This window comes from Shimia sp. R9_2 (genome assembly GCF_017743735.1).
Classification (GTDB): domain Bacteria; phylum Pseudomonadota; class Alphaproteobacteria; order Rhodobacterales; family Rhodobacteraceae; genus Shimia.
In genome coordinates this window covers 1-57,671 of the sequence record NZ_JAGHRO010000008.1, presented here as the reverse complement: position 1 = coordinate 57,671, position 57,671 = coordinate 1, and the positions used below count along the sequence as shown (strand labels likewise).

At 59.4% G+C, this 57,671-nt stretch carries 49 protein-coding genes (1 of these 49 running past the window's edge); 17 read left to right on the top strand and 32 right to left on the bottom strand.

All coding sequences use genetic code 11. The features are described from left to right. A protein-coding gene (locus tag J7400_RS17150; RefSeq protein ID WP_209065312.1) for an ATP-binding protein crosses the window boundary here: on the top strand, positions 1 to 605 show its 3' portion. It extends 235 nt beyond the left edge of the window; the window shows 605 of its 840 coding nt (coding positions 236–840); the start codon falls outside the window, past its left edge; it ends in the stop codon at positions 603 to 605. 171 nt (positions 606 to 776) lie between these two features. Here J7400_RS17150 and J7400_RS17145 read toward each other — a convergent pair whose 3' ends face one another. The 21 genes from J7400_RS17145 to J7400_RS17045 form a co-directional block, all read right to left on the bottom strand. Next, positions 777 to 1,994, bottom strand: a complete 1,218-nt coding sequence (locus tag J7400_RS17145; protein ID WP_209065311.1) for a LysM peptidoglycan-binding domain-containing protein — start codon at positions 1,992 to 1,994, stop codon at positions 777 to 779. 126 nt (positions 1,995 to 2,120) lie between these two features. Then, the gene (locus J7400_RS17140; RefSeq protein WP_209065310.1) at positions 2,121 to 2,774 is read right to left on the bottom strand and encodes a protein-L-isoaspartate(D-aspartate) O-methyltransferase; all 654 of its coding nucleotides are present in this window, start codon (positions 2,772 to 2,774) and stop codon (positions 2,121 to 2,123) included. Continuing rightward, positions 2,774 to 3,556 carry a 5'/3'-nucleotidase SurE gene (gene surE, locus J7400_RS17135; protein ID WP_209065309.1) on the bottom strand — a complete coding sequence of 261 codons (783 nt, stop codon included), beginning with the start codon at positions 3,554 to 3,556 and terminating at the stop codon, positions 2,774 to 2,776. Before surE ends, J7400_RS17140 begins: the two co-directional genes overlap by 1 nt. A gap of 173 nt (positions 3,557 to 3,729) precedes the next feature. After that, positions 3,730 to 4,404 (bottom strand): SDR family NAD(P)-dependent oxidoreductase, encoded by a 675-nt coding sequence (locus tag J7400_RS17130; RefSeq protein WP_209065424.1) that lies wholly within the window; start codon positions 4,402 to 4,404, stop codon positions 3,730 to 3,732. Between the two features lie 84 nt (positions 4,405 to 4,488). Further along, entirely contained in the window at positions 4,489 to 4,746 is a 258-nt protein-coding gene (locus tag J7400_RS17125; RefSeq protein ID WP_209065308.1) for a hypothetical protein, read from the bottom strand. A gap of 243 nt (positions 4,747 to 4,989) precedes the next feature. Continuing rightward, positions 4,990 to 5,550 (bottom strand): DUF2199 domain-containing protein, encoded by a 561-nt coding sequence (locus J7400_RS17120; protein ID WP_209065307.1) that lies wholly within the window; start codon positions 5,548 to 5,550, stop codon positions 4,990 to 4,992. Positions 5,551 to 5,557: 7 nt separating this feature from the next. Beyond that, complete coding sequence (gene purF, locus J7400_RS17115; protein WP_209065306.1) at positions 5,558 to 7,087, bottom strand: amidophosphoribosyltransferase; 1,530 nt, start codon at positions 7,085 to 7,087, stop codon at positions 5,558 to 5,560. 368 nt (positions 7,088 to 7,455) lie between these two features. Next, positions 7,456 to 8,718: a TAXI family TRAP transporter solute-binding subunit gene (locus J7400_RS17110; protein ID WP_209065305.1), complete on the bottom strand. Its 1,263-nt coding sequence runs from the start codon at positions 8,716 to 8,718 to the stop codon at positions 7,456 to 7,458. Between the two features lie 239 nt (positions 8,719 to 8,957). Then, positions 8,958 to 9,512, bottom strand: a complete 555-nt coding sequence (locus tag J7400_RS17105; protein ID WP_209065304.1) for a CvpA family protein — start codon at positions 9,510 to 9,512, stop codon at positions 8,958 to 8,960. Positions 9,513 to 9,593: 81 nt separating this feature from the next. After that, the gene (gene radA, locus J7400_RS17100; protein ID WP_209065303.1) at positions 9,594 to 10,961 is read right to left on the bottom strand and encodes a DNA repair protein RadA; all 1,368 of its coding nucleotides are present in this window, start codon (positions 10,959 to 10,961) and stop codon (positions 9,594 to 9,596) included. A gap of 14 nt (positions 10,962 to 10,975) precedes the next feature. Continuing rightward, the gene (locus tag J7400_RS17095; RefSeq protein WP_209065423.1) at positions 10,976 to 11,413 is read right to left on the bottom strand and encodes a paraquat-inducible protein A; all 438 of its coding nucleotides are present in this window, start codon (positions 11,411 to 11,413) and stop codon (positions 10,976 to 10,978) included. 87 nt (positions 11,414 to 11,500) lie between these two features. Further along, on the bottom strand, positions 11,501 to 12,826 hold the full coding sequence (locus J7400_RS17090) for an HlyD family efflux transporter periplasmic adaptor subunit (protein WP_209065302.1): 1,326 nt from the start codon (positions 12,824 to 12,826) through the stop codon (positions 11,501 to 11,503). Then, entirely contained in the window at positions 12,823 to 14,898 is a 2,076-nt protein-coding gene (locus tag J7400_RS17085) for an ATP-binding cassette domain-containing protein (protein WP_209065301.1), read from the bottom strand. Before J7400_RS17085 ends, J7400_RS17090 begins: the two co-directional genes overlap by 4 nt. 7 nt (positions 14,899 to 14,905) lie before the next feature. Next, positions 14,906 to 17,320 (bottom strand): calcium-binding protein, encoded by a 2,415-nt coding sequence (locus tag J7400_RS17080; RefSeq protein WP_209065300.1) that lies wholly within the window; start codon positions 17,318 to 17,320, stop codon positions 14,906 to 14,908. 492 nt (positions 17,321 to 17,812) lie between these two features. Continuing rightward, positions 17,813 to 18,559 (bottom strand): ATP-binding cassette domain-containing protein, encoded by a 747-nt coding sequence (locus J7400_RS17075; protein WP_209065299.1) that lies wholly within the window; start codon positions 18,557 to 18,559, stop codon positions 17,813 to 17,815. Continuing rightward, complete coding sequence (locus tag J7400_RS17070) at positions 18,556 to 19,341, bottom strand: ABC transporter permease (RefSeq protein ID WP_209065298.1); 786 nt, start codon at positions 19,339 to 19,341, stop codon at positions 18,556 to 18,558. The genes J7400_RS17075 and J7400_RS17070 overlap by 4 nt, the downstream gene beginning before the upstream one ends. Then, positions 19,338 to 20,375, bottom strand: coding sequence for an alanine racemase (alr, locus tag J7400_RS17065; RefSeq protein WP_209065297.1), 1,038 nt, complete (start codon positions 20,373 to 20,375; stop codon positions 19,338 to 19,340). The genes J7400_RS17070 and alr overlap by 4 nt, the downstream gene beginning before the upstream one ends. A gap of 238 nt (positions 20,376 to 20,613) precedes the next feature. Further along, positions 20,614 to 22,101: a replicative DNA helicase gene (locus tag J7400_RS17060; RefSeq protein WP_209065296.1), complete on the bottom strand. Its 1,488-nt coding sequence runs from the start codon at positions 22,099 to 22,101 to the stop codon at positions 20,614 to 20,616. A gap of 209 nt (positions 22,102 to 22,310) precedes the next feature. Then, positions 22,311 to 22,991, bottom strand: a complete 681-nt coding sequence (locus tag J7400_RS17055; RefSeq protein ID WP_209065295.1) for an orotate phosphoribosyltransferase — start codon at positions 22,989 to 22,991, stop codon at positions 22,311 to 22,313. A 21-nt stretch (positions 22,992 to 23,012) separates the two neighbouring features. Then, positions 23,013 to 24,059, bottom strand: a complete 1,047-nt coding sequence (pyrC, locus tag J7400_RS17050; protein WP_209065294.1) for a dihydroorotase — start codon at positions 24,057 to 24,059, stop codon at positions 23,013 to 23,015. A 61-nt stretch (positions 24,060 to 24,120) separates the two neighbouring features. Further along, on the bottom strand, positions 24,121 to 25,065 hold the full coding sequence (locus J7400_RS17045; protein ID WP_209065293.1) for a phosphoadenosine phosphosulfate reductase: 945 nt from the start codon (positions 25,063 to 25,065) through the stop codon (positions 24,121 to 24,123). A gap of 207 nt (positions 25,066 to 25,272) precedes the next feature. On the opposite strand from J7400_RS17045, the gene J7400_RS17040 reads away from it, so the two are divergent. The 8 genes from J7400_RS17040 (at position 25,273) to J7400_RS17005 (ending at position 33,949) form a co-directional block, all read left to right on the top strand. Next, positions 25,273 to 26,181 carry a MoxR family ATPase gene (locus J7400_RS17040; protein ID WP_209065292.1) on the top strand — a complete coding sequence of 303 codons (909 nt, stop codon included), beginning with the start codon at positions 25,273 to 25,275 and terminating at the stop codon, positions 26,179 to 26,181. 60 nt (positions 26,182 to 26,241) lie between these two features. Beyond that, complete coding sequence (locus tag J7400_RS17035) at positions 26,242 to 27,498, top strand: VWA domain-containing protein (protein ID WP_209065291.1); 1,257 nt, start codon at positions 26,242 to 26,244, stop codon at positions 27,496 to 27,498. Between the two features lie 93 nt (positions 27,499 to 27,591). Further along, positions 27,592 to 28,560 (top strand): XdhC family protein, encoded by a 969-nt coding sequence (locus J7400_RS17030; RefSeq protein WP_209065290.1) that lies wholly within the window; start codon positions 27,592 to 27,594, stop codon positions 28,558 to 28,560. Further along, positions 28,557 to 29,576, top strand: coding sequence for a molybdopterin-binding protein (locus J7400_RS17025; RefSeq protein WP_209065289.1), 1,020 nt, complete (start codon positions 28,557 to 28,559; stop codon positions 29,574 to 29,576). Before J7400_RS17030 ends, J7400_RS17025 begins: the two co-directional genes overlap by 4 nt. 145 nt (positions 29,577 to 29,721) lie before the next feature. Next, positions 29,722 to 30,207 (top strand): (2Fe-2S)-binding protein, encoded by a 486-nt coding sequence (locus J7400_RS17020; RefSeq protein WP_209065288.1) that lies wholly within the window; start codon positions 29,722 to 29,724, stop codon positions 30,205 to 30,207. Positions 30,208 to 30,316: 109 nt separating this feature from the next. After that, entirely contained in the window at positions 30,317 to 32,680 is a 2,364-nt protein-coding gene (locus J7400_RS17015; protein ID WP_209065287.1) for a xanthine dehydrogenase family protein molybdopterin-binding subunit, read from the top strand. Between the two features lie 12 nt (positions 32,681 to 32,692). After that, the gene (locus J7400_RS17010; protein WP_209065286.1) at positions 32,693 to 33,481 is read left to right on the top strand and encodes a xanthine dehydrogenase family protein subunit M; all 789 of its coding nucleotides are present in this window, start codon (positions 32,693 to 32,695) and stop codon (positions 33,479 to 33,481) included. A 72-nt stretch (positions 33,482 to 33,553) separates the two neighbouring features. Then, positions 33,554 to 33,949 carry a hypothetical protein gene (locus J7400_RS17005; RefSeq protein ID WP_209065285.1) on the top strand — a complete coding sequence of 132 codons (396 nt, stop codon included), beginning with the start codon at positions 33,554 to 33,556 and terminating at the stop codon, positions 33,947 to 33,949. A 59-nt stretch (positions 33,950 to 34,008) separates the two neighbouring features. Here the strand turns inward: J7400_RS17005 and infC are convergent, their stop codons facing one another. After that, complete coding sequence (gene infC, locus J7400_RS17000; RefSeq protein WP_209065422.1) at positions 34,009 to 34,554, bottom strand: translation initiation factor IF-3; 546 nt, start codon at positions 34,552 to 34,554, stop codon at positions 34,009 to 34,011. Positions 34,555 to 34,749: 195 nt separating this feature from the next. Here infC and J7400_RS16995 point away from each other — a divergent pair, with 195 nt between their 5' ends. Then, complete coding sequence (locus J7400_RS16995) at positions 34,750 to 35,118, top strand: hypothetical protein (protein ID WP_209065284.1); 369 nt, start codon at positions 34,750 to 34,752, stop codon at positions 35,116 to 35,118. Positions 35,119 to 35,170: 52 nt separating this feature from the next. On the opposite strand, the gene J7400_RS16990 is transcribed toward J7400_RS16995, so the two are convergent. The 5 genes from J7400_RS16990 to J7400_RS16970 form a co-directional block, all read right to left on the bottom strand. After that, a complete protein-coding gene (locus J7400_RS16990) occupies positions 35,171 to 36,019 on the bottom strand; it encodes a ferredoxin--NADP reductase (protein ID WP_209065421.1) in 849 nt (282 codons plus the stop codon). A gap of 118 nt (positions 36,020 to 36,137) precedes the next feature. Beyond that, positions 36,138 to 36,545 carry a DUF934 domain-containing protein gene (locus tag J7400_RS16985; protein WP_209065283.1) on the bottom strand — a complete coding sequence of 136 codons (408 nt, stop codon included), beginning with the start codon at positions 36,543 to 36,545 and terminating at the stop codon, positions 36,138 to 36,140. After that, positions 36,542 to 37,339: a phosphoadenylyl-sulfate reductase gene (locus J7400_RS16980; protein WP_209065282.1), complete on the bottom strand. Its 798-nt coding sequence runs from the start codon at positions 37,337 to 37,339 to the stop codon at positions 36,542 to 36,544. Before J7400_RS16980 ends, J7400_RS16985 begins: the two co-directional genes overlap by 4 nt. Beyond that, positions 37,329 to 38,996: a nitrite/sulfite reductase gene (locus tag J7400_RS16975; protein ID WP_209065281.1), complete on the bottom strand. Its 1,668-nt coding sequence runs from the start codon at positions 38,994 to 38,996 to the stop codon at positions 37,329 to 37,331. Before J7400_RS16975 ends, J7400_RS16980 begins: the two co-directional genes overlap by 11 nt. A 37-nt stretch (positions 38,997 to 39,033) precedes the next feature. Continuing rightward, the gene (locus J7400_RS16970) at positions 39,034 to 39,357 is read right to left on the bottom strand and encodes a DUF2849 domain-containing protein (protein ID WP_209065280.1); all 324 of its coding nucleotides are present in this window, start codon (positions 39,355 to 39,357) and stop codon (positions 39,034 to 39,036) included. Between the two features lie 141 nt (positions 39,358 to 39,498). On the opposite strand from J7400_RS16970, the gene J7400_RS16965 reads away from it, so the two are divergent. Beyond that, positions 39,499 to 39,960 carry an Lrp/AsnC family transcriptional regulator gene (locus J7400_RS16965; RefSeq protein WP_209065420.1) on the top strand — a complete coding sequence of 154 codons (462 nt, stop codon included), beginning with the start codon at positions 39,499 to 39,501 and terminating at the stop codon, positions 39,958 to 39,960. A 263-nt stretch (positions 39,961 to 40,223) separates the two neighbouring features. Here J7400_RS16965 and J7400_RS16960 read toward each other — a convergent pair whose 3' ends face one another. Then, on the bottom strand, positions 40,224 to 41,723 hold the full coding sequence (locus tag J7400_RS16960) for a BCCT family transporter (RefSeq protein WP_209065279.1): 1,500 nt from the start codon (positions 41,721 to 41,723) through the stop codon (positions 40,224 to 40,226). 322 nt (positions 41,724 to 42,045) lie between these two features. On the opposite strand from J7400_RS16960, the gene J7400_RS16955 reads away from it, so the two are divergent. Continuing rightward, complete coding sequence (locus J7400_RS16955) at positions 42,046 to 43,647, top strand: BCCT family transporter (RefSeq protein WP_209065278.1); 1,602 nt, start codon at positions 42,046 to 42,048, stop codon at positions 43,645 to 43,647. Between the two features lie 41 nt (positions 43,648 to 43,688). Here the strand turns inward: J7400_RS16955 and J7400_RS16950 are convergent, their stop codons facing one another. The 3 genes from J7400_RS16950 to J7400_RS16940 are packed head-to-tail and all read right to left on the bottom strand — an operon-like array spanning position 43,689 to position 47,892. Continuing rightward, entirely contained in the window at positions 43,689 to 44,879 is a 1,191-nt protein-coding gene (locus tag J7400_RS16950) for an MFS transporter (protein WP_247738883.1), read from the bottom strand. Continuing rightward, positions 44,876 to 46,123: a sigma-54 dependent transcriptional regulator gene (locus tag J7400_RS16945; RefSeq protein WP_209065277.1), complete on the bottom strand. Its 1,248-nt coding sequence runs from the start codon at positions 46,121 to 46,123 to the stop codon at positions 44,876 to 44,878. Before J7400_RS16945 ends, J7400_RS16950 begins: the two co-directional genes overlap by 4 nt. Further along, entirely contained in the window at positions 46,120 to 47,892 is a 1,773-nt protein-coding gene (locus J7400_RS16940) for an ATP-binding protein (RefSeq protein WP_209065276.1), read from the bottom strand. The genes J7400_RS16945 and J7400_RS16940 overlap by 4 nt, the downstream gene beginning before the upstream one ends. Positions 47,893 to 48,078: 186 nt before the next feature. Between J7400_RS16940 and J7400_RS16935 the strand changes: the two genes are divergently transcribed. Genes J7400_RS16935 through J7400_RS16925 form a run of 3 tightly spaced genes read left to right on the top strand, consistent with a single transcriptional unit; the run spans position 48,079 to position 51,639 of the window. Then, positions 48,079 to 49,257, top strand: coding sequence for a M20 aminoacylase family protein (locus J7400_RS16935; protein WP_209065275.1), 1,179 nt, complete (start codon positions 48,079 to 48,081; stop codon positions 49,255 to 49,257). Between the two features lie 25 nt (positions 49,258 to 49,282). Next, positions 49,283 to 50,446 (top strand): M20 aminoacylase family protein, encoded by a 1,164-nt coding sequence (locus J7400_RS16930; protein ID WP_209065274.1) that lies wholly within the window; start codon positions 49,283 to 49,285, stop codon positions 50,444 to 50,446. A 26-nt stretch (positions 50,447 to 50,472) separates the two neighbouring features. Continuing rightward, on the top strand, positions 50,473 to 51,639 hold the full coding sequence (locus J7400_RS16925) for a M20 aminoacylase family protein (protein ID WP_209065273.1): 1,167 nt from the start codon (positions 50,473 to 50,475) through the stop codon (positions 51,637 to 51,639). Between the two features lie 90 nt (positions 51,640 to 51,729). Here J7400_RS16925 and J7400_RS16920 read toward each other — a convergent pair whose 3' ends face one another. Then, a complete protein-coding gene (locus J7400_RS16920; protein WP_209065272.1) occupies positions 51,730 to 54,177 on the bottom strand; it encodes a response regulator in 2,448 nt (815 codons plus the stop codon). A 475-nt stretch (positions 54,178 to 54,652) separates the two neighbouring features. Between J7400_RS16920 and J7400_RS16915 the strand changes: the two genes are divergently transcribed. Both J7400_RS16915 and J7400_RS16910 read left to right on the top strand, forming a co-directional pair. After that, entirely contained in the window at positions 54,653 to 55,954 is a 1,302-nt protein-coding gene (locus J7400_RS16915) for a glycosyltransferase N-terminal domain-containing protein (protein ID WP_209065271.1), read from the top strand. Beyond that, complete coding sequence (locus J7400_RS16910) at positions 55,951 to 57,288, top strand: glycosyltransferase N-terminal domain-containing protein (RefSeq protein WP_209065270.1); 1,338 nt, start codon at positions 55,951 to 55,953, stop codon at positions 57,286 to 57,288. Before J7400_RS16915 ends, J7400_RS16910 begins: the two co-directional genes overlap by 4 nt. The last annotated feature ends 383 nt before the right edge of the window (positions 57,289 to 57,671 follow it).

Below are 57,671 nucleotides of genomic sequence, written 5' to 3'. Positions count from 1 at the left end.
ACAACGCGCTGCTCTGGGGCGCGCGCGGCATGGGCAAATCCTCCATTGTCAAAGCCGTGCATGCGCAGGTGCTCTCAGAAGGCCACGCGCTCAAAATCGTCGAGCTGCAACGCGAAGACCTGCCCTCTGTTGCGCGGCTTCTGAACCTGCTGCGCGCCAGCTCCGAGCGCTTTCTTCTGTTCTGTGACGACCTCAGCTTCAGCCATGATGACCAGCACTATAAATCGCTCAAAGCGGTGCTGGATGGTGGCATTGAAGGGCGTCCGGACAATGTGGTCTTCTACGCCACCTCCAACCGCCGCCACCTGATGCCGCGCGACATGATCGAGAACGAACGCTCCAGCGCCATCAACCCGTCTGAAGCGGTGGAGGAGAAAGTCTCCCTCTCAGACCGTTTCGGCCTCTGGCTCGGCTTCCACCCCTGTTCGCAGGATGACTACCTCGCGATGATCGACGGCTACTGCGCCGCCCACGGCGTCTCAGTCGATCCAGAGCGCCTGCGCGCGGAGGCCATCGAATGGCAAGCCACCCGCGGCGCCCGCTCCGGCCGCGTCGCCTGGCAGTTCTTCCTCGATCTCGCGGGCCGCGAAGGCGTCAAAGTGTAAGGCACACGGCGGCCTGTGCCGCCAGCGCTTCTCATTTGCCAAATATCCCGGGTGAAGTCACAACTCGGTTGTGACGAGGGCAGCGCCCTCCCTGCGCGCACCTGTGTTGCGCGCGGCTCGGCTGCGCTGGCCTAAAAACAGCCCCGCAACCAAGCTCAATCTCTCGGCGGCTTATTTCAGGTAAGGCGCCGGGTCCACGCTGTCAAAACCATCACGCACCTCAAAATGCACAAAGGCATTTTCCTCGGGCAACTGCGCCATGGGCTGTCCGCGTTTCACATTGGTGCCTTTGGACACTTTCACGTCGGCAACGTTGTAATAGACCGTCATCAGGTTGTTGGGGTGGCGCACCACCAGAATGGTCACATCATCCGCATCCGTGGTGATCGCCGCCACTTTGCCGTCTGCGGCCGCCAAGACCGGCGCACCCGCATCCCCTGCGATGTCGATCCCGTTGTTCTTGCCCTTGGCATAGGGGCGGATGATCTTGCCGGACACCGGATAGCCCATCGCGGCCTGTGACGCGCTCTGCTGTGCGCCCAGATCCGGGCTTTCAGGTTTTGGCGCTGCGGCAACCTTCGCGGCGGTCGCATCATCTGGCAGCGGTTTGGACGCGCTTGGCGGTGTCGGGGTGGGGGAGCCTTCTCCCGGTTTGGTGGTCGCCACGGTCGACACTGTAGCCGGTGCGGGCGCAGCGGCACTTGGATCGGCTGGCGGGATCAGCAGGATCTGGTTTTCGCGAATGGTGAAGTCGCTGCCCAACCCGTTCCATTCCGCCAGCGAGCGCACGGACACATTGTAAAGGCGCGCGATGGTGAAGGCGGTCTCCCCGCGCTTCACCTTATGGCGCACCGGCTCAAGCCCGGTCTGAGCGTTTTCCGATGGGGTTGTGACCGGGGCCGCTGCGGGGGCAAGCGAACTGGTCTGAACTTCGGTGGTGTTGGCGCTTTCAATCGCCCCACCAGCCAGCGCGGCAATATCCACGCCGCCCGGAGGCACGATCACGCCGGTGCCCCCCGTGGCGGGTGACGGCTCGGCCACACGGTAGGGCAGCACAATCACCTCATCCTGACGCAGTTTCACGTCTGGCGCGATGCCATTGGTGCGGCTGAGCTCCGCGACCGGAATGCCCACACGCGCAGACACATCCTGCAAGGTGTCGTCCCGCTGGGCCACAGCCACCTGATAATTCGGATAGGAGATCACACCGCGGTTGTCGGGGTTGGGGCGCTTGGAGGTGGCGGTCAGCGCCGCATCCGAGGTGTCCAGCGCACTGCCCGCCGCATCGCCCCGCAGATCATAGTCAAACCCGCCTTCACAGGCGGCCAACACGCTCAGGGCAAGTCCTGCGCTGATAAAGCGGGTGCGCTTTGCTTGCGAAAAAACCATCTCGATATCCTCACGTGCGGTCCCTTGCGAAGGGGTCTGATGCCATGACCGCTTTGGTTCTGTTTACTACATTGCTGCCCAGATGGGCGACGCCGCCCCCTTTGCCAAGGGGAAAGCCCTGAAAAATCAATCGTTTTCCCGGGCGACACCTTCCAGCAAAGGCACAAAGCGCACCGCCCGCAGCTCGTCATAGTCAAACCCGTCTTCAGTGCGCCGCACCCGGATCAAACTCTGAACCGCGTCCGACTGCCCGACAGGCACCACCATGATACCGCCGATCTTGAGCTGCGCCAAGAGGGGGCCCGGTGGGTCCTCTGCTGCGGCGGTGACAATGATGCGATCAAAGGGCGCCTGATCGGGCAGGCCAAAGCTGCCGTCCCCGATCAAGGAGGTGATGTTCACGATGCCCATGGCGTCAAACACACCACGCGCCTCATGCACCAGCCGCTTGTGCCGGTCCACGGTGTAAACCCGCCGCGCCAGCTGCGCCAGAATGGCTGCCTGATAGCCCGAGCCTGTGCCCACTTCGAGCACCTTGTCACGTGAGGTGACCTCCAGCGCCTGTGTCATCAGACCCACAACAGAAGGCTGCGAAATGGTCTGCCCGCAGGCAATCGGCAGCGGCGTGTCCTCATAGGCGCGCTCCGCAAATAGCCCGCGCACAAAGGGGCCACGGTCCACGGCCTCCATCGCGCCAAGCACCGCCGGGTCCGTCACCCCGCGCGAGCGCAGCGCAAAGAGGAACTGCATTTTGCGTTCTGCAAGCGCGTCCGGATCCATTATTCGATGTCTTTCAATGCCTTCAGGGCGTCATGCGCGGTCAGATCGGCGCGCATCGGCGTGACAGAGATATAGCCGTCCAGATTGACAGCGGCGTCGGTGTTTTCTGCGGTTTTGACCTGCTGATTGCCGCCCTTGGCCCAGAGGAAGCGACGTCCGGAGGGCGAAGTGTGTGGCTCCACAGAGAAACAGGTGTCCTGTCGCAGCCCCTGCGCGACTACGCGCACGCCTTTCACATCCGCTGCCAGCACGGGCGGAAAGTTGATGTTGTAAAACAGGCCGTAGGCAGAGCCATTTGGCACCTCGGTGGCAAGGATCTTGCGCAGCACATCAGCGCCATGCTGGCCTGCGGCCTCAAACGGATCTTCTGCCGTGTAGTTCTGCGGGCCCAGGAATTGGGAGAGCGCAAAGGAGGGGATGCCCTGCAGCGCCCCTTCAATGGCCGCGCCCAGCGTGCCGGAATAAAGAGCGTTTTCTGCTGAGTTGTTGCCCCGGTTGACGCCGGAGAGGATCAGATCGGGCTGCGCCTCTTTCATCACATCATGCACACCGGCCAACACGCAGTCCGCCGGGCTGCCCTCGGCGGCAAAGCGGCGCTCGCCCATTTTGGCGATCATGGTGGGGTGGGTGTAGCTGATGCAATGGCCGACACCGGATTGCTCAAAGGCCGGTGCCACACACCAGACTTCGCCCTCTGCTCCGGCCAGCTCGTTGGCGATCTTTTCCAAAACGGCCAAGCCGGGCGCGTTTATGCCGTCGTCATTTGTGATGAGAATGCGCATGGTGCCTGCCCCCAAATCTCGCCGCGTCTCAAGGCCGGAACCTTGCTGATTTGCTTCTGTCTAGTGGAGCTGCCACGGCGGAGCAAGCGCCACAGTCTGCCATGTGGCGCAAGGGGCGGTGACTGGGGAATCACCGTCACACTTAAGTTGTGTGCTTTACGATGTCAGCAGGCTCAGAGGTCGAGCTCTGCCATCAGCCGTGCCGCTTCATCGCGTGGATGGGCCAGCGTTGCGCGGTCTTCCCCGGGGAAGAAGCGGGCGCGCGTGCCGGTGGGCATGCCTTTGGGCGCGAGGATCGAAACCTTCGGTCCGATGTTTGCGGTTTCCGCCTGCCAGCTCTTGGCCAGCGCGATCTGCGCACCTTTGGTGGCGCCATAAGAGCCAAAAAACTTCTCGCCCGCACGCGGATCGTCAAAGAACACCGCATGGCCCGCGTGGCCCAGAAGCGGGCTCAGGAAGGGGATCAACCGCCCCACAGCGTCCAGATTGATCGCCACGGATTTCTGCCAGTCTTTGGCGTCGATGTGATCTGCGGGCGTGAGCGGCGCGCCATGGGCTGCGGTGTGCACCCACAGGTCCACTTTGCCCCAACGGTCATGGATCGAGCGGCACAGCTGCGCCATCGCATCGGCATTGGTGATGTCCATCGGCGCCAGCGTGGCCTGACCACCCTTGGCCTGGATGCGGTCATCCAGCTCTTCCAGTGCGCCCGTGGTGCGAGCCACCGCAACCACGTGATAATCCGGCGCAAGCGCTTCGGCGAAAGCGGCCCCAAGGCCACGGGACGCGCCGGTGATCAGCGCGATCTTGTCGCCCGAAGGCGCAGAGGAAACTGGAGTATCGGTCATAGCCACTGGAATGCGGCCAATGGGCAGTGAGGTCAAGGGGCAAGCGCCGGCGTCAATGTCGCAGCGCTGCCCCTCGGTTGACCGCTATTTGGGCATCGACAGCCGTGTCGCGCCATGCCCGCTGTTGAGCACGATGCTGTGGGCGTCAATCGCCAGCACCTTGCCAGATGGCGTGCGATCCCCAGGTTGCACGCGCAAGGTCCGGCCGCTGCGCGTCATCAATAAAGCGCGCGGCCGCGTTTGTGATCCCATAACGCCAATCAGCGTCAGTCGAGATCGGTTCTTCAAGACACCGCTCTGTGTGGCCTGTTCGGCCACCTGCGAAGGCGTTCTGGAGGTCATGGGCTATCCCGGTGTGTGAGTGGTGGCGGCCTTATAGAGATAGCTCCGCTGACTGCCACCGCTGAATACCGGGAAGTTGGTTAACGAAAGCTGAATGCCGCCGAGACTCTGCGAATGGCCCAATAAAATAAGCGGATTTCAGCCAGTCGGGGGAGGGAGGATTGGTCTGGGTTGAGGCGTAAATTGCGCCGTTCGACCCTGAGGTGAGGCGGCGTCATGGCAAGGCCGCCGAGAGGGGATCTGTCAGAGGTCTGGGCGAATGTCGTTGCCGGTTGCCGCATAAAGATCCAGCAGGGCATCAAAGGTGATTCCCGCCTTTTGCGCCTCTGCCAGTGGCCCGTCATTGAGGCTGAGCCTTGGCCGCTCCTGCGCCTCACCCGCGATCAGTGCGCCTTCAAGCGGGGTCTCGCTTTCAAAGCCGGGGATGTCATTCATCAGCCAGGCGGCACAGCCCTCAAACCCGGGCGTTTCGCCCGTGGCATCGTCGAGATAGCGGTAGAAATCCGCATCCGCCAAATGCGCCCAGACCGCAAATTGCACAGCCTCTTCGCTGCCCCTGATCGGCAGCGCCAGCATCGCCCGCACATACCGCAGCCCGTCACAGCGGCAAAGATCGGCGGAGAGCTTGTCTTCGCCAATCTCAAGAATCTCCTGCCCGCTGCCCTGCAAATCGCCATGCGGCCAGGGATCCGGATGGTCATAGCCGATGTCGATCAATCCGCCAAAACTGCGCCCGCTCTTGGGGCTGACCCAATCCGGATCATGCAGGCGGCGCCAACGGCTATCCAGGGCAAGCAGGCTCATAGGTCGCTCAGCCCTGAGAGGTGGCCAAAGTTGCCCCGTTCCAGCTTGCGCCCGGTGCCGGAGCCTCTTTGATCTTCTTGCTCACGCGGCTGCTGTTTTCCAGATCGGCGAGGTATTCCGCAGTCACGCCACCGGTGATGTACTCCCCGTCAAAGCAGGAACAGTCAAAGCGCGCGATCTCCGGGTTGCCTTCCTGTGCGGCCCAGATCAGGTCTTCCAGCTTCTGATAGAACAGCGCATCCGCACCCAGCTCTTCGCGGATTTCCTCGATGCTCATGTCATGGGCGATCAGCTCATGTTTGGTGGGCATGTCGATGCCATAGACATTCGGGTGCGACACGGGCGGGGAGGCAGAGGCGATATAGACTTTCTTCGCGCCCGCTTCGCGGCACATCTGCACAATCTTCTTGATGGTGTTGCCGCGCACGATGGAGTCGTCAATCAACAGAATATTGCGCCCATCCATTTCACGCGGAATGGCGTTGAGCTTGCGGCGCACCGATTTCTGACGCTCTTCCTGACCGGGCATGATGAAGGTCCGGCCCACATAGCGGTTTTTCACCAGCGCTTCGCGGTAGCGGATGCCGGTGGCATTGCTGACCTCCAGCGCCACAGGGCGCGCGCTGTCCGGCACTGGGATGATCGCGTCGATCTCAAGCCCGCTTTCGGCAATCTGTTTGGCCAATGTCTGCCCCATGCGCAGCTGCGCCTGATAGACGGAGACCCCGTCGAGCACGCTGTCCGGACGCGCCAGATAGACATATTCGAAGATGCAGGGCGTCAACTCGCCCTCAACCGCCTGAAACTCATGCAGGTTGCCGTCCATATCCACCAGCAGCGCTTCGCCGGGCTTCACGTCGCGCATTTTTTCAAAACCGTTGATGCCAAAGGCCACGTCTTCGCTGGCAAAGGCATAGTCATCCCCTTCGCCATCTGCGGCGCGTTTGGCCACCGACAGGGGGCGGATGCCATGAGGGTCGCGGAACGCCAGCATGCCGACACCGGCAATCAGGCAGATCACGGAATAAGCACCCTGCACCCGCTCCATAGTCATCTTCACACCGGCAAAGATATTGCGGATCGCATCGCCGCTGCCGTTCACCTTGATCGCATCCGCCACTTTGTCCGCCAGCACGTTCAGCAGGATTTCACTGTCGCTGGTGGTGCGCAGATGACGGCTGTATTTGCCGGTCACCTTCTCGCGCTGCGCGTCCGTGTTGGTGATATTACCGTTGTGCACCAGATAAATGCCGTAAGGCGCGTTTACAAAGAACGGCTGCGCTTCGGCCGCGCTCAGGCTGCCCGCAGTGGGGTAACGCACATGGCCCATACCCACACGGCCCGTCAGGGTTTCGGCGTCGCTCGCCTGAAACACGTCTTTGACCAGACCATTGGCCTTGCGCTCGCGGAAAAACCCGCCGGTGTAGGTCACAACACCCGAGGCGTCCTGTCCGCGGTGCTGCAACATCAGCAGCCCGTCATAAATCTCCGCAAAAACATCGTCATTGCGATTGGCGATCCCCAGAATTCCGCACACGTGCAGCGCTCCTATCTTCGGACTAGGCTTGGCTAGATTGGGTGGTTAGGCACCTTCGCGACGCATGTGTTTGGCGCTTTTGGAAGGTCGGTGTCTCTGCACGTTGCGCGCGGGGCGCTTGGGTTCGGGTGCAAGTCCACCCGCCGCAAGAGGCGGCTGTGAATGGGGTATGGTTTCGCCCAATGATCACAGAGGTGGCTCCGAATCCCTGTTTCGTGCTGCGCCTGTCTTAAGCGCTCCGGTAATCTATGTCACGAAAGGATCACATTGGACGGGCTAGAAAGCGCGCCCTGTCGCCGCGTCGTTTTGGTTTTTGATCAAATGGTTAAATTAGTGGCGCAGAAAGGAGGGAAGGGCGGTGGTGAGACCTACTTCGCGTCCACACGCAGCTGCCCAATCCGTTTGCGCACCAAGTCGATATGCATCCGCGCGTGGTAAGCGGTCTGCCGATAGGCCGGGGGCAGGCGCAGCTGCGAAATTTTGTAATCCACCGAATCCAGCGCCTTGGCGAGCCGCTTGAGGTCTTTGGCGCTTGAACTGTCGCTAACCTTGGCCTCGATCTCGCGGATGTGGCTGTAGTGTTTCCAGACCTGCCAGCCGCGAAAATAGGAATAGATCATCGGCGCGATCCGCAGCAGCGGCAACAGCAGGAACAGAATGGGCAGGATCAGTAGAAACAGCCGATTGACCTGCGCCGCCATCCAATAGGGCAGCAGATTGTGCCAGGTCGAGGGCCCCGTTTCGATCAATTGGCGCGCCACGTTGTTTTCGGGCATGCCAATGCCTTCGGCCACGGGAAACGCCCCGCGCTCTGACAGGATGTCCCGCCCGGCATGCAGCTCTTTGGCGGCCATGGTCAGCCGGTTCACCAGCGCCGGATGCAATTTCGGATCAATCGCCATCTGCGCCTTTAGGGCCAACACATGCTGTGTTTCCGTGGGCTGCACCGGATCAAGCGCAATCGCCCCCACCGGAATATCAACGATATCGGCATACTCCATATGCCGCGCAATCGCCTGCGTATAAGACAGCGGCAAAAGCGTGATCTCATCAGAGTTAAACGCCTGCGACAGGTAAGGCGCCTCAATGCTGCTGACCAGAAAGGCCATGTCGAGCCCGCCTGCCTGCAGGGCGAAAATTGACTGCGCCGCGCCCAGCTCAAGCTCTTTGTTGTCCGCCTCGGGCAAGCCAACGGCCTCTCTGAAATCTGCAAAAGCGGCGGCCGTGCCGGAGCCAAGTGCGCCGCGCGAAATTTGCAGATCCCGCCACAACGCGGGATTTGAGGGCAATTCATGATCGCTGCGCACAAGGAACAGCATCGGCTCATAAAAAAGGCCGCCAATCGCCTCGGCCTTGCCCGGAGGCACCGTGATCCCGGCCTGCAAAAACGCGGCATCCACCGCGCCAAGCGTCAACAGCTCCGCATTGTCGACCGACCCGTTGGTGTAAAGTATCTGCACGTCAATGTCGTCACGCGCCAGAATATCGCGGTAGCGTTCCGCCATCAGCGCATAGGCACCGCCCCGCGCACCCGCCGCCAGCGAGAGCGTTTTGGGCGGCAGCAAGACCGACACCACAAGGGCAATACAAAGCGCGACCGTCAGCGTCGTGAGGGCAATCCAAATGCGCATGAAAGGGCTCAAAATAGCTTGTTTCCCCGCACGGTAGCCGCCGTTTGTCCGCCAAACAAGAGGGCGGCGAACAGGCAGGCTCAACTGTGGAAATCAGGCCGCGCCCCAAGGACGGCCTGCGCACGCCAGCAAACACCAATGAGCTTTAGAAACCGAGATCGGTTGCCCCTGCGCATGAAAAAAGCCCGCCACCATCAGGTGCGGGCTTTCAGCAGGACTATGCAGAACGATGTGCTGTCTTACGCCTCGCAGACGCCAACCAGCTGTTCATATTGGGTGGTGATCCAACCCAGCGCTTCCTGTGGGTCGCGGTCGTCAATCTGGCGGGTGATGCGGCTGAACACTTCTGCCGAACGGCTGTCATCCACCATCGCGATAGACTGGCTGGTGATCACGGTCTCATAGACAAAGAAGGCAATCGCAACCAGCAGGATGCCGCGCAGCACACCGAAGATAAAGCCAAGACCCTGATCGAGCCCGCCCAGTGCCGAGCGCTGCACGATGGAGGAGAACAGCGGCGTGAACAGCGAGACCACCACCAGCGACAGCGCAAAAACGGCGGCAAAGGCGGCGATGATCGACAATTCACAGCTGTCGGCCAGATATTCGCCCAGAATGGGCACTTCTTTGACCAGCGGCTGGAGAGATCCGGCAAACATGAAGGCCAGCACAGCGGCGGCAACCCACCCGGCGATGGCCATGGTTTCCCGCACAACGCCGCGGCTGTAGGCCAGCAGCGCCGAAATTACGATGATGCCCGCAACGACGGCATCGATGATGGTGAAACCTTCCATGTAGTCCTGTCCCTTATGACCGGCCCTGTGACCGGCCCCGGTTTGCCTTGCGGCGTCTGTTTTTACGTGCGTCCGTCCCCGTCAGCCCGCTCCGAATACTTCGCCCACAAAACTTGCCAAATCTCCAATACGGTTCAGCTTTATGCCGTCAACTGTGTTGGTTTTGCCGCCCTTTGGCGCGATTGCCGATGAGAAACCAAGTTTTTGGGCTTCTTTCAACCTATTTTCCGTCTGACTCACCGCGCGCAGCGCGCCAGACAGGCTGATTTCGCCAAAAACCACAGTATCGGCGGGTAAGGCGCTGTCTTCACGGGCGGAAACCAGCGCGCAGGCCACCGCAAGGTCTGCGGCCGGTTCGCCGATTTTCATGCCGCCTGCCACATTGAGGTACACATCAAGCCCCGCAAAGGGGATGCCGCAGCGCGCTTCCAGCACCGCGAGAATCATCGCAAGCCGCCCGCTGTCCCAGCCAACAACCGTGCGGCGGGACTGGCTGTGCGGTGACGGCGCCACCAAGGCCTGCAATTCTGTCAGCACGGGGCGGGTGCCTTCGATCCCGGCAAACACCACGCTTCCCGGTGTCGGCTGGCCGCGATCAGACAGAAACAGCGCGCTTGGATTGCCCACTTCCACCAGCCCGCGGCCGGTCATTTCAAATACCCCGATTTCATCCGCGGGACCAAAGCGGTTTTTCACGGCGCGCAGAATGCGGAACTGATGGCCGCGCTCGCCCTCAAAATAGAGCACCGTATCGACCATATGTTCCACCACGCGGGGGCCAGCGATCTGCCCCTCTTTGGTGACATGCCCCACCAGGATGATCGCCATGCCTTTGCGCTTGGCAAAGGCCGTCAGCTCATGCGCCGCCGCGCGCACCTGACTGACGGAGCCCGGCGCGCTGCCCACATTGTCGCTCCACATGGTCTGGATGGAATCGATGATGGCAAGCTGCGGCCGTTCGGCCTCCAGCGTGGTCAGGATGTCGCGCAGATTTGTTTCTGCGGCCAAAAGCACGGGGCTTTCCGTCAGCTGCAGCCGTTGCGCCCGCATCCGCACCTGCGCGCTGGCTTCCTCGCCGCTCACGTAGATGGTTTTGACACCTTGGCGGGCAAACCGCGCGGCGGCCTGCAACAGCAAGGTGGATTTGCCGATCCCCGGATCGCCGCCCACCAGCAAGGCGCTTGCCGGCACCAGCCCGCCACCCAGGACGCGGTCAAGTTCCTTCACGCCGCTGATGGTGCGCGGCGGCGGGGTTTCCTTGGTGGCCAGATCAGACAGCTCGATCCGCCGTCCCTTTGCATTGCCAAGCGCGCTGCCTGCCGGGCCCGCCCCGAAGGGTGCCTCTTCAACGATTGTGTTCCATTCGCCGCAGGTTTCACAGCGTCCCGACCATTTGGAGGAGACGGCGCCGCAGGCCGAACATGTGAATTGGGTTTTGCTCTTTGCCATTTTGCCGTTTTGGATCACGACCGCTTGCGGGTCAAATGGCTAATTGTCAGCGACGCCAGAATACAGCCGGTGAACAGATAAAGCCCCCAGCCGGTATAAACCGTCACATGGCCCGCGCCTTTGGCGATCACGATATACAGCGCGATCAGAAAAACATCGCCCATCGCCAGCTTCCCCAGAAACTCCAGCGTGGGCAAAGCTTTGCGGCGCAAGAGACCAAACTGGATGAGCGCAATGCCGATGACCTTCAGATAGGGGGCAAAAATCGCCAGAAACGTCACCAGAAGCGCCAGCGCCACATCGGTGCCCCACAAAGATTGCAGCCCGGAGACAATCGAAATCTCGCTGAGACCAAAAATCGGCAGCAGGCCCGCGCGCATCAGCGGCGCAAACCACGCAATCGGAAACAGGATCAGCAGCGAGAGATTGGCCAGACGCAAAAGAGACTTCATAGGAACAGAGCTAGTCTGCACAACCGCACCGCGCAAGGTGGCCTCACGGGGGAATAGCGTCACTCTCTTCCCTCCTCATTTGCACCCTCAGTCCTGCATGGCCTTTTGCATAAACGACCAGAACGGCCCCATCAGATAAGCGCCAAAAGTGGTGCTGCGCCCGGTGAAGACCACTGTCACCGGCATATCTGTGGCCAAAGTGGCCTCATCTCCGAGCGTGGCCAAAAGTGCTGCGTGATCCTCTGCATCAATCTGTGCAATCCCGTCATAGCCCATCACCGTGCCCTCGGCATTGCGGCGGGCTTCCGGTGACAGCGAGGTGATCGTTGCCTGCACCCGCGGGTGGCTGCGCTGCGGGAGCGCCGCCACTGTCAACTGGCCATTCATGCCCACCCGTAGTTGATCAATCACCTGAGGGTGCGCCAGAAAAGACACTTGATGCCGCGCGCTTGGGCGGGCCAGTGTCAAAACGGTTTCCCCGCGTGGGATGACCATGGCGGCCGTGTCAAAATAGAGCGCGGCGACAATACCTGCTTCTGGCGCGTGAATCTGCGCCTGATCTATCTGAGCGCTCAGGCGCAAAATCTGCCGCTTGAGCCGTGGGATCGCCTCTTCGAGTTGCGCAAGCCGATCCAGCAATTGCTGACGAAACTCGAGTTTTTCGCGCATGACCTGCATTGCGGCCTGAATGGCCTGATTGCGCAAGGAAGACACTTCGGCCCGATCCCGCTCCAGCGCGGCTTCAAGTTCCAGAATGTCCTCGCCAAGCGCATCCATATCAGCGGCGCGAAAGGCCCCCTCTGCCCGCAGGCTGGCGTATCGTTTGTGCCGGGCCAGCATGGACAGGCGCTGCTCCTCGCGCCGCGCCATACTTTGCGAAAGATGGATCATCCGCTCTTCAAGCGCGCCTTCCAAGGTGGCGCTCATGTCGGCGCGCAGTTGCATGGCGGTTTGCATATTGCGCATACGCCGCACAGCCATCTGCGCCGCATCGCTGGTTTGCGCGCCATCGGCCGCTTGCGGCAGCCGGTCTGACAGCGCCGCCCTGATGGCCGCGCGCTCTTCGATCATCGGGGTCAGCGCGGCTTGCAATGTGTCCTTTTCTGCGCGTTCCTGATCCACATCGAGTGTCATCAACACCGCGCCACGGGCCACCTCTTCATGCTGGTCGACATGGATCTGCGCGATTTTTCCCCCAAACGGATGCTGCACCTCATAGCTTGGGCGGGCGGCATTCAAATGCCCGGACGCCGGAATGGACGTGGCCAGCGGAGCCAGTGACGCCCAGAGCGCAAACAACATCAGAGCGCCAAACACGACGATACTCCCGTTGCGCAGAGGGCGGGTGACCCGGGCTGGCAGATCGGTATTGGCCGGGTCGGGGGCGGCGGAAAATGCGGCAACGTCACTCAATGTTGGGGCACTCCCTGCAAGGTGACAGGGCGTGTGGAAATGGCAGCGCAATAAACCGACTGTCCATCAATGTTCTGAATATCAAACCGGTCGCTCATCTGGGAAATCACCGCCAAGGCCGCCTCATCTCCGGGCAGGTCGGCCATCTTTGTGCTGGGCTGGCGCAGCAGCTCGGCGATTTTGCGGATTTTGGCATCTGCCTTGGTGCGCCCCTCCTCAGTCACCGTGATTTCACAGCTCTGATCAGAGAGGAAACGGAACAGGAAAACCGCCTGCCGTGGGGTGTCCTGTGCGCCACTGGCCTTGGTGAGGGTGAAGAGCTCTGTTGCAATAAGCTCGGCCCGGTTTGAGAGATCCGCATCTGAGGCTCGCGTGAACTGTGCGCTGACCCAATCGGTGAGATCCTGCAGGCTTGTGTCGCGCAACGGCAGCTCAATGCGCCGTCGTCCGCTGCTCATACGGCCCAGAACCTCGCCCCGGGCACCGAAATCCGCCATGCGCCCGTTTTCTAACAGCAAAACGTGATCGGCGAGCCCCATCAAGCCGGATCGGTGCAGCACCATCACCACCGTTGTGCCCTGTTTCTTAAGGCGCGCGAGCACAGCACAAAGCTGTCGTTCGCCCGCGGCATCAAGCAGCGCATTTGGCTCATCCAGAAACAGATATTTGGGCCGGTGGTAAATCGCGCGCGCCAGCGCAACGCGTTGTTTTTGTCCGGCAGAGAGCAAATAGGGGGCCGAGCCGATATCCGTGTCATAAGACTGTGGCAGGGCAGAGATCAGGCCGTGCACCCCGGCTTTTTTGGCCGCCTCCACCACATCTGCGTCTGAGATGTCGGGCGCAAAACCGGCGATGTTTTGGGCGAGGGTGCCGTGGAACAGCTGCGCCTGCTGCGGCAAATAGCCGATGTGGGCGGTGTGGCTTTCGCTTGGCAGGGTTTTGATTTCTGTTTCATCCAGCCAGACGGTGCCAATGGGGCAGGGGGTTGCGCCGCTCAGCGCCTCAATAAGGGTGGTTTTGCCGCTGCCAGACGGGCCAATGATCACAAGGCAATGGCCTTTGGGAATTTGCAAGCTGATCCGATCCAAACGGGGCGGGGCGCCGCCGCCGCGAGGGGAAATAAGCCCGTCACATCGCAGCGCGCCGGACAGCGAGGGGATCTCTGTTCCGTTTATTTGCGTGGGTGCCGGCAGATTCAGCAAGTGTTGGTAGGCGGTATGGAAGGTGCGCATATCGGGCAGGGATGCAATGACCGTTTCAAAGCTGCTGACCGTTTTGGTCAAAATCAGGCTCGCGGCGATCATGCCGCCGGCACTCAGGGCATCATTGACCACCAGCGCGGCCCCCAGACTGAGGCCAAGCAGCTGCGACAGGCTGCGTACAAATGCGCTGGCTGCGTTGCTGCCCGCTGACAGCGGGGTGAGCTGATCTTCGATTTGGTTGCGCGCGGCCATGGTGCGCAGAAGCTTGGCGATCAAATTGCGGCTGAGCGCGGCGAGGCCGGGATGGGCGGCAAGATCCTGCACGTCTTTTTGAGCGGTGGCTTCGCCATCTGCATATTGCGCCAGAAGGGCGCTGCGATGTGCCATGAGGGCTTTGGAGCCGATGCGCAGCGTGGCAGCGGCGGCGATCAGAGCGCAGGTCAGGGCAACAAACCAGGGGTGAATGATCCATAAGACCGCCAGGAACATTGGCAACCAAGGCAGGCTTAAGGCTGCGGTCGCTGTCGGGCCGGAAAGGCCGGTTTTCAGCTGTGAGAGGGCGGCAATCCGATCCTGTTGTTCACGGGGCGTAGAGCTGAGGATCGCGGGCAGGCTGATCCGTTCGCCCCAGCGTGCGGCGCATTGCAAGGTGATGTCGCGCAACCCGTCGACCACAGATTGCAGCAGCAGTGCTGCGGCCGCGACCAGCAACAGCAGCGACAGGGTGTGAAGGTTGCCGGTCGGGATCACGCGATCCAGCACCTGCATCATGAAGATCGGGCCGATCAGCACGGCAAGGTTTGAGATCGCGCTCAGACCGAGGAGCGGGGGCAGCAACCGTTTGAGTTGCGTGAGGGGGGAGGCGTGCATGCTGGCCTCAGAGCAGGAAGTTTGTTTCGTCCAGATCGTCCGGATCAACAGATTTCAGGATCAAACGGTCGTTGCTTTCGCCGCCGGTGAGGGCGGAGAGGTCGATCACCGTGGCCCAGCCCTGATCCTGGATATGGGCCTGCAGATCATCATAGCTGATGCCATAGCTTGAGAGGTCGATCACATCGTGGTCCACCTCAAAGTCATGTATCATGTCGCGCCCGTCACCAGCGGAGGCGACAAAAGTGTCCGCATCGCCGTCTTTCCACCAATTGCCGCCCCAGAGGTGGTCATTGCCGGTGCCTCCTGAGATGGTGTCGGCACCGGCGCCGCCGACCAGTTTGTCATCCCCGCCATCGCCGGACAGGCTGTCGTCGCCGCTTTGGCCGTGGATATAGTCGCGCCCCGCGCCGCCCTCGGCGGTGTCAGCACCTTCACCCATTGTGAGGCTGTCGTTGCCTGCGCCACCGCTTGCAAAGTCGTCCCCTGTGCCTGCCATGATGCGGTCGCTGCCAGCATCGCCATGCAAGGCGTCGTCATCTGCGCCACCGTGCAGCGTGTCGTCACCGCCGCCGCCGTGCATGGTGTCGTCGCCTTCGCCGCCCCGCAGATCGTCATTGCCGCCCTGATCGCTGAGCAGCTGCGGGTTGCGCAGCAGGATCGTGCTGTCAGTATCCACAGGGGCGAATGGATCGGGCGCGCGCGGGTCGACCGCACCATCGTTGCTGCCGGTGCTTTGGGCTTCGGCCATGAATTCGGAATAGGCGGTGCCTGCAGCCCAGTCGACCTCTACGCGGTAGATGCCCCCTTCGGCGGCGGTGCTGCCATCCAGATCATGGTCACCACGGTTGAGGCCAAAATAGAGGTTGCCCTCGCCATCCATGAAGACTGCGCCATAGGCGCCTTTGGGCATGCCGGAGCTCATGCCATCATCATAAAGCGTCGCAGTGATGGGCACGGAGCTGATGGCGGGGCTGCCGCCGTTGGGCACATCAGACACATCGATGCGGTGCACCGCGCCCGGCTCGCCATTGCGGCCCGGGGATTCCACCGCGTAAAATGCGCCGTCCTGCGCGTTATAGGCCACATCATAGGAACGTCCGCGAAACAGACCGTCCGGCAGATCGTAGTTGATCGCCTGCGGATTGCCATTGGCATCAAGGGTGTCCACATCAATCTTGGTGACGCGGTTGAGGCTGGATTGGAAGGTCCAGAGATTCCCCTCGTCATCAAAATCGCCCACATAATCGGCCACCGGAGTTTCCCCGACCCGGTAGGCGTAGCCCTCGGCATCGACCATCACCAGATCCCGTATGGAGACGGGGTTGCCAAGCGCGTCGGTGCCATTGGCTTTGGCGATGCCGTAGATCAAATCATCTTCGGTGTTGAACCCAATGGCATTGATGCGCAGCCCGGTTGGGTGGCCGGCCAGCTCATATTGTTCGGTTTCCGGGTCAAACACATTGAGTTGCCCGTCGATCATCTGGAAGAGTTTGGATTGTCCGGGGGCGAAGGCCGCAACATGGGTTGTGTCCGCGCCGACGGTGACTTCCTTGAGGTAATAAGGCACGGGGCCATCAAAGATAATCTCGGAGTCCGCCTCCGGTGGGGCCACTTCGCGCAGGGTCAACCCGCCGGCCTCGCCCGTGCCTGAGACCTCAAAACTATGGGTTTCAAACACACCGGAGGTGGTCTCCACCGTGCCGATCACCTCTCCGTTCCAGAGCACCTCAACCTTGCCGCAGGCCGCGCCACCGGCAAGGTTGGCGGCCAACTCAAAGCTAACAGTGTAGGTTTCGCCAGCCTCGGTTTGAACCGACTGGCTGAGGGCGGTTTCGCCATCTGCCTCGCTCAGAGACCAGCCGCTTTGCGCTGCCATCTGACTGAGCGTGGCGGCACCGCCGCCGGATCCGCTCAGCAGGTTGTTGTTCTGTAAATCGCCGAAAACCAGATCGTGACCCGCCCCGGCATTCACCGTGTCTGCGCCCATTCCGCCGACCGCCACATCGTGGCCGTCCTCCAGATTGAGCAGGTCGTCGCCTGTGCCGCCGTCCACCGTGTCATCCCCGGTGCCTGCGTTCACGGTGTCGTCCCCTGCGCCGGAGGAGAGCAAGTCCTCCCCTCCGTTGCCCAGGACAACGTCGTCGCCGGCGCCGGTTGAAATCACGTCATTGTAGCTGCGGTTGGCGGCATCCCCGTTGGAGACAATGGCGTCAGGGTTATAAACCCAGCGCCCATCGACAAAGATCCACTCATTGCCCACCATATCCCCGGCGGCGAGGTCATTGCCCGCCCCCGATGTGATGGTGTCATCCCCGGCGTGACCGTTTATCTTGTCCACGCCCGCGCCTGTGGTGAGGGTGTCGTCGCCCGTCGTGCCAATAACCTGATTGACCGGCGTCTGCGGCTCGTTTTCTGGCATACCAATATACCTTTTACCAATACACGCAGAACATTCTGCGAACAGAAAGTTGATAAAAGGTAAATGTTCGCATTCTGCGTGAATTGGTTCGAAGAGTGACCTGAAAAACTGAATGTTTGTCGCAGGTCTAAACAAGGACTTACGTGACTTAGTGTCAGCTCATGACAATAAGATAGGCCATTGCGATAGATATAAGTAAGAACGCAGCAAGAGAAGCGTCATACCACCGCAAAGAACTTGCGCGCACAACGCGGAACCAAGAATAAAAAGGCCAAAGGAAAGCTAGGAACCTCACCATTCTAAATAGTGTATCAAGCTGCGACGACCATGCCGACGCTGAAATAAGGCAAGCGATGCCGACGAATAGAGCGGCAAAACCCTCAATGGTATACCTTCGCGTGATGGTATTGTGCCGTGCGCGTGGTATGCAAAGGAGGCACATCCACAGCGGCAAAATGATCAAAGTCGCAGAGAGCCCCCAAATAGGTCCGTTCACCGCACCGCCTCAATCGGGCCTTCGGCGCTGCCCGAAATGAACTGGGTCACATAAGGGTCGCCGCTGGCATCCATATCCGCCACGGGGCCGGTCCACTGGATCACCCCGCCATGCAGCATGGCCACATTGTCGGCAATCGCGCGCACAGAACTCATATCGTGGGTGATGGTCATGGCCGTGGCCCCCATCTCCACCACGATTTCACGGATCAAGTCATTGATGACGCCTGACATAATCGGGTCCAGCCCGGTGGTCGGCTCGTCAAAGAAGATGATGTCAGGTTGCGCCGCAATCGCGCGGGCCAAGCCCACACGTTTCTGCATGCCGCCGGAAAGTTCGGACGGGTAGAGATCCGCCACATCCGGGGTCAGCCCCACGCGGCGCAGCTTTTCAATGGCAATCTCGCGCGCCTCGGCTTTGGGGCGTTTCAGGCTGCCGCGCAGCAGGCGGAAGGCCACATTCTGCCAAACCGACATACTGTCAAACAGCGCGCCGCCCTGAAACAACATGCCAAACTGGGCCAGAAATGCATCGCGATCCCCGTGGGTGGTGTCTTTGCCATCCACCATGATCTGGCCGCTGTCCGGGCTCACCAGCCCCAGCACCGACTTCAGCATCACCGATTTCCCGGTGCCGGAGCCGCCGATGATCACCATGGAGCTGCCCTTGGCAATCTCAAGGTTCACCCCGCGCAGCACCTGTTTGGGGCCAAAGCTCTTATGGACGTTGTCAAAGCGGATCATGAGGAGAAAAACAGCCCTGTCAGCACAAAGTTCGCGGCGAGGATCAACACAGCTGCGGCCTGCACCGAGCTTTTGGTGGCCTGGCCCACACCCTGTGCGCCGCGGCCCGAGTTCATCCCGAAATAACAGCCCATGACCGCGGAGATCACGCCAAAGGCGCAGCCTTTCACAAGGCTTGAGACAATGTCATTCAGATGCAGGAAGTTTGTGGTGTTGCGCACATAATTGGCCGGATTGAAGCCAAGGTTTTCCGTGGCCACCAGAAAGCCGCCATAAATGCCGATCACATCGCCGATGCCCACCAGCACCGGCACCACAATCGCGGCGGCCAGCACACGTGGCGCGGTCAAATATTTCATCGGATGGGTCGACAGCGTCACCAGCGCGTCAATCTGCTCGGTCACCTTCATGGTGGCAATCTCTGCGGCAATCGAGCTTGTCACCCGCGCGGCCACCATCAGGCCCACAAGCACAGGGCCAAGTTCGCGCACCATGCCGATGGCCACGATTTGCGGCACCACGCTTTCCACGGAAAATCGCGAAGAGCCGTCATAGATCTGCAACGCCAGCGCGCCACCGGTGAAAATCGCGGTCATGCCCACCACAGGCAGGCTCAGCCAGCCGATGTTAAACAGGGCATTGAGAAACTCGCGGCCGTAAAACGGCGGACGGAAGATATGGCTCAACGCGCCCCAAAGGAACAGCGCCACATCCCCGATGGTGTTGAGGATCGACAGTGTGTTGCGGCCAATCGCATTCAGAGGTTTGAGCAGAACACTCATGACACTTTATAACGGCGCTGATAGCGCTGCCCCATGGAGGTCAGGATTTCATAGCCGATGGTGCCTGCCGCATCGGCCAGCGTGTCCACGGACTGGTGCTGTCCCAGCAGCTCCACCTCGCGGGGTTCTTCTGACAGGTCGGTCACATCAATGCCGATCATATCCATCGAAATGCGGCCAATCAGCGGACAGCGCGCCTCACCGGCAAACACATCGACCTTTTCGCCCATGGCGCGGATGATGCCATCCGCATAGCCTGCGGCAATGGTTGCCACGCGGCTGTCGCGCTCGGCAATCCAGGTGTTGGAGTAGCCGACGCTTTCGCCTGCCGGCACATCACGCACCTGGATGACAGGGATGCTGAGCGTCGTCACCGGCGTGGCCTCGACAAATGGCATCCCGCCATAAAGCCCCACACCCGGACGGGTCAGATCAAAGTGATAGTCAGAGCCCAGGAGAATGCCGCCGGTCGCAGCCAGCGAGCGGGGCACATCCAAGCCGTCGGTCATCTCTTTGAACGCGGCAAGCTGGCGCGGGTTCATCGGATGCTCCGGATCATCGGCGCAGGCCAAATGCGACATCAAAAGGGTCGGGCCGCGTTGCAGAACCAATTCGCGCACCGCGTCCCATTCGGGCGCTTCCAGCCCAAGGCGGTTCATGCCTGTGTCCAGCTGAACGCCAAACGGGTGCGCGGGCAGGGCTTCCACATGGCGCACGATCTGATCCACCGAGTTCAGCATCGGGGTCAGCCCCAGATCGCTGATCATATCGGTGTCGCCGCGCATATGGCCGCTGAAGATATTGATCTCCGGATCGGGTCCCACCGCCTGTCGCAGCGAGGCACCTTCTTCGGCGGCAGCGACGAAAAAGCGGGTCACACCGGCGCGCATCAAAGCCCGCGCCACGCGGTCCGCGCCCAAACCATATCCATCCGCCTTCACCACGGCGGCGGTCTCCGCGCTTGTGCGCGCATCCAGCGCCCGCCAGTTGTGCAGCAGCGCGTCCAGATCGATTGTCAAAGTTGCAGTAGCCATGAAGGCGTTTGTTGACGCCTCACCGCACAAGGTCAAGGGCTAAGACGTGGTGAATTTTCGGATGCGGGGCTCTGTTTCGCTGTTGCGCAACGTCCGCTGCATAAACGATCTCGATTTGGCGGCTTTGTGACAATTCCACCTACGCAATACCGTAGGGATACCGACGCGATACCGACGTCCCGTTTTGGCGCTGAGACGCCGTTTACCTTTTGATTCGTTCGCGCTAAAAAAGCGGAGGTCAGTACTCCTCCGCCCCTCCCTGCTGCCAGGGCTGCACAAGGTTGCCAAAGCGGGTGAACCGCCCCTCGAAGCTCAGCTCTACCGTGCCAATCGGGCCGTGACGCTGCTTGCCGAGGATCACCTCTGCTTTGGCGTGCAAACGCTCCATGCGCTCCTGCCAGGCGGCCATCTCATCCAGACGGTCATCAGAGGGCTTTTCACGCTCCACATAGTATTCCTCACGGAACACGAACATCACCACATCGGCGTCCTGCTCGATCGAGCCCGATTCCCGCAAGTCACTGAGCTGAGGACGTTTATCGTCGCGGCTCTCCACCGTACGCGAGAGCTGGGACAGCGCGATCACCGGGATATTGAGCTCCTTGGCGATGGCTTTCATCCCCATGGAAATCTCCGCGATTTCCTGCACCCGGTTGTCCGCCGTGCCGCGGCAAAGCTGCAAATAGTCGATGATCAGCAGATCAAGCCCGTGGGTCCGTTTGAGGCGTCGCGCCCGCGCCGCAAGCTGTGCAATCGGCAGGGCAGGGGTGTCGTCAATGAAGAGCGGGCAGGCTTCAAGGTCCTTTGCGGCCTGCACAAACCGACGGAATTCCTCCTCGGTCATGTCCCCCTTACGGATCTGTTCCGAAGGTATCTCAGCCGCCTCAGACAGGATACGCGCCGCCAGCTGTTCTGCCGACATTTCAAGGCTGTAGAAGCCAACCACCCCGCCTTCAACGGCCCCTTCAGAGCCATCCGGCTTGATGCCTTTTTTGTAGGCTTTGGCCACGTTAAACGCGACGTTGGTTGCGAGCGAGGTTTTCCCCATCGACGGACGACCCGCAAGGATCAGAAGGTCTGACGGGTGCAGACCCCCGAGCTTCTTATCCAGGTCAATCAGACCGGTGGAAATCCCGGCAAGACCACCCTCACGCTGATAGGCGGCGTTGGCGGTGTTCACAGCCTCTGTGACCGCCTTCAGAAAGCTCACAAAGCCGCGCTCTGAGGAGCCTTGCTCCGAGAGCTTGTAGAGCGCCTGTTCGGCCTGAACGATCTGCTCTTTCGGCTCCAGTTTGATGTCGGCTTTCTTGGCTCTGGTTGCAATGTCATTGCCCAGCCCAATCAGCTCGCGCCGCATCGCCAGATCATAGATGATCTGCGCGTAATCCCCTGCCGCAAAAGCAGAAATGGCCGCACCAGCCAGACGCAGAAGATACGCCGGACCGCCCAGTTCTTTCAGGCCTTCGTCGTCTTCCAGAAAGGCCTTCAGCGTCACAGGGGAGGCCAGATTGTTCTTCGCAATCCGCGCCGCAGCCACCTCAAAAATCCGCGCATGCACAGGCTCATAAAAATGCTCGGAGGTGATGATCGAGGCGACCCGGTCAAAGATGTCGTTGTTGGTCAGAATCGCACCCAGAAGCTGTTGCTCAGCCTCAATGGAATGCGGCATTGGGTCTTCTTCAGGTGCTGCCTCAGCGCCCGGATTGATACTCGAAATTTCGTTCATGATCTTGCCCAACTGCCCCCTAAGCGTCGGTTGTAACAACCGCACCTATGCCGGGCAAACTGTATGTTTCTGTGGAACACCTGTGGATAACTACTGTCCACCCGATATTGTCAAACGAAGCAGCGCCTCGTCAACATATAGGGTCAAAGCAGCGTTCTCACGCCTGCACGTCAGGCCGGCGTGAGACAGATTTTGCCGATGGTTTGGCCCTAGCCGTTCTTGCGGGCCTCTTGCCAGGCGCGCGGATCTTTGAGGAAGGTTTCTACCTCGGCCAGCGTCTCTTCAGAGAAGGCTCCCTGCGCTTTCGCTTCGGCCAGCACATCCCACCAGGTGCAGAGATAGTGCAGCGCCACCCCATGGTCGCCGAGCGTTTTCTCGGTTTCCGGGAAGATGTCATAGTAGAAGATCACTGCGGTGTTGCTGCAGCTTGCACCAGTCTCGCGAATCGCATCCACAAAGGACAGCTTGGAGCCGCCATCGGTGGTCAGGTCTTCCACCAGCAGCACGCGCTCGCCTTCGCTCATCGCGCCTTCAATGCGGGCGTTCTTGCCGTAACCTTTTGGTTTCTTGCGCACATAGGTCATTGGCAGCGCCATGCGTTCTGCCACCAATGCGGCAAAAGGGATGCCGGCAGTTTCGCCACCAGCGATGTTGTCAAACGCTTCAAACCCGGCTTCGCGCATCACGGTGACTGTCATGAAATCCATCAGCGTCGCACGGATGCGCGGGAAGGAAATCAGCTTGCGGCAATCGATATAGCTTGGGGACGGCAGGCCGGAGGCCAGCGTGTAAGGCTCATCGGTGTTGAAGTTCACCGCGCCAATTTCCAGCAGCATACGGGCTGTAAGGCGGGCAATTTCTTCTTTCGGCGGGAAGGCGGTTGGGATCATCTCAATGTCCTTTGGCAGCAGTTATTGGTCGGCGACGTTCCAGAACACGTCAAAGCCCGGATCAAACACAGTGACCGGCCCGTCAGAGCATTCAATTTTCTCTGGGAAAACGGCGGCTTCGGCGCCTTTGGTCAGCGTGAGCTTGGCGTCGTTCACAGGCAGCCCATAGAAGCTCGGGCCGTTGCGGCTTGCGAATTTCTCCAGATTCTCAAGCGCGTTTTCTTCTTCAAACACATGCGCCAGAAGCGCCATTGTGTTGGTCGCGGTAAAGCAGCCCGCACAGCCACAGGCGTTTTCTTTCAAATCGTCCACATGAGGCGCGCTGTCGGTGCCTAAGAAAAAGCGCGCATCACCCGACGTTGCCGCTGCGCGCAGCGCCAGGCGGTGCTCTTCGCGTTTGGCCACAGGCAGGCAGTAATAGTGCGGTTTGATGCCGCCCACGAGGATGTGGTTGCGGTTGATGATCAGATGGTGCGTGGTGATTGTTGCGCCCAGATCGGTCGCATTGTCTTGCACATAGGCAACACCGTCTTTGGTTGTGATATGTTCCATGACAACGCGCAGACCCGGTGTGGCTTTGCGGATCGGATCCAGAACGCGGTCGATAAACACCGCCTCGCGATCAAAAATATCAATGTCGTGGTCGGTGACCTCGCCATGCACACAGAGCGGCAGGCCAATCTCGGCCATTTTTTCCAAAGCCGCACGCACGTTTTTGAAGTTGGCCACGCCGCTTGCAGAGTTCGTGGTTGCACCCGCCGGATAAAGTTTCACGGCTTTGATAAGCCCGCTGGCATGTGCCGCTGCGATATCTTCGGGGTCACTGTCCTCGGTGAGGTAAAGCGTCATCAGAGGGGCGAAGTCCATGCCCTCCGGCAGCGCCGCCATAATGCGGTCTTTATAGGCTGCGGCCTGCGCGCCGGTCACTACAGGTGGCACCAGATTCGGCATGATGATCGCGCGGGCAAAATGGCGAGCGGTTTCAGGCAGAACGGCTTTCAGCATCGCGCCATCGCGCAGATGCAGGTGCCAGTCATCGGGGCGGGCAATCGTCAGGCTTTGGGTCATGCCTGCGCCTTACACAAAAGCAGGTGTGCTGGCTAGCCTTTGATGTGATGGTTTTGGGCGTTTAGCCTGCAAGCCGCCCCTGCTCGGCAGCCCGCGCCAATCCGTTCAGATGCCGCAGGAAGCGCGGCGCTTTCAGGCGGCGTGCGACATTGGCACAGAGCAGGGCGCTGACAAAGGGCCGCTTTTTCCCGCTCACCGCATCCAGCAGGCGGTTCAGGTAGGGCAAATGCCCCTGCCGCGCCCGATAAAGCTTGTAGAAGGCCCCGCGGCTGAGTGTTCCCGCCCCAGCTTTCACAAGAACCCGATAGAGGATTTGCATCTCGAGCAAATCGTTTTCGATCGCGGCACCGAGAAAGGGCGTGGGGAGAAGAGTGCTGTTGTCGATGGAAAAGAGGGTCGCATGCATCGCATCCAGAGCTTCATGCGGATCATAGATCACAAAGCACCGATCCGCAGTGGCGGCCATCTGAGGGGCAAACCCGTATGGTCCCTCAAACGCCAGTCGCCGCGCCTTTGGGAAACGGTGGTCCCAACCAGCCAGTCTTGGTGCGAGCGTCGCTTGCGGCTGCACCGCCACAACTTGCGCTTCTGGGGCGGCCGCAGAAAAGGCCGCTGCGGCATAACCGCAGGGGCCTGTTCCATAAAACACCACTTCGTCAAAGCGCCCAAAAAAGCCGTCAGCTTTGAGTTGGTCAAAATAGGCAAACACCGCCGGATCGCGAAACCAGGTGTCGCCGTTGCTGAGAATACAAAGATGTGACCAGCCCAGCTCGCGCACCAGCTCCCAACCCAGCGGCTGCCCGGTGTCTGCGCGTGATTGAATGCCGTCAATGGTTTCAAAGGTCACCAAGAGGACAGGCTTGTCTTCGATCAACGTGGCGCAATGTTGTCGGCCCAAAGGTTGGAAATGGCCATGTTTTTCAACCACATCCTTCAGCTGTCGCAGCCAAGCCGCTTTGGACAAGCCGAGCATTGGCGTGTCAAACCCATTGGGTGAATCCTGCATCTCTTTTCCCTTTGGCGCCCGGTTTGTCCGGTTGTGTGGCGTCCATTTTTGGCTCTTGCAGGACAGAATAGGAATCATTTGCGGCAGAAATGTGGAGCGGCGCGGTTTTTCTACAACTTTTGTCCCAGCCCCCTGCGCTTGACCTTCCTGCATGGGCTGTGCAGCCTGACCCGGCGATTTATGATGCGGGACACAAGGCGGGGACTTATGCAAGCCATTGAAAGTATTGACGCGGTTCAATCCATGCTCGCGGCAGAAGGCTACGTTTGTGGCCGTCCATTGGCCACGGTGGTCTTTCTGGCTCTGCGCCTGGGGCGTCCGATTTTTCTCGAAGGGGAGGCGGGTGTTGGCAAAACCGAAATCGCCAAGGCGCTTTCGGCGGCCCTCAATCGCAATCTGATCCGTCTGCAATGCTACGAAGGGTTGGACGCGGCCAGCGCTGTCTATGAATGGAACTTTGCGGCCCAGATGGTGGCAATCCGCACGGCAGAGGCGAGTGGCGGTGCGGACCGCACAGCTCTTCAGGAAGAGCTCTTCAGTCAGGACTACCTCGTGGAACGCCCGCTGCTCAAGGCCATGCGGCCTGACCCAGCCGGGGCGCCGGTGCTCCTTATTGATGAGCTTGACCGGACGGACGAGCCTTTTGAAGCCTTTCTGCTGGAAGCATTGAGCGACTTTCAGGTGACGATCCCGGAGCTTGGCACCATCAAAGCGCCAGAGCCACCCATTGTGATTGTCACCTCCAACCGGACGCGTGAGGTCCACGACGCGCTCAAACGCCGCTGCCTGTATCATTGGGTGGATTACCCAGACTTTGAGCGCGAGATGTCCATTTTGCAGGCCCGTGCGCCAGAAGCAGCCGCCAGTTTGAGCCGGGAGGTCGTGGCCTTTGTGCAGAAGCTGCGCACCGAAGATCTGTTTAAGAAACCCGGAGTCGCGGAAACCATTGATTGGGCCAAATGTCTGCTGGCGCTCGATGTTTTGACGCTCAGCCCACAGGTGATTGCGGACACGCTCGGTGCGGTGCTGAAGTATCAGGATGATATCGCCAAGCTTCAGGGATCAGAGGCCAAGCGGCTTCTGGACGAATTGCGCGTATCCTTGGAACCGGCCTGATGTTTCCTCTTGCCTCAAATATCCCGGGGGGTGCGGGGGGCTGGCCCCCCGTTGGGCGCAATGCCTGAATACCTCCCACTCGACATTCCGGATGACCCCAAGCTGACGCAGAATATCACGTGGTTTGCACGCGCCCTTCGCAAAGCCGGTTTGCCGATTGGTCCGGGGCGGCTGCTGGATGCGATACAGGCTGTTGAGGCGGCAGGTTTCACCAGCAAACAGGATTTCTATTGCACGCTGCATGCGTGTTTTGTGTCACGCCCTGAGCACCGCACCACCTTCGCGCAAGTGTTCCGGCTCTACTGGCGAGATCCGCGATATCTTGAGCACATGATGTCCATGATGCTGCCCGCCGTGCGCGGCGTGCAAGAAGATCGCACAGCCCAAGCAGGGGAGAAACGCGCCGCGGAGGCGCTGCTTGACGGGACAAATGCTGAGCTGCCGGAGGCGGAAACGCAGGAGGAAGAAGGCACACAGATCGAGATTGACGCCTCCATGACGATGTCATCAGAGGAAAAGCTGCGCACGCTGGACTTTGAGCAGATGAGCACCGATGAAGTTGCCCAGGCCAAGCGCATGCTGGCGCGGCTAAAATTGCCTGTGCAGCCCATTCAATCTCGGCGCACCAAAGCGGATCCTCTTGGCTCGGGCGTGGATTGGCGCGCCACCATGCGCAAATCCATGCGACAGGGAGGAGATCTCTCCGAAATCGCGCGCAAGAGCCGCCGCACGCGCTGGCCCAATCTTGTGGTGATCTGCGATATTTCCGGCTCCATGAGTCAATACAGCCGCATGGTGCTGCATTTTCTGCATGCCGTGGCCAATCAAAAGGGCGCGGCATGGGCGCGGGTGCATGGCTTCACGTTCGGCACACGGCTGACCAATATCACACGCCATCTCGCAACCCGGGATGTGGATGCTGCTTTGGCCGCCGCTGGTGCTGAGGCGCAGGACTGGGAAGGTGGTACGCGGATTGGCGAATGTTTGCACGTCTTTAACCGGGATTGGTCGCGTCGGGTGATGGGGCAGGGCGCAGTTGTGCTGCTGATATCGGACGGTCTGGATCGCGGCACGCCTGAGGATCTCAGCAAGGAGATGCAGCGTCTGCATCTGTCGGCGCGGCGGCTCATCTGGCTCAACCCTTTGCTGCGCTGGGAGGGGTTTGCCGCCAAAGCGCAAGGCATTCGCGCCATGCTGCCCCATGTGGACAGCTTTCGCGCTGGCCATTCCATTGCGTCTATCGAGGCCTTGGCGGAGGCCTTGTCTCGGCCGGATGACATCGGTGAGAAGGCGCGGCTTTTGCAGGGAATTCAATAAGCTGGCGTGCCTGTGTGCGATGGGAGCGAGGCCAAGTGGTCTTGTGTTACGCAAAGGGCTCCCCCATGTTCAGCCGAGACGAGGGAGGTCATCATGAGCCAATCACCTAAAGACGCGCCCGAGCTGGCGTTGGAGTGGCACCGCGCAGGGCGGGGTGCAGCGCTGGCAACGGTGGTGGAGACCTGGGGGTCTGCGCCGCGACGTGTCGGCGCGCAGATGGTGATCTCTGGCGACGGGCAGATCGAAGGCTCGGTTTCAGGCGGCTGTGTCGAAGGCGCGGTGATGGTCGAAGCGATGGATGCGCTCGACAGCGGCAAAGGCACCCTGCTGGAATTTGGCGTGAGTGATGGAGATGCTTTTGCTGTGGGCCTAGCCTGCGGGGGCACCATCAAGGTATTGGTAGAGCCTGTGGGGGCGGTTTTGAGCGAAGAGGTGCTGGCTGAGCTTGTAGACGCTCGCGCGGCCCGCAAGGCGGTGGCCTATGTGTGTGATGTTGAAACCGGAGGTGGCGTGCTCACCTCGGAAGGATTTGAAGACCGCTTCCGCATGGACCGATCTGGCGTTGAGGACGACGGGCGTTTTGTTGCCATCCACAATCCCCCTTTGAGAGTGGCTGTGGTTGGCGCGGTCCACATTGCACAAGCGCTGGTGCCCATGGCACGCATTGCGGGGTTTGATCCGGTGATCGTTGACCCGCGTTCCGCCTTTGGCTCAGAGGCGCGGTTTCCCGGCGAGAAGATCATCGAGGATTGGCCTGACGAAGCGATGGAGCAAATCGGGCTTGATGCACGCACCGCGCTTGTATTGCTGACCCATGACCCGAAGTTGGACGACCCCGCGTTGCACATCGCTCTAAATTCCAAAGCTTTTTATATCGGTGCGCTTGGAAGCACGCGCACCCATGCAAAACGGGTGGAGCGCCTTACAGAGGCCGGATTTGAGGACGCGCAGATTGCGCGTATTCATGGGCCAATTGGCTTGGACATCGGAGCGGCTAGCCCTGCGGAGATTGCGGTCTCGATTATGGGCGAACTACTCCGTGTGTTGAGGAAAGGCGCATGAAGTTCGGCTCTGTTGCCCTCGCAGAAGCGGAAGGTGCGATCCTCGCACACTCCTTGGTGCTGCCCGCATCAGAGGCCGTTGGTAAACCCAAGCGTATTCCGAAAGGAACCTGCCTGACCGCTGAGGACCTCTCAGCTTTGGGACGCGCTGGGATGGAAACAGTCACCGTTGCGCGGCTGGAAGATGGTGACGTGGATGAAGACTCTGCGGCCGCGCAACTGGCATCTGTTCTGCTGGAAGGCAAAGCGCGCGCGGGATTTCGGGCCACCGGCGCAGGTGCCGGGCGGGTCAATCTCTACGCCAAAGGCTGTGGTTTGGTGCGCATCAATGCGGATATGGTCAATCATATCAATAGCGTTGATCCCATGATCACATTGGCGACCGTGCCGGACCGCCATCGTGTCGATGCGGATGGTATGGTCGCAACGATAAAAATCATCTCCTATTCGGTGCCGCAGGCAGCGCTGGATGCTGTCTGTTCTGTGGTTGAGGACGCTCTCGTGTTGCATCCTCCGATTTTCTCTTCTGCGACGCTGATTGAGACCACAATCGCTGGCGATACGCCTTCTGACAAAGGTCGCCGCGCGATGGCTGGGCGTGTGGAGCGCATGGGTATGACGTTGTCGCCGCGTGTGCTTGTCGCCCATGAGGTCGGCGCGCTGGCCAGCGCGATTGAGCAGGTGACAGGTCAGGTTATTTTTGTGCTCACGGCCTCGGCAACGTCGGACACATTGGATGTGGCCCCGCAGGCTTTGCGTGAGGCCGGGGGCACTGTGGAGCGCTTTGGCATGCCGGTGGATCCGGGAAACCTTTTGTTTCTTGGCCGCTTGGGTGAAAAGCCGGTGATCGGTTTGCCAGGCTGCGCCCGATCTCCGGCGCTAAATGGTGCGGATTGGGTTTTGGAACGCGTTGTCTGTGGCGAAGAGGTCAGCCACAGTGACATCGCGGCCATGGGAGTTGGCGGATTACTCAAAGAGATCCCAACGCGCCCCATGCCACGCGAGAAAGGTGTTTAACCGCAGCAGCAGGCTCGGTTTTTTATGCACATACGACCAATGTCTAAACGCATTCTCCCGATCCTTTGAAAAAGCGGGTTCTCAATCGCCAAGGGGGCTGCTTTACTCCTGAGCAATGACAAAGCCACTAATGCGGGAGGAGCCAATGTCACAGGTCACCATGACTGTGAACGGCAAGCAAATGTCCGGAGATGCCGAAGGACGCACTTTGCTCAGTCAATTTTTGAGAGAAACCCTGGGCCTGACAGGCACACACGTTGGATGCGACACAAGCCAATGCGGCGCTTGCGTTGTGCATGTGGATGGCGTTGCAGTGAAATCCTGCACTATGCTGGCCATGGAGGCAGACGGGGCAGACGTATCGACCATCGAAGGTCAGGCTGCGGCTGATGGCACATTGAATGCTCTGCAGCAGGCCTTTCAGGATCATCACGGTCTTCAGTGCGGCTTTTGCACGCCGGGCATGATCATGTCCGCAGCAGACCTGCTCAAAGCCAACCCCAAGCCAACCGAGGCAGAGGTGCGCCATCATCTGGAAGGCAATATCTGCCGCTGCACAGGCTACCACAATATCGTCAAGGCGATCATGGCGGCCAGCGGTCAGGACGTGAGCAGCATTGCTGCCGAATAAGACTGTTCGCTGCGCAGGAGGAGGCGCGGACGAACGTGTTTGAGATCACGGACCGGGCGTCGAGAGCCGCAAGATGCGCGCACCACCCCGGTTATTAGGGAGGAAAGACATGCCAAAAGATCATGGCATCGGCGCCAGCCCCAAGCGGCGCGAAGACGTGCGGTTCCTGAGTGGGACCGGCAACTATACGGACGATATCAATGTGAGCGGGCAGGCCTATGTGCACTTCCTGCGCTCCGATGTTGCGCATGGCCGGATCACGTCCATCAACACCGAAGCCGCCGCGGCCATGCCAGGCGTCTTGAAGATTTTCACCGGTGCGGATTTTGAAGGTGTGGGTGGCATTCCTTGTGGCTGGCAGGTGACGGACCGTCACGGCGAGCCGATGCAGGAACCCGCGCACCCGGTGCTGGCGCAAGGCAAGGTGCGTTATGTTGGCGATCAGATCGCCGCTGTGGTTGCCGAAACGCTTGAGCAGGCGCGCGATGCGGCTGAGGCCATCGAAGTTGATCTGGAGGAGCTGCCAGCCGTTGTGGACATGAAAGCCGCGCTGGCGGACGGGGCCACCAAGGTTCACGACGATTTGACCTCCAATCTTTGCTATGACTGGGGATTTGTTGAAGAAAACAAACCTGCGGTTGATGCGGCCTTTGAGGCGGCGGCGCATGTGACCACATTGGAGCTGCGCAACAACCGGCTTGTTGCCAACCCGATGGAACCACGCGTTGCGATTGGTGATTTCAACCGTGGCACCGGTGACAGCACGCTTTACACCACAAGTCAGAACCCCCATGTAATCCGCCTTCTGATGGGCGCATTTGTGTTGGGCATTCCTGAGCATAAATTGCGCGTGGTTGCGCCGGACGTTGGTGGCGGGTTTGGGACCAAGATCTTCCACTACGCCGAAGAAGCGTTCTGCACCTTTGCGGCCAAAGCGCTGAACCGTGCGGTGAAATGGACCTCAACCCGGTCTGAAGCCTTCATTTCTGATGCGCATGGCCGCGACCACGTGACCAAGATCGAATTGGCGCTGGATGCGGAAAACAACTTCACGGCCATTCGCACCGATACCCATGCGAACATGGGGGCCTACCTCAGCACCTTCGCGCCATCGGTTCCGACTTGGCTGCATGGCACGCTCATGGCGGGGAACTACAAGACGCCCTTGATTTATGTAAACGTCAAAGCGGTCTTCACCAATACGGTGCCTGTTGACGCCTATCGCGGCGCGGGTCGCCCGGAAGCGACCTATCAGCTGGAGCGGGTGATCGACAAAGCCGCACGCGAGCTTGGAGTTGATCCGATCGCGCTGCGCCGCCAGAATTTCATCACGGAGTTCCCCTATGCCACGCCGGTGGCGGTCGAATATGACACCGGTGATTATCACGGCACCATGGATGCACTTGAGAAGATCGCTGATTTCTCGGGCTTCGAAGCGCGCCGCAAAGAAAGCGAAGCGCGTGGTAAACTGCGTGGCCTTGGTGTGAATTGCTACATTGAGGCTTGCGGCATCGCGCCGTCCAATCTGGTTGGTCAGCTTGGTGCGCGGGCGGGTCTTTATGAGAGTGCAACGGTCCGTGTGAATGCGACCGGTGGTCTGGTCGTCATGACAGGCAGCCACAGCCATGGGCAGGGGCATGAGACCTCCTTCCCGCAGGTGATTGCCGAAATGATTGGTATCGACGAAAGCATGGTCGAGATCGAGCATGGCGACACCGACAAAGCCCCAATGGGGATGGGTACCTATGGCTCCCGCTCGCTTGCGGTTGGTGGCTCTGCGATGGTCCGCGCGACCGAGAAGATCATTGCCAAAACCAAGAAAATCGCCGCACACCTGCTTGAAGCTGCTGAAGCGGACATCGAGTTGAAAGACGGTACATTCTCCGTCGCGGGCACGGACAAATCCGTGGCCTGGGGTGATGTGACACTGGCCGCTTATGTGCCTCATAACTACCCATTGGAGGACATTGAGCCGGGCCTGGAAGAGACGGCGTTTTATGATCCGGCTAACTTCACATATCCTTCCGGCGCTTATGCCTGTGAGGTTGAAGTGGATCCGGAGACCGGGAAAGTCACCATCGAGGCGTTCTCTGCCGCAGATGACTTTGGCAATGTTGTGAACCCGATGATCGTTGATGGTCAGGTTCACGGCGGTATCGGCCAAGGCATCGGTCAGGCGCTGTTGGAAAACGCGGCTTATGATGAAAACGGTCAGCTCTTGAGCGCGTCTTACATGGATTACGCGATGCCGCGTGCCAGCGATGTGCCGTTCTACAGTGTCGACCACTCCAGCCAGACGCCTTGTACGCATAACCCACTGGGCGTGAAAGGCTGTGGCGAGGCTGGTGCAATCGGTTCACCACCCGCAGTTGTCAACGCTGTGGTTGACGCGCTGCAATCCGGTGGCCACAAAGTTGATCATGTAGATATGCCCGTGTCGCCATCGCGCGTCTGGGCGGCGATGAACGCCTAAGGAGGAGACATCATGTATAATTTTGATTTTGAGAAGCCCTCCACAATCGCGGATGCGGTTGCTGCGTTGGGAGCAGAAGAAGCGCAGGCTCTGGGAGGCGGACAGACTTTGATCCCCACCCTGAAACAGCGCTTGGCCAGTCCGAGTAAACTGGTGAGCCTCAAAGGCATCAGTGAAATGCAGGGGGTCTGCATTGCGGATGATGGGGCTGTTTGCATCGGTGGCGCCACCTGTCACGCAGATGTGGCGGGCAGTTCGGATGTGTTTGCCGGGCTTGCGGGCCTTGCCGGTGGCATCGGTGATCCAGCGGTGCGTGCCCGCGGCACCATTGGTGGCTCTCTGGCCAACAATGATCCTGCCGCCTGCTATCCGGCGGGTGCTCTAGGCTGTGGTGCGACGATCATGACAAACAGTCGTGAAATCGCCGCGGATGACTACTTTGAGGGTATGTTCACGACCGCGCTTGAGGAAGGCGAGATTGTCACCGAAGTGCGCTTCCCCGTGCCTGAGGGATCCAACTATCAGAAATTCGAACAACCCGCTTCCCGCTTTGCGCTGGTCGGTGTGTTTGTTGCGAAATTTGCTGATGGGGTCCGTGTTGCCGTGACAGGTGCGTCAGAGGAAGGTGTGTTCCGTTGGACAGAAGCAGAGGCAGCACTTTCTGCCAATTTCTCAGCCGATGCCATTGCGGATCTGAAACTGGGTTCGGATGGCATGATTGCTGATTTGCATGGCACTTCTGAATATCGTGCGCACCTCGTAGGTGTTTTGACACGACGCGCGGTTGCAGCAGCGGCCTAGAGCGCCTTATAGTTCTAAGAAATAGGAGGGCGGCTGTTAGATCAGCCGCCCTTTGCTTTGGAAAGGCGACAAATGATTCTCGATATTTGGAACAGTTTTCAGCGGCTGCCGCTGTGGGTGCGGATTTGGATGTGCGTGGTTCTGGCGCCAATCAACATGGTCCCGCTTTTCTTTCTCGGCACACATCCCTCGGCCATATGGATCGCTTTGCTCTCTGTTATGGGGATGCTGGTGAACCTGCCGATTCTGATCAAAGAGCGTGGCTTCTCCGCGGCGTTGTCCTTTCCGCATTTGATATTCTGGGTGCCGCTTGTTGTGATTTTGCTCACACGCCCGCCGTTTCTGGAAGGAGCAACCGGTGCCTATGCCAGCGTCCTTTCGGTGCTTCTGATCGTAAACATCATTTCTCTGGGCTTTGACGTCAGAGAGGCGGTCAAATGGCTGCGCGGTGCGCGCGACATTGCATGAGGCAAAGAAAAAGCCCCGGCCAAAGGCTGGGGCTTGAACGTTTGTTATGACCGTTCGGCTTACTTGGAGATTGGGCCGATCATCATGATCATTTGCCGACCTTCCATCTTGGGCATGTTTTCCACTTTGCCCAATTCTTTGATGTCTTCAGCCACACGCTCCAGAAGCTCACGGCCGAGATTCTGGTGGGCCATCTCACGGCCACGGAAGCGCAGGGTGACTTTCACCTTGTCGCCTTTTTCGAGGAACTTGATCACGTTGCGCATCTTGACGTCATAGTCATGCGTGTCTGTGTTCGGGCGGAACTTCACCTCTTTGACCTCAATGGTCTTCTGCTTTTTGCGCGCCTCGGATTCGCGTTTCTGCTGTTCATATTTGAACTTGCCGAAATCCATGATCTTGCAAACCGGAGGGTTTGCATTTGGAGAGATCTCAACAAGGTCCAGACCAGCTTCTTCGGCCATTGTCATGGCTTTGGCCGGGTGCACGACTCCGACGTTTTCGCCGTCTGCGCCAATCAAGCGGATTTCGGGAGCGCGGATGCGCCCATTGATACGAGGTCCGGTGTCACGCTGTGGCGGTGCGTTATGAGGTCTGCGGGCTATCGTTTTGTTCCTTCGATGGTGAATACCTATGAGTGGCTAATTTATTCGCGCTTGCGCGGCGATACAACCGCCGAATCCGCGACTGTGATGCAAATCCCGCGCCTTTCCCCCTTGAGAAGGAGGGCGGCAATCACGAGATGCATGGCGCAGGGGGTGCACTCGGTTTGGTGGCGCCCCGTTTTTTGGAGTGTGGTAATGAGAAGCCTTGTCTGGAGCATCTTCGCTTTAAGCACAGCTTTCGGGACATATGTTGTCTGGCAGAATGCTGTCAGCCCGGCAGCGTCGTCATCGGTGTCGAATGCTGCAGAGATCTCTGGGCAGCCAGTTTCGGAGACTCTCGAAAGCACTCCACATACTGAAAGCCCGCAGACTCAAGAACGTGCGTTAGAGGCGTTGTTCACACCGGAAGGCTTTGATTTGAAAGAGGTTTGTGCGCTGATCGATGCAGCGGACATGGGGGATTTGCAAAAGGCGGCGCTTAAAGCAACGCTCGTGGATTCTCTTGAAAACCCTGAGTTTCTCCAACAGACGCTGGAGAATGCCAAAGGTGCCTTAGGCTACTGAGTGAAACAAAAAACGCCCCCAATCGGGGGCGTTTCGTTATGAATTCTTGCCTTTAGTCGAGGAAAGCTTTTTCCACGACATATTGTGCGGGCTTGGAATTTGCACCTTCCTCAAGACCCGCTTCTTCGAAGAGCTCTTTGAGTTCGAGGTTGAAGGCCAAATTGCCGCAGATCATTGCGCGATCGGTTTCTGGGTTCAAAGGTTCGATTCCCAGGTCTTCAAAAACCTCGCCGGAGCGGATCAGATCGGTGATCCGGCCCATTTTTGGGCTCTCTTCGCGGGTGGTGGTAGGGTAATAGCGAATCTTCTTGTGGAAGTCTTCGCCCATCAGCTCTGCGAGCATCTCATCGTTGCGGATGCTTTCGATGAGGTCGCGACCATAAGTCAGCTCACCAACTTCGCGGCAGGTGTGGGTGATGATGACTTCATCGTAATCTTCATAAGTCTGCGGCTCGCGCAGCAGCGAAGCAAACGGTGCAAAACCGGTGCCGGTTGCGAAGAACCAGATGCGCTTGCCTGGCAGCAAGGCGTCATGCACGAGCGTGCCAACAGGTTTGGGGCGCAGGATGATTTCATCACCCGGTTTGATGTGCTGCAGCTTGGAGGTCAGCGGGCCGTCTTGCACTTTGATGGAGTAGAACTCCATTTCCTCATCCCACGCCGGGGAGGCGATGGAATAGGCGCGCAGAAGCGGTTTTTGCTTGCCTGTCTTGGGATCTGGATCGCCCATCAAGCCAATCATGACAAATTCGCCCGAACGGAAACGCAGAGACGCAGGGCGCGTGCAGCGGAATGAGAACAGGCGGTCAGTGTAGTGCTTCACCTCTGTCACAGTTTGCGCGTCAGGAAGGGCGGGCACTTTTACGGATTTTTCTTCGGTCACAGGCGTTTGCTCGGTCATATCAAAACAGGCGGGATTGCCACGCCTCCTCATCTAACATCTCTGGTGGGGTTTTGAAGGTATATCAGCGATGCGGCTTTGACATATCGCAAAGCCGCATCACTTTCTTCGACACGCTTTAGCCGCGCATCCGGGCTTGGTAGTCGTTGGCTTGCCAGTTGGCGCGGAATTTCCATTCCTCTTCTGGCTGGCGGGTGGACAACTCATCAGAGATTTCCACCTCGTCAAAGCCACAGCGGCGTGCCATGGCATATTGATCTGAAATAACGTGGCCTTTTGCGCGCAGGCGGCCATTGTAGCCGGCCAAGCGCAGTTGGCGGGCGATGGTAAAGCCGCGGCCGTCTGCAAAGCTTGGGAAATCCACGCGGATCATCTTCACGCCTGCGAGCTGCGCAATAACAGCTGCCGGGTCGGTATCTGAAGGGACGTCAAGTGCCGCCACATCATTTGCGGCTTCATCCAGCGGCACAAAACCAAGGGTCCAGTCGTCGGCGCCAAAGCCGTTGTCTGTCACGATCACAGTCATGTTTTTTCTCCGGTTCGCACTATTTTGCCATCGACAAAATGAATGCCACATTCTTCTTTGTCCTGACCGCGCCAGCGGCCGGAGCGAGGGTCTTCGCCTTCCGCCACCGGCGAGGTACAAGGCGCACAGCCGATGGACGGGTAGCCTTTGGCCACAAGCGGGTGGCGCGGCAGGCGGTTTTCTTCCATATAGGCACGCACGTCATCCGGTGCCCAATGGGCGAGCGGGTTGACTTTGATGCGGCCTGTGAAGTCTTCGATTTCGAAGAACTCAAGCGCCGCGCGGGTGCCGGACTGGAAGCGCTTGCGCCCCGTGATCCAGCCATCATAACCGCGCAGGGCTTTTTGCAGCGGGCGGGTTTTGCGCAATGCACAGCAGGCATCGGTGTCGTGCTGGTGCAATGTGCCAACCGGGTCTTCTGCGGCCAGCGTGGAGTCGCTCGCGCGGATCACCTGAACATTTTCCAGACGCAGCTGCTCTGCCAAATCCTGCTGGTAGACAAGTGTCTCCGCAAAGAGCATTTCCGTGTCCACAAAGAGCACGGGAATCTTGCGGTCCACAACGGCAGCCATGTGCAGCAGCACAGCGGATTCTGCGCCAAAGGAAGACACCATTGCCAGTTTCCCGGCTTGCGGATCCTTCAATGCCGCTTCCATCACCGCCGTCGCAGAGTGATGGCGATAACGCGCGTTCAGCGCATCCACCTTTGCCTGTAGCGGATCCACGCGCTCTGACCCCGGGGCTTTCCCGGTGGTCAGAGGCGAGGTCAGTGGCGTGAGGCCATTATGCTGCATTCGCCTGCGCCTCTGGGTAGAGGTGAGCCTTGAACGGCGCGAGGCCGAGGCGGCGGTACGCTTCCAGGAAGGTCTCTTCCGGACCTTCGCGCAGCTCCAGATAGCCTTTCACAAGGCGCTCGATTGCAGGCACGATTTCATCGTAGGCAAAACCGGGGCCGGCACGCTCACCGATTGAGGCCGTCCAGGTTGCATCGCCACCGAGTGTGATCTGGTAGTTCTCAACACCGGCGCGGTCGAGACCGAGGATGCCGATGTGGCCCACGTGGTGGTGACCACAAGCGTTGATGCAGCCCGAGATCTTGATCTGTAGGTGGCCGATGTCGTGCTCAAGCTTCAGCTCTTCAAAGCGGGTTGCGATTTGCTGAGCCACAGGGATCGAACGCGCGGTTGCCAGCGCACAGTAGTCCATGCCGGGGCAGGCGATGATATCGCTGACCAAGCCGATGTTGGCCGTGTGCAGCTCCGCCTCACGAAGCGCCGCGTAGATCGCTGGCAGATCGGATTTGTGCACGTGTGGCAGGATCACGTTCTGCTCGTGGCTGATACGCAGCTCGTCATGTCCATAATCACGCGCGATCTGCGCCAGCACACGCATTTGCCCTGCGGTTGCGTCGCCCGGGGTCTTGCCCTGCTTTTTCAGCGAAACCGTGACAATGGTGTAGCCCGGCGCGCGGTGCTCGGTCAGGTTTGTGTCGACCCAGCTGCGGAACATCGGGTTGGCGTCGTAAGCCGCTTCGAACTCTGCGACCGGCGCGTTGCGGAAGGCAGGTGGTGCAAAATGCGCCTTGATGTCTGCAAACAGGTCCTGATCGACGCCCGAGAAGGTTGGACGCACGCTTTCATAGCGTTCCTCAACCTTGGCACGGAATTCATCCAGGCCGGTTTCATGCACAGTGATCTTGATGCGGGCTTTGTATTTGTTGTCGCGGCGACCGATCTGGTTCCAGACGGACACGGTTGCCTCGATGTAAGGCAGCAGGTCTTCGCGGGGCAGGAAATCGTTGAGAACTTTGCCAACCATAGGTGTCCGGCCGAGACCGCCGCCAACCAGCACTTGGTAACCTGTTTCACCAGCGTCGTTTTTCACGATGCGTACAGCCAGATCGTGCGCCTTCAAAACGGCACGATCAGCTTCGCCAGCGCTCACGGCGATTTTGAACTTGCGACCCATGAACTGGAATTCAGGGTGATCGGTGGACCACTGACGGATCAGTTCCGCCACCGGGCGTGGATCTTCCAGCTCGTCTGCTGCTGCGCCCGCAAAATGGTCTGCGGTCACGTTGCGGATGGTGTTGCCAGAGGTCTGGATGGCGTGCATGCCAACTTCGCCCAAAGCGTCCAGCATATCAGGTACGTCTTTGAGTTTTGGCCAGTTGTATTGGATGTTCTGGCGGGTGGTGAAGTGGCCGTAGCCTTTGTCCCATTTCTCTGCGAGCAGCGCTAGCGTGTCCATCTGTGCGGAGCTGAGGGTGCCATAAGGGATGGCGACGCGCAGCATGTAGGCGTGCAGCTGAAGATAGAGGCCGTTCATCAGGCGCAGAGGCTTGAATTCATCCTCGGTCAGATTGCCGGCGATGCGGCGCTCTACCTGTGCACGGAACTGACGATTGCGCTCGGCCAGGAAGGCTTTGTCAAAGTCGTTGTATTGATACATGGGTGGACCTTTTCGCGTTTGTCTCAGGAGAGGCCGATCAGACGGCCTGACCATCCTGGTTTGCGGCGTCTGCCTGTTTGCCGTGGAAGTAGTTTGACGGGCCGGTGCGGCGGAATTCTTCACGGAAATGGGTTGGCTCAGGACCGTTTTCCCCTTCAACCGCATCCGCCAAATAGGCGCCTACGACTTCGCTAACCTGTTGAGAAGCCTCAAGAAGACGCAATTGTGCGTGGGCTTCATCAGTTAGTAACTCTGCTTCGGTCAAATCACGTGACCAATTGTCTTCGGCTGTGAAGTAAATCACGTCGCCTTCCAACAGGGCGTTGGCGGTGATGACTTTGGGTGTGAATGCGCGGGGCATTTGTCCGACTCCGGTGTTTGACTTTGATCCATATATAGGAAATATTCCCCCTCAACCGCCAGATACTGGCGAAAATAGAAACGTGCGTTTCGGTGTCAGCGGGGATCTGCGCCGATGTTCCAAAAACTGAGGGGAAATGGAATGGCGTTGCGCATTGACGACATGGATAAGAAAATTCTTGGGGAGTTGCAACGGGACGCAGCGCAATCTCTCGATGAAATTGCCAAACGTGTGGGCTCTTCGAAGACTCCGGTGTGGAACCGGATCCGGAAATTGCGCGAAGGCGGGGTCATTCGCCAGCAAACCGTTCTCCTTGATGCCGAAGCCCTTGGTTTTGATGCCTGTTTCTTTGTTCTGATCCGCACCAGCGAACATGAGGCCGATTGGCAGGCCAAATTCCTGAAAGCTTTGAGAGAGCGGCCAGAGGTGCTGGAAGCGCATCGGCTGGCGGGGGACATAGACTATATCCTTAAAGTGCAGGTGCAGAATGCGCGCGCTTACGACATTTTTTATCAAGCTTTGATCTCAGAGGTGAAGGTTCACAACGTGACCGCCTTGTTATCTATGGAAGAAATCAAATCCACGAGCATGCTACCGCTCTGAGCGGTAAGATTTGGCCGTTTTTTGCAAACCCGCCTGCAGGCGTGTCTGTATCGCGTCGGTATTGCGGCTGTATCGCGACAGTGCAATTTCGCGCATTTGCACCTTACCGCAACGGTCGATGCTGTAAGATTTAGACCGCAGCCGATCTGACCCGAATTGGACCAGATCGGCCTGTTTTCCGGCACGTCTAAGGGCGCATGAGCAACCAGATCATTGCGCCGATGAAGGCGAAGGTTGAGAGGTTGAGAACTGTGTTGAGCAGATCACCGATCAGCATGATGCACCTCCTGACGCAGGCCCCGGATCAAACAGACGCAGAGCAGGACACAGACAAAGACAAAGGGCAGGGCGCCAATAGCGATCAGTTTTTTGATCGCATCCACAGACCCCGACAGGATCATCGCCGCGCCCAGCAGGCCGAGCAGCACGCCCCAGACCAAGCGGACCTTCGGGCTTGGATCGGGATCGCCGCCGGTTGAGAATGTGCCGAGCACAAAAGCCGCGCTCACCACGCTGGTGACGATGAAGAGGAAGGCCGCCAGAATGGTGGCGATGGTGGTCAGTGTTGGCAGGGGCAGGCGCTCCAGCAGGCCAAAGGTGACACGTTCCACATTGGTCTCTGCCATCAGGAGCAGATCCCCGCTGCCATGTAATGTGTCAAACAGACCAATGCCGCCAAAAGCGCCAAACCAGATCACTGAGAACACGGTTGGGCCAATCAGCACGCCCAGCACAAACTCGCGAATGGTGCGGCCTTTGGAGATGCGGGCAATAAAGACGCCGACAAAAGGCCCCCAAGCGATCCACCAGACCATATAGGTGAGGGTCCAATCCTGAAACCATGTCCCGAGATCGTCGCCAAAGAAGGTGAGGGTTTCAAAGCCACGGGGGATGGCGGCAAAAATATACTCGCCAAAGCCGTTGAGAATGGAATTGAGCAAAAATTCCGTGGGGCCGAGAATGACGGTGTAGAGCACCAACGCGATGGCAATGATCATGGCGGTGTTGGAGAGACGTGCCATGCCGGTGCCAAGATCCACGAGCAGGGGCGGCAAGTAGGCGGCGACCATCACCACAAAGACGGCGGCCACCAGCCATGTGGCGGCTTTGTCACCGCCCATCATCACGTCGATGCCGTCCGCCACCTGAAACACACCCATGGCGATGGAGCCGCCCACGCCAATGGCAATGGCAACAATCGCCATGAAATCAGAGAGGCCCCCAACTAGCTTTGCCCATGTTTCGTTTGGGAAGAGCGTTTCAATCGGGCCGCTGACCAGCATCGGGGCCCCTTTGCGAAAGGTGAAATAGGCGATGGTGAGCGCAGTGGTGCCGTAAATCGCCCAGGCATGGATGCCCCAGTGGAAATTTGTGGCCAGCAGAGCCTGCTGGGCGGCGTAGGGCTGTTCCATGAAACTTTGGGCAAAGGCAAAATGGGTCAGGGGTTCGGCAACGGCCCAGAACAGCAAGCCCACCCCCATGCCCGCCGCAAAGAGCATGGCAATCCAAGAGGGTGTGGAAAACTCCGGCCGATCATCATCGGCTCCAAGGCGGATGTCTCCAAATCTGGAGAAGGCCAGCCAGATACACAGGAGCAACATGCCGGAGACAGAGAGCATGACAAACCAGCCGCGGCTCTCAAAGTATTTGGCAACCACTGTGGAAGCCAGACGTACGAGGCTGTCCGGGTCCACGACACCCCAAGCGCCGATCGCTGTGATCAAGGTGCAGGAGGTTGCAAGGGTGAGCTGCGAACGTGTCACGGTTTGCCCTCCAACATCTCAGGGCAAGCGATGTGTTCTGTCGTGCGGTTGATCCTCATAGCCTGCTCCTAACAAAGCCTACTTTGGTGGTGAAAGTGCCGGTCCGGTGCGCAAGGGAGAAGTGTCTGCCCTTATGCGTCTTCGTTCGTTTGTAGCCAAAAGTCAGGCGGTCTCGCCAATGGCTTCTGGCGCTGTGTCATAGTGAAAAAAGTGAATATGTGAAGTAAAATTTCAAAAGTTAGTAAAAGATTAATAAATTAGACAGGTGCCCTAATGTTGTGCAACGCTTGGATCACTGGACTTCGTGCAAAAGGGGTAGACTATGTCTGAGACCAAAAAAATGCTCGATCCGGACCCAAGAGTCTGGGATTTCGAAACGGAATACGAGCTCGGGCAGGACAACATCAGGCCATTCGGACTTGATATACACAATCCTGTATTTCTTATTTCTAGTATATTGATCTGTGCGTTTGTGCTGATCTCGCTGGCCAATCAGGAAGCCTCTGCGGCGTTCTTTGGATGGCTCAGGCCGTGGCTGACCAGCACCTTTGATTGGTTTCTTGTTCTTTCTGTGAATGCGATCACGCTGTTTGTGCTTGCGCTTGTTGTGCTGCCGGTTGGCTCTGTGCGGATTGGCGGCAAAGATGCGCGGCCGGATTATTCCTATGCGGGCTGGATCGCGATGATGTTTGCCGCAGGCATCGGGATTGGCCTGCTGTTTTTTGGCGTGCTTGAACCGGTCTATTATAACTTTTCCGAAGGCGGCGGTGCGCGGCCACTGAATGTGGATGCCAGCTTGCCGGGCAATGAATATATCGGCGTTGTGGGCACCATTCACCACTGGGGGCTTGAGGCCTGGGCGGTCTATGCCGCGGTGGGGCTGTCGCTGGCGATTTTCTGTTACAACCTTGATCTGCCGCTGACACTGCGCTCTGCGTTTTATCCGATTTTGGGGGATCGCGTCTGGGGCTGGTGGGGCCACACCATTGATATTCTGGCGGTTTTTGCCACGCTGTTTGGCCTGACCACGTCGCTTGGTCTGGGTGCGCAGCAGGTGGCCGCCGGATTGAATGAGGTGTTTGGCATTGAGCCTACCAACACGGTTGTGGTGCTGTTGATCATCGGGATCACGGTGATTGCACTGGGATCGGTTTTGATGGGCATGGATGCCGGGGTGAAGCGCCTGTCAGAGATCAACATGATTATGGCGGTGGCCTTGTTTGTCTTTGTGATTTTGGTCACGGGCGTGGGCACGGCGATTGGGCGGTATTTCTCTGTGATGACGGATTATGTGGCGATGCTTCCGGCGCTCTCAAACCCGTTTGGGCGGGAAGATACGAGCTTCTTCCATGGTTGGACGACGTTCTATTGGGCCTGGTGGATCGCGTGGTCGCCGTTTGTGGGGATGTTCATTGCGCGCATTTCCAAGGGGCGGACCGTGCGTGAGTTTGTGCTCTGTGCCCTGATTGCGCCGACGGCGGTTTGTGCGCTGTGGATGTCCACCTTTGGTGGCGCGGCGATTGACATGCTGAACGCCGGTGGTGCGGAAGGCGTGAAGGCGACCGTGATTGACGCCTATAAGCCTGAGGGCGCGCTGTTTGGTTTCCTCAAGGAGCTGCCGCTTTATTCGGTGGTGGCGCCGATTTCGCTGGTGCTGATCGTGATCTTCTTTGTGACCTCGTCAGACTCCGGTTCGCTGGTGATTGATACGATCACCGCAGGCGGGAAGATGGATGCGCCGGTGGTGCAGCGGGTGTTCTGGTGCACGCTGGAAGGTCTTGTGGCGATTGCGCTTTTGCTGGGCGGTGGGTTGGCCGCGCTGCAGGGGGCGGCGGTGTCCACGGGGATCCCGTTCACGCTGGTGGTGCTGATGATGTGCTATTGTCTGTGGCTGGCACTGAAGGCGGAGCGCGCCAAGATGTAAGATAAGCTGCGGGCGCGTCTTTGTTGGCGCGCCCCTAGCGTTTAGGTGCGACGCAGGGCGCTGGCGAGCACCGCGATCATGAGCGCAAGGCCGGCAAGCACGGCAAAAGACACCCTAAGAGATGTGGCATTGGCGATGAACCCGATCAGCGGCGGGCCAAGCAGCATGCCGCCATAGCCGAAGGTGGCGGTGCCGGCGAGGGCTTTGCCCGGCGGCACAACGGGGTCGTTGGCGGCGCGGCTGAAGGCCAGCGGGAAGATCAGCGCATAGCCTAGGCCCATTAGGACAAAGCCGGTGAGCATGACGGCGGGCACCGGGTAAAGCACGGTGAGCAGCGCGCCGATGGCGGCGACAAAGCCGCTGATGCGGGCGGCGGTGACGGGGGGCACATGGCGGGTGATCTGGTCTCCGGCGAGGCGCATGGCGACCATGGCGGCAGAGAACAGCGCATAGCCCATGGCGGCCCAGTTTTCCGGCGCGTTGCCGATGTCGACCAGATAAACCGCGCTCCAATCCGCAATCGCCCCTTCGCCCATGGAGGCGCCAAGTGCCAGCAGGCCCACAAGCACCAGAGGACCGGTGGGCAGGGAGAACACCGGTGCCGGGTTGCTGCGGTTGGTGGGGGAAGTCCACGGGATCTGACCGATCCAGAGCATAAGGGCTGTCCATGTACCGCCGATGGCGATGAAATGCCAGAGCGGCGCAATTTCAAGGCTGATCGCGCCGTAACCGCTGGCCGCGCCCAGCCCGGCACCGAGGCTCCACATGGCATGATAAGACGACATTTGCGGGCGTTTGGCCCAGCGTTCCACCTCAGCGCCCCAGGCGTTCATGGTGACATCCATCGCGCCGTGCGCGGCCCCGAAAAGAAAGAGCGCAGGGGCGAGAAACCAGATGCTGGGGGATGCGGCAAGCGCAACGAAGAAGATCAGTTTTGCTGCTGCGATGGCGCGGGTCACCGCTGCGGCGCCGTAGGTGTCGGCCAGACGACCGGCGATCGGGAAGGAGCAGATCGCGCCACCGGCGAGCAAGAGCAGAAGGCCGCCCAGCTCGGCGTGGGACAAATCATGGGCTGTCTTAAAGGCCGGGATGCGCGAGGCCCAGATGCCAAAGAGCCCGCCGTTGAGGGCGAACATCGCGGCGATGGCGCGCCATGCGCTTTGCCGCGTCAGATCTGCAGGGGCGGGGGCGTCCGAAGGTGCGGTGACTGGCGCGATATGTTCAGAAGTCATCGGAATGTGTCTGGCTTGAGGCCGTATTTGGCGAGTTTGTCATACATGGTTTTGCGCGGCAGCTTGAGGGTCTCGGCTGCTGCGGCGGCGCGGCCCTGATGTTTGCGCAGGGCTTCGGCCAGCAGAGAGCGTTCCACCTGTGCCATCTGCTCGGCAAGACCAAGCGAGGCGCTTTGAGTTTTTTCGCCGGGCAGGCCCAGCACAAAGCGCATGGCAACACTCATCAGCGCGCGGGCATTGCCGGGCCAGTCCTGGGCCATGAGGCCGGAGATCACTTCAGGCGTGACCTCGGGGGCGGTGACACCTGCCTGTTCGGCGGCCTGAGCAACGTATTGTCGGAACATCACCGGAATGTCCTCGGGGCGTTCAGACAGCGCGGGGATGCGGACCTGCAGCGCGTCCAATCGGTAAAAGAGATCGGCATGCAGGCGCGCCTCTTGCACAGCTTCTGACAGATCCGCAGCGCTGCCAAAAATCAGGCGGGGATGATCCTCGGTTTCCAAAAGCGACAGCAGCGCAAACTGGGTTTGCATCGGCATGGCCTGAATTTCATCTAGAAACAGACTGCCGCCTGCGGCGTGCTCGACCGCCTGCTCAAAGCGCGCCACATCCATGTCGATGGTGGTGTGTTTGCCAAAGGGGCCTTTGCTGAAGGGGGAGCAAAGGTGCACCACTTCGGCCACTTTGGAGATGCCCGCGCCGGGCGGGCCGCTGACCAGAACTTCGGCTGGGATGCGCGCAACGGAACGCACCCGACGGCGCAGGCTCTCAGATTGCTCGGAGACACCAAAAATCCAGCGCGCGGCAGCGTCTCCGGTTTCAAGCTGGGCTTTCAGACGGCGGTTTTCCAGCGCCATGGCCCGGGCCTTTTGTGCGCGGTTGATCACAGCCACAAGCTCTGTTGGCGCGCAGGGTTTTTCCAGAAAGCCAAATGCCCCCTGCGTCATGGCTTTTACGGCCATGGGAATGTCGCCTTCGCCTGTGAGCAGGATCACCGGCAGTTCAGCGTCAGCGTCTTTGGCGAAATTCAGAAGGTGAAAGCCATCCCGCCCCGGCATGCGCATGTCAGACAGGATCACGCCGGTGAACTGTGCGGTGATGTGATCTTTGGCTTCGACAAAGGAGCCTGCCGCAATCACGGGAAAGTCTTCAAGTTCAAGCGTTTGCGTGAGCGCTTCGCGCACCACCGGATCGTCGTCCACGACGAGGACCGGCGTGGGAGCCTCGGGCAGGGGGGAGGTCATGCGGCGCTCTCCTGTGGCCAGCGTTCCAATTCAACGGTGAAGAGCGCGCCGCCTTCCGGGTGATTGCTGCCCCGGATGTTGCCGCCAAAGCTCTGGACCAATCCGTAGCTGATAGAGAGGCCGAGGCCCATACCCTCAGAAGAGCCAACTTCTTTGGTGGTGTAAAACGGGTCAAAAATCTTGTCGGGCGCGTCAATCCCTGGCCCGGTGTCGCGGATCAGCACACAGAGGCGCGGGGTGGATTGAATGGTGATGTCGATCTGACGGGTGGGGCGGTTGGCCATGGCGTCAGCAGCGTTGGTGATGAGGTTGACAAAGACCTGCCCCAAACGCACCTCGCCGCCGCGCACATATACCGGGGTCTTGAGCGCGTCCGGTGACCAGTTGAGGGTGATGTCGTCCTGCAGCAGGCGCGGCTCTGTCAGCTCAACGGCCTGCGTGATGACAGCGGCCAGATCAATGCGGCCTGTTGGTTCGTTTTCATTGCGGGCAAAGGCACGCAGGTTTTTGATGATGCGAGCCATGCGTGTGGCCATCTGAGAGATACGTGTGAGGTTTTCGCCTGCTTTGCCGCTGTTGTCCCGTTCCAGAAAGCGGGTGCCATTTTCGGCAAAGGTCTGGATCGCCATAAGCGGCTGGTTGAGTTCGTGGCTGATGCCTGCACTCATCTGGCCAAGGGCAGAGAGCTTTCCGGCTTGCACGAGATCGGCCTGCGCCTTTTTGAGCGCGGCTTCGGCTTCCTCGCGCTCGGTGATTTCGCGGCGCAAAGCCTCGTTTGTGGCGCTGAGCGCCTGAGTGCGCAGGGTGACGCGGTTTTCCAGTTCGGCATTGGCCTCTGTCAGAACCCGGCGGCGTTCCAGAACCTGCAGGAGGATCAGGCCAAAGATCATAAAGATCGCGGCGATGGTGCCTGCCTGCAGCCCGGCGATGCGGCGTGCGAGGCTGACGTCGACGATGGCTTCGGCCACCATATCGATCACCGGCAGATCCTGCACGATGTGCAGCCCGCGCGCTGGGATATAAGGCCCCCAGTCCAGTTGCCAGATTTCAAACCCGGCGCGCGTGTAGGATCTGAAGGTCGGGGCGTTTCCCTGCGGTGGGATCAGACTTTGCCCATCGGAGGAGCGTTTCCAGAACACCAGCTCGGAGCGGTTGGAAATGAAGACCTCATCCAGATCGTCGATAAAGAACACGGTGGGGCCGTCGCCGCGCCAGTTGCCTTCGACATCTTCCACATCGACCACCACTGTGAGCACGGCGCTGACCGTGCCATCTGAGGAAAAGCTTGGAACAGAGTAGTAAAAGGCGCGGCGGTCAAAACGCAGGTCGACTTCGTGGTGAGCGCCCAATGCGCCCTGAAGGGCGCGCCTGAAATAGGGTGTTTCAGACAGCGCGTTGGGGGGCGGGGCACTCTCCTGTGCAGTGGCAAGAATGGTGCCGTCCGCACGGGCGTAGATGAGATCCAGCGCGGCGGTTTTGTCCGCGGCCTCCAGCAGGAGGGCATGGCCGCGTTGGGCTGTGGTGATGGCCGGGTTGTTGGCCAGGGTCAGTAGGGTCGGATGCTCTGCCATCAGCACGGCAAGCTCTTGATATCGCTTAAGCTGTGCGGTCAAGCGATCAGCGCCCAAAGCCAGATCGGCCTCGCCCCGGCGAGCCAGCTGTTCCAGCGCCTGACCATAGCCATAGCGCCAGACCCCACCGGCCACAGCGAGCACGGTGAGCAGGAAGATTATCAGAATCGCCGCGCGGTGGCGGATCCAGGTACGCATGTGCGTGACCCTAGCGATTTTGCCGAGGGGCTGCGAGTCGTCGTGAATTTGGGCATGTGTCGCGGTGTGCGGGCGAGGGTTGCGCGATGCGTGGGAGAATTTTGACGTGCCCCCTTGCTCTGGAATGAACAATCGTTCAGTCTCTGCGGATCAGCACATGGGGATGACGTAAGGAGCGCGCAGGGGATGCCGATCAAGAACCGCTTTGCAGAGATGCAGGAAGAGATCACCGGCTGGCGCCGGCATTTGCATGCTCATCCGGAGCTGATGTTTGATGTGCAAGAGACAGCGGCCTTTGTGGAGGCGCGGCTGAAGGAATTTGGCGTCGATGAGATCACGCCGGGGATTGGCCGTACTGGCGTGGTGGCGGTGATCAAGGGTCGCACGGACACCAAGGGGCGTGTTGTCGGACTGCGTGCGGATATGGATGCGCTGCCGATCGAGGAGATCACCGGGCTGGACTATGCTTCTACGGTGCCGGGCAAGATGCATGCCTGCGGCCATGACGGACATACGGCGATGCTTTTGGGGGCGGCGAAATACCTTGCGGAGACGCGCAATTTTGACGGCACGGCGGTGATGATTTTCCAGCCCGCCGAAGAAGGCGGCGGTGGCGGCAAAGAGATGTGTGATGACGGGATGATGGACCGTTGGAACATTCAGGAGGTCTATGGCATGCACAATGCGCCGGGGCTGGCGGTGGGCCAGTTTGCCATCCGGCCCGGTGCGCTGATGGCCTCTGCGGATGAGTTTGAGATCGAGGTGACCGGCAAGGGCGGTCATGCGGCGGAACCTGATGCGGCGGTGGACACCACATTGGTTGCAGCGCAGATTCTCGTGTCGCTTCAGTCGATTGTGGCGCGCAATGTGAAGCCGATTGAACGGGTGGTGCTGACGGTAGGCACACTTGAGACCGACAGCAATGCCTCCAATGTGATTGCGCATAAGGTGCGCATGAAGGGCACGGTGCGCACGCTGGACAACGACAACCGTGCTTTGGTGGAGCAGCGTATCCGGGAGGTGGCGACCCATACGGCGCTGGCCTTTGGTGCCACTGCAGAAGTGACCTGGGAGAATGGCTATCCGGTCACCGTGAACCACGAGGCGGAGACCGCCTTTGCGATTGAAGCTGCGCAGGCGGTGGCGGGGGAGGCCAATGTGGACCCGGATGTGGATCCGATCATGCCTGCGGAGGATTTCTCCTTCATGCTGGAGGAGCGCCCCGGGGCTTATATTCACCTTGGCAATGGCGACAGCGCGCAATGTCACCATCCGGCCTATAACTTTGAAGATGAGGCGATCCCCTTTGGCAGCAGCTGGTATGCCGAGATGATTGAGCGCCGGATGCCCGTAACAGACGTATAAAGACCCGATCAGGAATTACACACAAATGCCTATTAAGAACCGTTTTGCTGAGCTGCATGCCGAGATCACTGAATGGCGGCGTGACATTCATGCCCATCCCGAGGTGCTTTATGAAACCCACCGCACGGCGGCGCTTGTGGCGGACAAGCTGCGGGAGTTTGGCTGTGACGAGGTGGTCAGCGGTGTGGGGCGTACGGGTGTAGTGGGCATTATCAAGGGCAAGACCAATGCGTCCGGCAAGGTGATTGGCCTGCGCGCAGACATGGATGCGCTGCCGATGCAGGAGCAGACCGGGCTGGAATATGCGTCAACCCATGAAGGGGCGATGCATGCCTGCGGACATGACGGCCACACCGCCATGCTGCTGGGCGCTGCCAAGTATCTGAGCGAGACCCGCAACTTTGATGGTGCTGTTGCACTGATCTTTCAGCCCGCCGAAGAAGGCGGCAATGGCGCCTTGGCTATGGTTGAAGACGGCATGATGGACCGTTGGAACATTCAGGAAGTCTACGGCATGCACAACCAGCCCGGCATGGCCGTGGGAGAGTTTGGCGTGCGCAAAGGGCCGCTGCTTGCGGCGGTGGATTTCTTCACCATCCATATCGAAGGCAGAGGCGGCCATGCGGCGCACCCTCAGGACACGGTGGATCCGACATTGATCGGCACGCAGGTGCATATGGCGCTGCAATCCATCGTCAGTCGCAATGTCGATCCAGTGGAGCGCGCGGTGGTCTCGGTGACGTCGTTTCAGACCGGATCCGATGTCTATAATGTGATCCCGCACACCGCCACGCTGAAGGGCACGGTGCGCACGTTTGTGCCGCAGACGCAGGATATGGTGCAGGCGCGCATTGAAGAGATCGTGGCGCAGGTGGCTGAGAGCTTTGGCGGCAATGCTACGCTGGATTATCAACGCATTACGCCTGCGACGATCAATGCAGAAGAGCAGGCGGCTTTTGCCGAAGATGTGGTCACCGCGATCTCCGGCAGCTGCAATCTCGCGGATATCAGCATGGGGGGGGAGGACTTCTCCTACATGTTGCAGGCCCGGCCCGGTGCCTTCATCATGATCGGCAATGGGGACAGCGCGTCCCTGCACCATCCGGAATATAATTTTGACGACGATGCGATCCCTTACGGGAGCAGCTTTCTGTCGGAAGTGATCGAGCGCCGCATGCCAGCGGCCTAAGGCAAGAGTTACAGCGAGGAAACGAGATGCCAACCAAGAACCGTTTTGCAGAGTTGCATGATGAAATCACCGCATGGCGACGTGATCTGCATGAAAACCCGGAAATCCTGTTTGAAACCCACCGCACCAGCGCGCTTGTGGCCGAGAAGCTTGAAGCTTTTGGCTGCGATGAGGTTGTCACAGGCATTGGCCGCACCGGCGTTGTCGGTGTGATCAAAGGCAAGGAAACCGGATCCGGCAAGGTGATTGGCCTGCGTGCAGATATGGATGCGCTGCCGATCCATGAACAGACCGGTCTGGACTATGCCTCCAAGACGCCGGGCGCGATGCATGCTTGCGGCCACGATGGCCACACCGCGATGCTGCTTGGCGCGGCCAAATACCTTAGCGAGACCCGCAACTTTGACGGCACCGTGGTTGTGATTTTCCAGCCCGCCGAAGAAGGCGGCGGCGGCGGCAAAGAAATGTGTGATGACGGTATGATGGACCGCTGGGGCATCCAGGAAGTTTACGGCATGCACAACTGGCCGGGCATGCCGCTTGGCAGCTTTGCAATCCGTCCCGGATCCTTCTTTGCGGCGACTGACCAGTTTGACATCACCTTCGAGGGCAAGGGTGGTCACGCGGCCAAACCTCAGGAGACTGTGGACACAACCGTAATGGCGGCGCAGGCGGTGGTGGCGCTGCAGACCATCGCAAGCCGCAACGCCAACCCGGTGGAACAAGTGGTGGTGTCTGTCACCAGCTTCGAAACCAGCTCCAAAGCCTTCAACGTGATCCCGCAGAAAGTGCAGATCAAAGGCACCGTGCGCACCATGAGCGCAGACATGCGCGATCTTGCGGAGCAGCGGATCAAAGCGATTTGCGCAGGTATGGCCGGAACCTTTGGCGGTACAGCGGATGTGACCTATCACCGTGGCTATCCGGTGATGGTGAATTCCGAAGTGCAGACCGAATTTGCCGCAGAGGTGGCGAAATCCATTTCCGGCCAATGTGAGGAAGCCCCGCTGGTGATGGGCGGCGAAGACTTTGCCTATATGCTGGAAGAGCGCCCCGGTGCCTATATCCTTGTGGGCAACGGCGAAGGCGGCGCGGCGGTGCACCATCCGGAATACAACTTCAATGATGAAGCCATCCCGGCAGGCTGTAGCTGGTGGGCAGAGATCGTTGAGAAGCGGATGCCAGCCGCTTAAGCAAACAGAAGGCCGCGCTGTAAGGCGCGGCCTTTTTGATGTGGCGCTTATCCCATGCGCGCCGCAAAGCCTTCAAAGGAACTGCAGGTTTTAAGACGCCAGCCGTTGTTCCAGATGTGCTGAAAGCGTGTGCAACAGATGGGTCTTGTTGATCGGTTTTGACAGGAACATATCCATCCCCGCCTCAAGACAGGCCTGTTTGTCGCTGGCAAAAGCGTTGGCCGTAAGCGCAATAATGGGTGGCTGCTTGATCGGCAGTTCCCGGATGATGCGCGTGGCTTGAAGGCCGTCCAGCTCAGGCATCGACATGTCCATCAGCACCAGATCAGGGCTGTCGAGTTTGCAATATTCCACAGCTTCGACACCGTTTTCGACCTCGACTAACTCCAGTGGGTAATCCGCGAGATATTTGCGGATCAGCAGGCGATTGGTTTTGTTGTCTTCTGCCAGAAGAATGCGGGTGCCATATAGATGCTCCGGCGCGAATTTGAGATGCTCAACCTCGGTTTCTGTTTCACCGATGGGGGCCTTGCCCATGATGGTGGCGGAGAAGCAGGCGCCCTGCTTGTATTTTTCACACAAGCGAATGTCGCCGCCCATACGCCGCGCGAGCATGGTCGAGATGGTGAGGCCAAGACCGGTGCCGCCAAAGGATCGGGTGATCGCGGCGTCGGCTTGGGAAAAACGGTCAAAGACATGGCGTGCCTGCTCTGGTGAGATGCCGATGCCGGTGTCGATGACGTCAATGGAGATGCCAAATTCGGTGCCCGGTTGGCGGCTGACAACAACCCGCACGCCACCTTCGCTGGTGAATTTCACGGCGTTGCCGATCAGATTCATCAAGATCTGGCGCAGGCGGCCGTCATCGGCGCGCAGCTTTTGGGGGACACCCTCTTTGTATTCAACCGTCAGGAAGAGGCCTTTTTGCTCGGCCTTGTGGCGCAGCAGATCGGCCACGCTGTCGATGCAGCGGTGCAGATCAAAATCAACCTCGCAGACGTCGAGTTTGCCGGACTCAAGACGGGAGAGATCCAGAATGTCGTTGATGATCTTAAGCAGCGCGTGGCCGGACTCGCGGATCGTGGTCACATTTTGCTTGTCTTCGCTGGACAGCGGAGATTCTGAGAGCAGTTCGGACATGCCGATGATCGCGTTCATCGGTGTGCGGATTTCGTGGCTCATATTGGCGAGGAATTCGGATTTCGCGCGATCCGCGGTTTCTGCGGCGCGTTTGGCTTCGGCCAGTTCGGCTTCATAGCGCTTGGTTTCTGTGATCTCTCGCTCAATACCGATGCTCATGACCACCTTGCCGTCTTCATCCAGTACGGGGAAGATATTGGTGTCCACCCAGATGAGCTTGCCGGATTTGGTGCGGTTGAGGATTTCGGTGTGAAAGCGCTCGCCCCGCTTCTGGTGGCGTTTGATCGTTTCGATTGTGTAGGGGTCGGTTTCTTTGGCGTTGAGCAGCTGGCCTGCGTGGCGGCCTACGGCGTCGTCAAAGGCGTAACCGGTCATCCGTGTGAAGCCGTCGTTCACCCAGATGATTTTGCCGGTTGGATCAGACAGCAGCACGCTGTCGGAGGCGTGTTTGGCAACCAGCGAGAGACGCTCGAGTTCCTCGTCGCGTTTTTGCAGTTTCACGATCATCGCGCGGCGCTGCTCTGACAGGCGCGCGGCGGCAATGGTCGGGGTGAGGACAAGCAGCAATGCTCCCAAAAAGAACAGGCGCACGCCCACCATATCTTCGGCATATTTGATCCAGCCGTTTTTCGGGCGGGTCGCGATTTGCCAGGTGCCATTGGGCAGCTGTATGTCCATTAAAATGGGGTCGTCGTTCAGCACCTCGGGATTGCCGAAGAAAAGCTCTCCTTCAGCGCCTTTGCCGTTCTTGCCGATCAGGGCGATATCCAGTGTCAGATCGGGATCGCGTAGGCCGGCGCTCTCATAAAGATGTTCGGCATCGATCACGGCGGCGATCAGACCCCAGAAGCGGCGCTCGCCGCCGCGCTCATCCCAAACCGGCAAGCGGGCGATCAACCCGACGCCGCCTTGCACCAAATCGAGGGGGCCGGCGATGGCCATCTTACCGGTGTCTCGTACCTGATACGCAACGCGCCTGCGCGCCTCATTCTCATGGTAATTCAACCCTAGGGCGGGGCGGTTGCTCTCCAGAGGATAGACCCGGTTGATGATCAGATCGGGGGCAGCGGCAATGTTGATGAATTCCATGGTGCCGCCTGTGATGCGGCTCATCAGGGCGCTGTAGCGCTCCTGAGACATGTCCAGGTCATCTGAGAAAGCCGCGACAATGCCGCGTACAAGCTGAATACGGGCGCTGACTTCGCCCTCGATCTGTGCCCGCAGGCGGCTGGTTTCACTGGACGCGAGGTTGCGCTGTTCCTGAAGGGCAATCTTGTTGTTTTGATAATCTGCGTAGAGCGCAAAGGAGGAGACGACCAGCACAGCAACGAAGGACGGAAGATAGGCGCGTCGAAAAACAGGGGTTAAAATCCTACGCAAATGGGCGGTCAGTTGCATTCGTATTCCGGTCCTTTTGTCCGGCCGCAGGGGGGCTTATTGAGTCTGCACGAGGCACGTTAAGGGGGGCTTAATATACATACGCCGCTGAGCGGGCCGGATGTCATCAGGGTTGTGTGACGTTGGATGGCGAAAACTTTGCTCAATCTAACCTGTCGAGAAAAATTATTGTTTTACAGTATTTTAAGTTTATCGAGACACACGGCTCTAGCAATATTTATGGGTCCAAGCTTCCGTTGAGGCAAGATAAAGATATAGTTTGCATAGACTTTTCTGAAGAAAACCCGGCAGGCATTGTCGAGATCAGGGACGAGGCTGCCGGAGCGGTGTCTTTCCTGTAAAGCGCTGAGGCGGTCTCCTGTGAACCGGCGCGCACCCTCTGGGCATGCCTGGGGGGCGTGGCAAACAGGGCCGATCTGTGTATAGAGGAGCCTGTCGCCGCGCTTGGGCGGGCCGCACAAAAAGGGACCTCTTCTTGACGCAACACCCGCTTGTTCTCGGATGGCAATTGCGCAGCTACCTTGCGCTGCGCCCACTCTTGCAGCCCTTGATGCGTCGCGTGGTCGCCAAGCGCGTGGCAAAAGGCAAAGATGATCCCGTACGCAGTCCGGAAAAACTGGGGCAAAGCTCCGTGTCGCGCCCCGAAGGCACGCTGATCTGGTTGCATGCGGTGGGATTGGGCGAAGTGCTGGCCTTGCGTCCCTTGCTTAAGGAGATGACACGGCAGGCACCCAATGTCTCTTTCCTGGTGACGTCGACCGCGCGCAGCTCGGGGCAGGTGATGGGGGCGAACCTTCCGGCCAATACCATCCACCAGTTTCTGCCACTGGACGGCCCCCGGTTTGTGGCGGCTTTTCTTGATCACTGGCAACCGGATCTGTCGATCTGGTCGGAGCAAGATCTCTGGCCCGGTGCGATTTGCGACACAGCGCGCCGTGGCATTCCGCTGGCCTATATCAATGCGCGGATCACGGAAGCGGGCCACAAAAGCCGCGCCCGGTTTCGCCCTGCATTTGGGGATCTGATGCGGCTGTTTGATCTGGTCGCCGGACAGGATGCAGACAGCGTGGCGCGCCTGCGCGATCTGGGGGCGCAAGCGCCCCGCCAAATGGGATCGCTCAAACCGGCGGCTGAGCCACTTTTGGTGGATGCGGCGGCCTTGAACGCTGTGAAGGCTCAGACCGAAGGCCGGAAAATCTGGGTTGCGGCCTCAACACATAAAGAGGATGAGGCGCTGGTGATTGCGGCGCATCAAGAGCTTTTGCGCGCTGAGCCCTCCGCACTCCTTATACTGGCCCCGCGTGTGCCTGACCGCCGCGCAGAGATTGGCGAGGCACTGGCCGACGCCGGATTGTCTTATACGCTGCGCAGCACAGGTGCGACACCATCGGCGGCAGATCCGGTCTATATGGCAGACACATTCGGGGAATTGGGCCTTTGGTACCGTCTGGCGGGCCTCGCCTTTGTCGGCGGCTCTGCGGGCGATGTGGGCGGGCATAACCCCTGGGAGGCGATCGGGCAGGGATGCGCGGTCTTGCACGGCGCCAATACCAGCAATTTCAGACAAGACTATGCTGATCTGGCGCAGGTGGGTCTTGCTACAGAATGCGCGGGGGCTGATGCGGCCGTTCAGATTGCCGATGTCCTCGCCAATCTGGACAAGACCGGAGATGCAGCGCAGGTGCGGCAGAAAGCGGAGGCTTTGGTCGTGCGCGCACGCGAAGGTCTCACGCCTCTTGCCCGCGATTTGCTTGCGCTGCTAAGGGCTGCGCCATGATCCTGATGCTTTTCAATCTGTTTTACCGGCTGCTTTGGGTGCCTTTGCTGCCGCTTCTGATGATCTATCTCTATATGCGCGGGCGCAAAGACCCGCGGTATCTGCGCCATGTCAAAGAGCGCTTCGGCTTTTACGTGCGCGCGCTGCCGCAGGATGCGATCTGGTTTCATGCGGTGAGCCTTGGCGAAGTGCGCTCCGCCCTTGGTATGATCCGGCTCGCACTGGCGCGTGGCGATAAGGTCATCCTCACCAACTTCACCCCTGCGGGGCGCGAAGAGAGTGAGCGCCAGTTTGCCAAGGAGATTGCCGAGGGTCGTCTCGCGGTGCTGTGGGTGCCCTTGGACATGCACTGGTGCCTGCATCGGTTTTACCGGGCTTGCCGCCCGCGCTTTGGTCTTACGCTGGAGGTGGAGATCTGGCCTGCGATGATCGCAAGTGCGCGCCGCGCCGGTGTGCCGCTTTATCTGTGTAACTCCCAATATACGTCAGGGGCCTTTGCCAAAGACGGCAAGGGCCTGCGTTTGCGGCAACGTGTGATTGCCAGCGTGGCCGGTGCCTTTGTCAAATCAGAGATCCAGCGCGCGCGCTTTGCCTCTGTCGGGGTGCAGAACATCACGGTCACGGGCGAGCTGCGGTTTGATCAACCCATTCCACAGGTCTTGCTTGATGCAGCGGCGCAGGTTCGTCCTCAGCTCACCGCGGATGGCCGTCAGGTGATCACCATTGCATCAGGCGTCACGGGCGAAGAAGAGATCTTCCGGGATATGATCCTGTCGTTGCGCGCCGCTGCCGCCAATGACAGCGCCCCGGCGCCGCTCTTTGTCTATGTGCCACGTGCGGCCGAACGCTTTGAGGCGGTTGGCCGGATGCTGCAAGACGCAGGGCTTTCTGTCCGCGCGCGCAGTCAGGTGGCTGAGGCAGGCACAGCGGGGCTGGCTGTATTTGGAGAGGCCTTGGCGGATATGCCCGATGTCCTGCTGGGCGACAGCTTTGGCGAAATGTACTTCTATCTCGGTCTGGCCGATCAGGTCATCGTGGGCGGCGGCTTCACTCCGGCAGGCGCGCATAACATCATTGAGCCGCTAGCAGTTGGCAAACCTCCGATCACAGGCCCGGAAACCTGGCCCATCGAATTCCCCTTTGCGGAGGCCGAAGCGGCTGGTGTGGCCAAAAGCTTTGACACACCGGAAGCGATGGCGGCTGCGCTCTGGCCCCCAAGAGAGGCCCCGCTCAAAGAGGCCGCGATATTCATGGCCGAACACCGTGGCGCCAGTGAGCGTACATTGCAGGCGATGGATCAGGTGTTGATCTCACAAAGCAAAAAGTCTGACTGAACATATCAAGGGGCGCATGATGCGCCCCTTTTTCACGTCTCGGGCAGGGCGAGTCGACGGGTGTGATGGTTTTACAAGGCAAAACGGGCGGTTTCAGCTTCGAGAAAGCCCCGTTCTCAGCGTCAAAGGCTGCTGCTCCAATTTTTTCACTTCCCCAAACCCTTTAAAAATAGGGCTTTTGCGAAAAAAACATGCAGCGGGGCAGTTTTTTTCATTTTCCTGTCAAAAAGCGCTTGCGACTCATCCGTACCAGCACTAGAACCCCCTTCACCGGCGGCGCTGAGGCGCACAACGGCGGGACGGACTGGCAGGGAGCGAGGCTCTGGGTTGGGAAGTTCTGGAAATATTGAGCAGTATCAGCGGGTTGCGCTAGGAAGTTTTTC

What these genes read in the sequence shown, in the direction of transcription:
- J7400_RS17035 (WP_209065291.1), top strand. Translation starts at nt 26,242, where the DNA reads ATGCCTGAATACCTCCCACTCGACATTCCGGATGACCCCAAGCTGACG.
- J7400_RS16965 (WP_209065420.1), top strand. Translation starts at nt 39,499, where the DNA reads ATGGCGTTGCGCATTGACGACATGGATAAGAAAATTCTTGGGGAGTTG.
- J7400_RS17005 (WP_209065285.1), top strand. Translation starts at nt 33,554, where the DNA reads ATGATTCTCGATATTTGGAACAGTTTTCAGCGGCTGCCGCTGTGGGTG.
- J7400_RS16950 (WP_247738883.1), bottom strand. Translation starts at nt 44,879, where the DNA reads ATGACTTCTGAACATATCGCGCCAGTCACCGCACCTTCGGACGCCCCC.
- J7400_RS16910 (WP_209065270.1), top strand. Translation starts at nt 55,951, where the DNA reads ATGATCCTGATGCTTTTCAATCTGTTTTACCGGCTGCTTTGGGTGCCT.
- J7400_RS17110 (WP_209065305.1), bottom strand. Translation starts at nt 8,718, where the DNA reads ATGCGCATTTGGATTGCCCTCACGACGCTGACGGTCGCGCTTTGTATT.
- radA (WP_209065303.1), bottom strand. Translation starts at nt 10,961, where the DNA reads ATGGCAAAGAGCAAAACCCAATTCACATGTTCGGCCTGCGGCGCCGTC.
- J7400_RS17085 (WP_209065301.1), bottom strand. Translation starts at nt 14,898, where the DNA reads ATGCACGCCTCCCCCCTCACGCAACTCAAACGGTTGCTGCCCCCGCTC.
- J7400_RS17130 (WP_209065424.1), bottom strand. Translation starts at nt 4,404, where the DNA reads ATGACCGATACTCCAGTTTCCTCTGCGCCTTCGGGCGACAAGATCGCG.
- J7400_RS17015 (WP_209065287.1), top strand. Translation starts at nt 30,317, where the DNA reads ATGCCAAAAGATCATGGCATCGGCGCCAGCCCCAAGCGGCGCGAAGAC.
- surE (WP_209065309.1), bottom strand. Translation starts at nt 3,556, where the DNA reads ATGCGCATTCTCATCACAAATGACGACGGCATAAACGCGCCCGGCTTG.
- J7400_RS16920 (WP_209065272.1), bottom strand. Translation starts at nt 54,177, where the DNA reads ATGCAACTGACCGCCCATTTGCGTAGGATTTTAACCCCTGTTTTTCGA.
- J7400_RS16975 (WP_209065281.1), bottom strand. Translation starts at nt 38,996, where the DNA reads ATGTATCAATACAACGACTTTGACAAAGCCTTCCTGGCCGAGCGCAAT.
- J7400_RS16930 (WP_209065274.1), top strand. Translation starts at nt 49,283, where the DNA reads ATGCCTATTAAGAACCGTTTTGCTGAGCTGCATGCCGAGATCACTGAA.
- J7400_RS16990 (WP_209065421.1), bottom strand. Translation starts at nt 36,019, where the DNA reads ATGACCGAGCAAACGCCTGTGACCGAAGAAAAATCCGTAAAAGTGCCC.
- J7400_RS16980 (WP_209065282.1), bottom strand. Translation starts at nt 37,339, where the DNA reads ATGCAGCATAATGGCCTCACGCCACTGACCTCGCCTCTGACCACCGGG.
- J7400_RS17060 (WP_209065296.1), bottom strand. Translation starts at nt 22,101, where the DNA reads ATGAACGAAATTTCGAGTATCAATCCGGGCGCTGAGGCAGCACCTGAA.
- alr (WP_209065297.1), bottom strand. Translation starts at nt 20,375, where the DNA reads ATGGCTACTGCAACTTTGACAATCGATCTGGACGCGCTGCTGCACAAC.
- J7400_RS16940 (WP_209065276.1), bottom strand. Translation starts at nt 47,892, where the DNA reads ATGCGTACCTGGATCCGCCACCGCGCGGCGATTCTGATAATCTTCCTG.
- J7400_RS17105 (WP_209065304.1), bottom strand. Translation starts at nt 9,512, where the DNA reads ATGGAAGGTTTCACCATCATCGATGCCGTCGTTGCGGGCATCATCGTA.
- J7400_RS16985 (WP_209065283.1), bottom strand. Translation starts at nt 36,545, where the DNA reads ATGACTGTGATCGTGACAGACAACGGCTTTGGCGCCGACGACTGGACC.
- J7400_RS17030 (WP_209065290.1), top strand. Translation starts at nt 27,592, where the DNA reads ATGAGCCAATCACCTAAAGACGCGCCCGAGCTGGCGTTGGAGTGGCAC.
- J7400_RS16970 (WP_209065280.1), bottom strand. Translation starts at nt 39,357, where the DNA reads ATGCCCCGCGCATTCACACCCAAAGTCATCACCGCCAACGCCCTGTTG.
- J7400_RS17010 (WP_209065286.1), top strand. Translation starts at nt 32,693, where the DNA reads ATGTATAATTTTGATTTTGAGAAGCCCTCCACAATCGCGGATGCGGTT.
- J7400_RS17145 (WP_209065311.1), bottom strand. Translation starts at nt 1,994, where the DNA reads ATGGTTTTTTCGCAAGCAAAGCGCACCCGCTTTATCAGCGCAGGACTT.
- J7400_RS16935 (WP_209065275.1), top strand. Translation starts at nt 48,079, where the DNA reads ATGCCGATCAAGAACCGCTTTGCAGAGATGCAGGAAGAGATCACCGGC.
- J7400_RS17020 (WP_209065288.1), top strand. Translation starts at nt 29,722, where the DNA reads ATGTCACAGGTCACCATGACTGTGAACGGCAAGCAAATGTCCGGAGAT.
- J7400_RS16955 (WP_209065278.1), top strand. Translation starts at nt 42,046, where the DNA reads ATGTCTGAGACCAAAAAAATGCTCGATCCGGACCCAAGAGTCTGGGAT.
- J7400_RS17080 (WP_209065300.1), bottom strand. Translation starts at nt 17,320, where the DNA reads ATGCCAGAAAACGAGCCGCAGACGCCGGTCAATCAGGTTATTGGCACG.
- J7400_RS16925 (WP_209065273.1), top strand. Translation starts at nt 50,473, where the DNA reads ATGCCAACCAAGAACCGTTTTGCAGAGTTGCATGATGAAATCACCGCA.
- J7400_RS17125 (WP_209065308.1), bottom strand. Translation starts at nt 4,746, where the DNA reads ATGACCTCCAGAACGCCTTCGCAGGTGGCCGAACAGGCCACACAGAGC.
- J7400_RS16995 (WP_209065284.1), top strand. Translation starts at nt 34,750, where the DNA reads ATGAGAAGCCTTGTCTGGAGCATCTTCGCTTTAAGCACAGCTTTCGGG.
- J7400_RS17045 (WP_209065293.1), bottom strand. Translation starts at nt 25,065, where the DNA reads ATGCAGGATTCACCCAATGGGTTTGACACGCCAATGCTCGGCTTGTCC.
- J7400_RS17075 (WP_209065299.1), bottom strand. Translation starts at nt 18,559, where the DNA reads ATGATCCGCTTTGACAACGTCCATAAGAGCTTTGGCCCCAAACAGGTG.
- J7400_RS17040 (WP_209065292.1), top strand. Translation starts at nt 25,273, where the DNA reads ATGCAAGCCATTGAAAGTATTGACGCGGTTCAATCCATGCTCGCGGCA.
- pyrC (WP_209065294.1), bottom strand. Translation starts at nt 24,059, where the DNA reads ATGACCCAAAGCCTGACGATTGCCCGCCCCGATGACTGGCACCTGCAT.
- J7400_RS17055 (WP_209065295.1), bottom strand. Translation starts at nt 22,991, where the DNA reads ATGATCCCAACCGCCTTCCCGCCGAAAGAAGAAATTGCCCGCCTTACA.
- J7400_RS17120 (WP_209065307.1), bottom strand. Translation starts at nt 5,550, where the DNA reads ATGAGCCTGCTTGCCCTGGATAGCCGTTGGCGCCGCCTGCATGATCCG.
- J7400_RS17025 (WP_209065289.1), top strand. Translation starts at nt 28,557, where the DNA reads ATGAAGTTCGGCTCTGTTGCCCTCGCAGAAGCGGAAGGTGCGATCCTC.
- J7400_RS16945 (WP_209065277.1), bottom strand. Translation starts at nt 46,123, where the DNA reads ATGACCTCCCCCCTGCCCGAGGCTCCCACGCCGGTCCTCGTCGTGGAC.
- J7400_RS17070 (WP_209065298.1), bottom strand. Translation starts at nt 19,341, where the DNA reads ATGAGTGTTCTGCTCAAACCTCTGAATGCGATTGGCCGCAACACACTG.
- J7400_RS17095 (WP_209065423.1), bottom strand. Translation starts at nt 11,413, where the DNA reads ATGAAGTCTCTTTTGCGTCTGGCCAATCTCTCGCTGCTGATCCTGTTT.
- J7400_RS17140 (WP_209065310.1), bottom strand. Translation starts at nt 2,774, where the DNA reads ATGGATCCGGACGCGCTTGCAGAACGCAAAATGCAGTTCCTCTTTGCG.